Origin of the sequence: Butyricicoccus intestinisimiae (assembly GCF_018918345.1) — a bacterium.
Lineage (GTDB): Bacteria > Bacillota > Clostridia > Oscillospirales > Butyricicoccaceae > Butyricicoccus_A > Butyricicoccus_A intestinisimiae.
Map to the genome: position 1 here is coordinate 228815 of NZ_JAHLQI010000003.1, position 57671 is coordinate 286485.

Annotated in this window: 52 protein-coding genes (2 of these 52 running past the window's edge); 16 read left to right on the forward strand and 36 right to left on the reverse strand. The window is 51.9% G+C overall.

The window, feature by feature from the left end; translation table 11 throughout:
• Positions 1-353: the 5' portion of a cytidylate kinase-like family protein gene (locus KQI75_RS07605; RefSeq protein ID WP_216470138.1), read on the reverse strand. Its footprint begins 292 nt before the window's first position; 353 of the gene's 645 nt are visible here — the first part of the coding sequence; its start codon is at positions 351-353; its stop codon lies beyond the left edge, outside the window.
• Positions 354-740: 387 nt separating this feature from the next.
• Between KQI75_RS07605 and KQI75_RS07610 the strand changes: the two genes are divergently transcribed.
• The 4 genes from KQI75_RS07610 to htpG all read left to right on the forward strand — a co-directional run bounded on the left by KQI75_RS07610 (position 741) and on the right by htpG (position 5548).
• Entirely contained in the window at positions 741-1517 is a 777-nt protein-coding gene (locus KQI75_RS07610; protein WP_216470139.1) for an RICIN domain-containing protein, read from the forward strand.
• A 786-nt stretch (positions 1518-2303) separates the two neighbouring features.
• Positions 2304-3143: a DUF975 family protein gene (locus KQI75_RS07615; protein WP_216470140.1), complete on the forward strand. Its 840-nt coding sequence runs from the start codon at positions 2304-2306 to the stop codon at positions 3141-3143.
• A 72-nt stretch (positions 3144-3215) separates the two neighbouring features.
• Complete coding sequence (locus KQI75_RS07620; protein WP_216470141.1) at positions 3216-3380, forward strand: G-protein coupled receptor; 165 nt, start codon at positions 3216-3218, stop codon at positions 3378-3380.
• Between the two features lie 254 nt (positions 3381-3634).
• Positions 3635-5548 (forward strand): molecular chaperone HtpG, encoded by a 1914-nt coding sequence (gene htpG / locus KQI75_RS07625; protein WP_216470142.1) that lies wholly within the window; start codon positions 3635-3637, stop codon positions 5546-5548.
• Positions 5549-6126: 578 nt separating this feature from the next.
• Here the strand turns inward: htpG and KQI75_RS07630 are convergent.
• From KQI75_RS07630 to KQI75_RS07670, 9 genes are all read right to left on the reverse strand, one after another.
• On the reverse strand, positions 6127-7377 hold the full coding sequence (locus KQI75_RS07630; RefSeq protein WP_216470143.1) for an RCC1 domain-containing protein: 1251 nt from the start codon (positions 7375-7377) through the stop codon (positions 6127-6129).
• A 152-nt stretch (positions 7378-7529) separates the two neighbouring features.
• Positions 7530-8471 carry a tRNA glutamyl-Q(34) synthetase GluQRS gene (gluQRS, locus tag KQI75_RS07635; protein WP_216470144.1) on the reverse strand — a complete coding sequence of 314 codons (942 nt, stop codon included), beginning with the start codon at positions 8469-8471 and terminating at the stop codon, positions 7530-7532.
• Between the two features lies 1 nt (position 8472).
• Positions 8473-8892: a hypothetical protein gene (locus KQI75_RS07640; RefSeq protein ID WP_216470145.1), complete on the reverse strand. Its 420-nt coding sequence runs from the start codon at positions 8890-8892 to the stop codon at positions 8473-8475.
• Between the two features lie 103 nt (positions 8893-8995).
• A complete protein-coding gene (locus KQI75_RS07645; RefSeq protein ID WP_216470146.1) occupies positions 8996-9538 on the reverse strand; it encodes an LOG family protein in 543 nt (180 codons plus the stop codon).
• Between the two features lie 92 nt (positions 9539-9630).
• On the reverse strand, positions 9631-11295 hold the full coding sequence (ptsP, locus tag KQI75_RS07650; RefSeq protein ID WP_216470147.1) for a phosphoenolpyruvate--protein phosphotransferase: 1665 nt from the start codon (positions 11293-11295) through the stop codon (positions 9631-9633).
• A gap of 346 nt (positions 11296-11641) precedes the next feature.
• On the reverse strand, positions 11642-12754 hold the full coding sequence (locus tag KQI75_RS07655; protein ID WP_216470148.1) for a glycoside hydrolase family 3 N-terminal domain-containing protein: 1113 nt from the start codon (positions 12752-12754) through the stop codon (positions 11642-11644).
• Between the two features lie 74 nt (positions 12755-12828).
• Positions 12829-13425, reverse strand: a complete 597-nt coding sequence (locus KQI75_RS07660; RefSeq protein WP_246566491.1) for a DUF5662 family protein — start codon at positions 13423-13425, stop codon at positions 12829-12831.
• Positions 13426-13436: 11 nt separating this feature from the next.
• Positions 13437-13907, reverse strand: a complete 471-nt coding sequence (locus KQI75_RS07665; RefSeq protein WP_216470149.1) for a hypothetical protein — start codon at positions 13905-13907, stop codon at positions 13437-13439.
• Between the two features lie 9 nt (positions 13908-13916).
• Positions 13917-14816: a DUF445 domain-containing protein gene (locus KQI75_RS07670; RefSeq protein WP_216470150.1), complete on the reverse strand. Its 900-nt coding sequence runs from the start codon at positions 14814-14816 to the stop codon at positions 13917-13919.
• A 469-nt stretch (positions 14817-15285) separates the two neighbouring features.
• Here KQI75_RS07670 and glmS point away from each other — a divergent pair, with 469 nt between their 5' ends.
• From glmS to rpe, 3 genes are all read left to right on the forward strand, one after another.
• The gene (gene glmS / locus KQI75_RS07675; protein WP_216470151.1) at positions 15286-17127 is read left to right on the forward strand and encodes a glutamine--fructose-6-phosphate transaminase (isomerizing); all 1842 of its coding nucleotides are present in this window, start codon (positions 15286-15288) and stop codon (positions 17125-17127) included.
• Between the two features lie 113 nt (positions 17128-17240).
• Positions 17241-19592, forward strand: coding sequence for a ferrous iron transport protein B (gene feoB, locus KQI75_RS07680; RefSeq protein ID WP_216470152.1), 2352 nt, complete (start codon positions 17241-17243; stop codon positions 19590-19592).
• 220 nt (positions 19593-19812) lie between these two features.
• Positions 19813-20490, forward strand: a complete 678-nt coding sequence (gene rpe / locus KQI75_RS07685) for a ribulose-phosphate 3-epimerase (protein ID WP_216470153.1) — start codon at positions 19813-19815, stop codon at positions 20488-20490.
• Between the two features lie 47 nt (positions 20491-20537).
• Here rpe and KQI75_RS07690 read toward each other — a convergent pair whose 3' ends face one another.
• The 13 genes from KQI75_RS07690 to KQI75_RS07750 all read right to left on the reverse strand — a co-directional run bounded on the left by KQI75_RS07690 (position 20538) and on the right by KQI75_RS07750 (position 38170).
• Complete coding sequence (locus KQI75_RS07690) at positions 20538-20792, reverse strand: helix-turn-helix domain-containing protein (protein WP_246566494.1); 255 nt, start codon at positions 20790-20792, stop codon at positions 20538-20540.
• Between the two features lie 1093 nt (positions 20793-21885).
• Positions 21886-25617: a phosphoribosylformylglycinamidine synthase gene (locus tag KQI75_RS07695; protein WP_216470154.1), complete on the reverse strand. Its 3732-nt coding sequence runs from the start codon at positions 25615-25617 to the stop codon at positions 21886-21888.
• Between the two features lie 253 nt (positions 25618-25870).
• Complete coding sequence (locus KQI75_RS07700) at positions 25871-27376, reverse strand: S1C family serine protease (protein WP_216470155.1); 1506 nt, start codon at positions 27374-27376, stop codon at positions 25871-25873.
• Positions 27377-27613: 237 nt separating this feature from the next.
• Positions 27614-29095, reverse strand: coding sequence for a sensor histidine kinase (locus KQI75_RS07705; protein WP_216470156.1), 1482 nt, complete (start codon positions 29093-29095; stop codon positions 27614-27616).
• Positions 29095-29772 (reverse strand): response regulator transcription factor, encoded by a 678-nt coding sequence (locus tag KQI75_RS07710; RefSeq protein ID WP_216470157.1) that lies wholly within the window; start codon positions 29770-29772, stop codon positions 29095-29097. The genes KQI75_RS07705 and KQI75_RS07710 overlap by 1 nt, the downstream gene beginning before the upstream one ends.
• A gap of 158 nt (positions 29773-29930) precedes the next feature.
• Positions 29931-31250 carry a putative glycoside hydrolase gene (locus KQI75_RS07715; RefSeq protein ID WP_216470158.1) on the reverse strand — a complete coding sequence of 440 codons (1320 nt, stop codon included), beginning with the start codon at positions 31248-31250 and terminating at the stop codon, positions 29931-29933.
• Between the two features lie 43 nt (positions 31251-31293).
• A complete protein-coding gene (locus tag KQI75_RS07720) occupies positions 31294-32211 on the reverse strand; it encodes an RnfABCDGE type electron transport complex subunit B (protein ID WP_216470159.1) in 918 nt (305 codons plus the stop codon).
• Between the two features lie 34 nt (positions 32212-32245).
• Positions 32246-32833: an electron transport complex subunit RsxA gene (gene rsxA / locus KQI75_RS07725; protein ID WP_216470160.1), complete on the reverse strand. Its 588-nt coding sequence runs from the start codon at positions 32831-32833 to the stop codon at positions 32246-32248.
• A gap of 6 nt (positions 32834-32839) precedes the next feature.
• Entirely contained in the window at positions 32840-33430 is a 591-nt protein-coding gene (rsxE, locus tag KQI75_RS07730; protein WP_216470161.1) for an electron transport complex subunit RsxE, read from the reverse strand.
• Between the two features lie 12 nt (positions 33431-33442).
• Positions 33443-34030 (reverse strand): RnfABCDGE type electron transport complex subunit G, encoded by a 588-nt coding sequence (locus tag KQI75_RS07735; RefSeq protein ID WP_216470162.1) that lies wholly within the window; start codon positions 34028-34030, stop codon positions 33443-33445.
• Positions 34031-34033: 3 nt separating this feature from the next.
• On the reverse strand, positions 34034-35026 hold the full coding sequence (locus KQI75_RS07740) for an RnfABCDGE type electron transport complex subunit D (RefSeq protein WP_216470163.1): 993 nt from the start codon (positions 35024-35026) through the stop codon (positions 34034-34036).
• 14 nt (positions 35027-35040) lie between these two features.
• Positions 35041-36402 carry an electron transport complex subunit RsxC gene (rsxC, locus tag KQI75_RS07745; protein WP_216470164.1) on the reverse strand — a complete coding sequence of 454 codons (1362 nt, stop codon included), beginning with the start codon at positions 36400-36402 and terminating at the stop codon, positions 35041-35043.
• Positions 36403-37069: 667 nt separating this feature from the next.
• Positions 37070-38170 carry a sensor histidine kinase gene (locus tag KQI75_RS07750; protein ID WP_216470165.1) on the reverse strand — a complete coding sequence of 367 codons (1101 nt, stop codon included), beginning with the start codon at positions 38168-38170 and terminating at the stop codon, positions 37070-37072.
• Between the two features lie 218 nt (positions 38171-38388).
• Between KQI75_RS07750 and gap the strand changes: the two genes are divergently transcribed.
• Together gap and KQI75_RS07760 are read left to right on the forward strand one after the other, a co-directional pair.
• Positions 38389-39417, forward strand: a complete 1029-nt coding sequence (gene gap, locus KQI75_RS07755; protein ID WP_216470166.1) for a type I glyceraldehyde-3-phosphate dehydrogenase — start codon at positions 38389-38391, stop codon at positions 39415-39417.
• Between the two features lie 179 nt (positions 39418-39596).
• A complete protein-coding gene (locus KQI75_RS07760) occupies positions 39597-40619 on the forward strand; it encodes a hypothetical protein (RefSeq protein ID WP_216470167.1) in 1023 nt (340 codons plus the stop codon).
• A 52-nt stretch (positions 40620-40671) separates the two neighbouring features.
• Here KQI75_RS07760 and KQI75_RS07765 read toward each other — a convergent pair whose 3' ends face one another.
• The 3 genes from KQI75_RS07765 to trxA all read right to left on the reverse strand — a co-directional run bounded on the left by KQI75_RS07765 (position 40672) and on the right by trxA (position 43318).
• Positions 40672-41352 (reverse strand): PspA/IM30 family protein, encoded by a 681-nt coding sequence (locus KQI75_RS07765; RefSeq protein ID WP_216470168.1) that lies wholly within the window; start codon positions 41350-41352, stop codon positions 40672-40674.
• A gap of 27 nt (positions 41353-41379) precedes the next feature.
• Complete coding sequence (locus KQI75_RS07770) at positions 41380-42435, reverse strand: hypothetical protein (RefSeq protein WP_246566496.1); 1056 nt, start codon at positions 42433-42435, stop codon at positions 41380-41382.
• A 553-nt stretch (positions 42436-42988) separates the two neighbouring features.
• Entirely contained in the window at positions 42989-43318 is a 330-nt protein-coding gene (gene trxA / locus KQI75_RS07775; RefSeq protein ID WP_216470169.1) for a thioredoxin, read from the reverse strand.
• A gap of 164 nt (positions 43319-43482) precedes the next feature.
• Between trxA and KQI75_RS07780 the strand changes: the two genes are divergently transcribed.
• On the forward strand, positions 43483-43926 hold the full coding sequence (locus KQI75_RS07780; protein ID WP_216470170.1) for a Mini-ribonuclease 3: 444 nt from the start codon (positions 43483-43485) through the stop codon (positions 43924-43926).
• Between the two features lie 31 nt (positions 43927-43957).
• On the opposite strand, the gene KQI75_RS13705 is transcribed toward KQI75_RS07780, so the two are convergent.
• The gene (locus tag KQI75_RS13705) at positions 43958-44089 is read right to left on the reverse strand and encodes a hypothetical protein (RefSeq protein ID WP_281416196.1); all 132 of its coding nucleotides are present in this window, start codon (positions 44087-44089) and stop codon (positions 43958-43960) included.
• 159 nt (positions 44090-44248) lie between these two features.
• Here KQI75_RS13705 and KQI75_RS07785 point away from each other — a divergent pair, with 159 nt between their 5' ends.
• A complete protein-coding gene (locus tag KQI75_RS07785) occupies positions 44249-44986 on the forward strand; it encodes a YebC/PmpR family DNA-binding transcriptional regulator (protein WP_216470171.1) in 738 nt (245 codons plus the stop codon).
• Between the two features lie 436 nt (positions 44987-45422).
• Here KQI75_RS07785 and KQI75_RS07790 read toward each other — a convergent pair whose 3' ends face one another.
• Entirely contained in the window at positions 45423-45713 is a 291-nt protein-coding gene (locus tag KQI75_RS07790) for a helix-turn-helix domain-containing protein (protein ID WP_330655529.1), read from the reverse strand.
• A 112-nt stretch (positions 45714-45825) separates the two neighbouring features.
• On the opposite strand from KQI75_RS07790, the gene KQI75_RS07795 reads away from it, so the two are divergent.
• The 3 genes from KQI75_RS07795 to KQI75_RS07805 all read left to right on the forward strand — a co-directional run bounded on the left by KQI75_RS07795 (position 45826) and on the right by KQI75_RS07805 (position 47242).
• Positions 45826-46146, forward strand: a complete 321-nt coding sequence (locus KQI75_RS07795) for a helix-turn-helix domain-containing protein (RefSeq protein WP_216470173.1) — start codon at positions 45826-45828, stop codon at positions 46144-46146.
• 111 nt (positions 46147-46257) lie between these two features.
• Positions 46258-46752: an HD domain-containing protein gene (locus KQI75_RS07800; protein ID WP_216470174.1), complete on the forward strand. Its 495-nt coding sequence runs from the start codon at positions 46258-46260 to the stop codon at positions 46750-46752.
• Between the two features lie 142 nt (positions 46753-46894).
• On the forward strand, positions 46895-47242 hold the full coding sequence (locus tag KQI75_RS07805; RefSeq protein ID WP_216470175.1) for a hypothetical protein: 348 nt from the start codon (positions 46895-46897) through the stop codon (positions 47240-47242).
• A 35-nt stretch (positions 47243-47277) separates the two neighbouring features.
• On the opposite strand, the gene KQI75_RS07810 is transcribed toward KQI75_RS07805, so the two are convergent.
• Positions 47278-47577 carry a cupin domain-containing protein gene (locus KQI75_RS07810; protein WP_216470176.1) on the reverse strand — a complete coding sequence of 100 codons (300 nt, stop codon included), beginning with the start codon at positions 47575-47577 and terminating at the stop codon, positions 47278-47280.
• A gap of 26 nt (positions 47578-47603) precedes the next feature.
• Here KQI75_RS07810 and KQI75_RS07815 point away from each other — a divergent pair, with 26 nt between their 5' ends.
• Positions 47604-48236, forward strand: a complete 633-nt coding sequence (locus KQI75_RS07815) for a CpXC domain-containing protein (protein WP_216470177.1) — start codon at positions 47604-47606, stop codon at positions 48234-48236.
• Between the two features lie 184 nt (positions 48237-48420).
• Here KQI75_RS07815 and iolG (KQI75_RS07820) read toward each other — a convergent pair whose 3' ends face one another.
• The 7 genes from iolG (KQI75_RS07820) to KQI75_RS07850 form a co-directional block, all read right to left on the reverse strand.
• Complete coding sequence (gene iolG, locus KQI75_RS07820) at positions 48421-49446, reverse strand: inositol 2-dehydrogenase (RefSeq protein ID WP_216470178.1); 1026 nt, start codon at positions 49444-49446, stop codon at positions 48421-48423.
• 129 nt (positions 49447-49575) lie between these two features.
• On the reverse strand, positions 49576-51237 hold the full coding sequence (locus tag KQI75_RS07825; RefSeq protein ID WP_216470179.1) for a solute:sodium symporter family transporter: 1662 nt from the start codon (positions 51235-51237) through the stop codon (positions 49576-49578).
• A gap of 334 nt (positions 51238-51571) precedes the next feature.
• Entirely contained in the window at positions 51572-52597 is a 1026-nt protein-coding gene (iolG, locus tag KQI75_RS07830; RefSeq protein WP_216470180.1) for an inositol 2-dehydrogenase, read from the reverse strand.
• Between the two features lie 102 nt (positions 52598-52699).
• On the reverse strand, positions 52700-53599 hold the full coding sequence (gene iolE / locus KQI75_RS07835) for a myo-inosose-2 dehydratase (protein WP_216470181.1): 900 nt from the start codon (positions 53597-53599) through the stop codon (positions 52700-52702).
• Between the two features lie 321 nt (positions 53600-53920).
• Positions 53921-54802, reverse strand: coding sequence for a hypothetical protein (locus tag KQI75_RS07840; RefSeq protein ID WP_216470182.1), 882 nt, complete (start codon positions 54800-54802; stop codon positions 53921-53923).
• An 82-nt stretch (positions 54803-54884) separates the two neighbouring features.
• Positions 54885-55859, reverse strand: a complete 975-nt coding sequence (locus KQI75_RS07845; RefSeq protein WP_216470183.1) for a transketolase family protein — start codon at positions 55857-55859, stop codon at positions 54885-54887.
• Positions 55860-55874: 15 nt separating this feature from the next.
• Positions 55875-56729 (reverse strand): transketolase, encoded by an 855-nt coding sequence (locus KQI75_RS07850; RefSeq protein ID WP_216470184.1) that lies wholly within the window; start codon positions 56727-56729, stop codon positions 55875-55877.
• A gap of 333 nt (positions 56730-57062) precedes the next feature.
• Between KQI75_RS07850 and KQI75_RS07855 the strand changes: the two genes are divergently transcribed.
• Positions 57063-57671: the 5' portion of a DeoR/GlpR family DNA-binding transcription regulator gene (locus KQI75_RS07855; protein ID WP_216470185.1), read on the forward strand. Its footprint extends 147 nt past the window's final position; the window shows 609 of its 756 coding nt (coding positions 1-609); the start codon lies at positions 57063-57065; its stop codon lies off the right edge, out of view.

A 57671-nucleotide genomic window follows, 5' to 3' on the forward strand; every position in this document is an offset into this window, starting at 1 on the left:
AGAATATAACTGCCGCAGCGTCCTACCACAACGCACGGGCCTTTTTCTGCCGCTTCGCGGATAATTTTTGCTTCTTCGACAAACAGCTTATCACTCATGTTGAGGTCAGAGGATTGCGTAATCGAGCCTGCCGCAGTATAGCTTCCCATGACCAGCGAGTACAAAAAGCTATTGGTCGGCTTTTCATCAAATCCCTCGAAAATCTTGCGGCTGACACCGGCATTTTTCGCCGCCATATCCACGATTTGAGAATCGTAGAACGGAATTCCCAGCATCTTTGCCAGACGCTCGCCCACGATATGTCCGGCAGAGCCAAACTCTCTCTCAATGGTATAAATGGTCGCAGTTGTCATAATATGAATCCCATCCCTTCCAGATCTCCGTCCCGCCCGATTGTATCCGGAACGGGCTTTGTGCACAAATGTGCCGTTTTCTGCTTTTGTATTATATCACATTTTTGTTACCATGAAAAGCAAGCACATGCACTTTCCCAATCCGGTGCATATTTTCCGTCAATTTGCCGCATTTTTCGCCCGCCAAAACCACCAAAACGCCGTGGTGTTCTTTTGAAAAACCTCAACATTTTTCACGAAAACGCAGAAAAAAATTGCTATTTTCTGTCTTTTGCGGTGCGAAAACATTGATTGAACCCATTGCATGTGCTATACTATACACGAAAAGAGATTCATACTTTATTGCAGAATTTACATATTTCTGTACCGAGACAAGGAGTGTCATTTATGATGCAGACATTTGATAAAAGCGCATGGTACACCATCGCAGCAAAGGTCAGCGGCAAGGTCATTGAGGCCGAAAACGCTTCTACCGAAAACGGCGCAGCCGTATGCCTGGCAGAGGCAACCGGCGCAGACCAGCAGCTGTGGTCGATTACGCATATCGACGGTAAGTACTACAAAATCGCAAACAAGAAGTCGGGCAAGGTGCTGGACATCATCAGCCTGGGCGTTGTAAACGGCGCAAATCTTCACCAGTGGGAGTATGTCAACGGCGACAGCCAGCTGTGGTTCTTCGAGGAGAAGGATGACGGTGCGGTTGCCATCAAGTCCGCCATGTCCGCCAAGTGCATCGACGTTGTCGGCATGAACGCAGACGCAGACGGCGCACGCCTGCAGATCTGGGTTGACGTAGACGGCGACAACCAGAGCTGGTTCATCCGCGAGGCAAAGGCAGAGGCTCCGGTCGTTGAGGCTGCCGAGGAACCGAAGGAAGAACCGAAGGCAGAAGCAGCTGCTGCAGAACAGCCGAAGGAAGAAGCTCCGGAAACCAAGGCCGAGGAAGCTCCGGCAAAGAAAACCACGACCCGCACCCGCAAGCCGGCTGCCAAAAAGACCAACGAGTCCCGCGCAAAGCGCAAGCGCAGAACCAAGGCTGAAATCGCAGCAGACGCTGCCGCAGCACCGGCAAAGAAAACCACAACCCGCACCCGCAAGTCGGCTGCCAAAAAGACAGCTGCTGCATCAAAGACTGCCGCTTCCAAGACGGAAGAGACCAAGTAAGTGCTGGAAAAACCGAAACTTGAGAACGCCAAAACCGAGATTTTTCGGTTTTGGCGTTTTGTTTTCCCTCACGCGCCATCCAATCTTGTCTCTCCCTCTGGGAGAGATGTCGCGCAGCGACAGAGAGGGCTGGCTCCCTCGTGAGGGAGCTGGATTGCCGCTTTGCGGCAAGACTGAGGGAGTTTTATAGATTGACAAGATACGCATGAGATTTGCCCTGATACGATTTGTCAGTTTTTGCCCTCTCAGTCATTTGCTTTGCAAATGCCAGCTCTCCCAATGGGAGAGCCGAGAAGCCGGAGCGAACTGCACACATGCCGCATCAGGCTATCTCTTGCGCAGACTTGCCCGCGTGCCGCTCCTTTCCTCACGCGCCATCCAATCTTGTCTCTCCCTCTGGGAGAGATGTCGCGCAGCGACAGAGAGGGCCGGCTCCCTCGTGAGGGAGCTGGATTGCCGCTTTGCGGCAAGACTGAGGGAGTTTTATAGATTGACAAGATACGCATGAGATTTGCCCTGCTACGATTTGTCAGTTTTTGCCCTCTCAGTCATTTGCTTTGCAAATGCCAGCTCTCCCAATGGGAGAGCCGAGAAGCCGGAGCGAACTGCACACATGCCGCATCAGGCTATCTCTTGCGCAGACTTGCCCGCGTACCGCTCCTTTCCGAGACTCAGATAAATCTTCCCACGGCGCATTCTTTTATTGTGCCGCTGTACATGTTATGCTATAATGAGCACAGAAGAAGAATCTGTACTTTTTTAACAAAACTGAAACGAGGTGTTTGTATGATTTACAATGCACAGGCCCGAAAAGACTATAAAGCGCAAGCGCGGGCTGACATTCGCAAAAAGTTCTGGCCGACCATCGGCGCCGTGATTTTGGCATCTATTCCGCTGGCTCTCATGAGCATTATCATGAGCATTGGAACAGAGGGCTTTTATACACTTGGAGATGCATCCAGTCTGGACGCTATCTTATCCGTCTATGGCAAGTTTGCTCAATACAGTCTGCTGTATCTTGTCATTTATTTCTTTATCGGCTCTCCGATTACCTTTGGCGCCAAGCATTACTATGTCGCACGCGCCCGCGGTGAAAATTCAACGGTCGGTTTGATTTTCCAGCCGTTTACCAGCGGAAAATCCTATCTGACTTCTTTGAAGCTGAGCTTGAGCATCAGCATTCGTTCGCTGGGCTGGCTGGTTATCGTATGCGCCATTGCATTGGTCGGCTTGCTTCCGTTGTTTGCCTTCAGCCCCGCCGATAATGTAGGCAGCGGTGCCTTCTTCCTGTTTTTTATAATCTACTTCGTTGTCGTTTGTGTTGTCTCTGTTTGGGCATCTGTCAAGATGCGCCGCTACGACGGCGCGTATATCTGCCTGATTGACACGCCGGATGCCAGCGTTTGGCAGGCAACCGGTGCATGCGCCAAGATTTTTAAAAACCACAACTGGGAACTGATGGTCTTTGACCTGAGTTTTCTCCTTTGGAATTGTTTGACAGCCATTACCTTTGGCGTTGTCGGCCTCTACGTCATACCGTATCAGGAAATCGCGTTCGTGCATTATTTTGACGCCCTGTGCGGCAGAACGCCGGAACCGGCAGAGGAACCATCGCTCAGCGAGTAATCTTCCATTGACACCGCTGCCAAATTCTGTTACTCTGACGGTACAGAAACGAAAAGAGAGGGTGTTGTTTTTATGGGAAGACCTGTAAAAAAGGTTCACAAGAGTCAGCAGCAGCGCAGAAAAGAATCAGAGGCTCGCCGCGCCGAGCAGCAAAAAAAGGAAGATCGTCTCACATACATCATGCTCGGTGTTGTCGCCGTCATCTTCGTCATTTTTGCCGGTTTCTTGTTGTTCTAATGACTTCTAACGGATGCCCGATGCGGGCATCCGTTTTTTCGCTTTTTGCACACAGATACACATATTTTTTATCTCTGCGTATTTTTCCGGCAAACCCCTCTGATTTTTTTCGGAGGGGTTTGCTATTGTTAAAAAGTTTTGAACAAACCGCCTTTCCCCCTTGCATTTTCCGTGCAATTGGTTTATTCTATATTAGCACTCATCAGATGAGAGTGCTAAGTCTGTAATTTAAAATCTGAAAGGATTGACATACAATGGCAAAGCAGCAGTTTCAAGCAGAATCCAAGCGTCTGCTGGACATGATGATTAACTCGATCTACACGCACAGAGAAATTTTCCTGCGCGAGTTGATCTCCAATGCAAGTGATGCGATTGACAAGCGCCACTTCAAGTCCCTGACCGATGCGTCCCTCGTACCGGAGGAGGGCTTTGAAATTCATCTGTCAGCGGATGAAGACGCTCGCACCCTGACCATTTCCGATAACGGCATCGGTATGACCAAGGAAGAACTGGAACACAACCTCGGCACCATCGCACAGAGCGGTTCTCTGGCATTCAAGCAGGAGAACCAGACCGATGATACCGACATCATAGGCCAGTTCGGCGTCGGCTTCTACGCTTCGTTTATGGTTGCCTCTCACGTCAAGGTCGTTTCTAAGGCGTGCGGCTCCGAGCAGGCATATATCTGGGAGTCTGACGGCGCAGACGGCTACACCATCGAGCCGGGCGAGAAGGATTCCTATGGCACAGACATTATCCTGACCATCAAGCCGGATCCGGAAGGCGAGGACGAGGACACCTACAGCGAATTCCTGCAGACCTATCGTTTGGCAGGTCTGGTTCGCAAGTACTCCGACTACATCCGTTACCCGATTAAGATGCAGATGCCGCATTCGCAGGAAAAGCCGAAGCCAGAGGATGCACCGGAGGATTACAAGCCGGAATACGAAACCGTTTACACCGAAGACACGCTGAACTCGATGATTCCGCTGTGGAAGAAGGCAAAGAAGGACATCACGCAGGATGAATACGACGAGTTCTACCGCAGCAAGTTCATGGACTACATGAAGCCGCTGCGCACAATTCACTTCCACAACGAAGGTCTGACCGCATCCTATGATGCCCTGCTGTACATTCCGTCTCAGCCGCCGTTTGACTACTATTCCAAGGACTTCTCCAAGGGTCTGTCTCTGTACACCTCCGGTGTTATGATTATGGAAAAGTGCGCCGACCTGCTGCCGGATTACTTCGGCTTTGTGCGCGGTCTGGTTGATTCCTCTGATTTGTCTCTGAACATCTCCCGCGAAATGCTGCAGCACGACCGTCAGCTCAAGGCAATCGCCATCAGCTTGGAAAAGAAAATCCGCTCCGAACTGCTCAAGATGCAGAAGGATGAGCGCGAGGAATACATCAAATTCTGGAACGCTTTTGGCTACTCCATCAAGGCGGGTGCCTATGCAAATTACGGCGCAGACAAGGAAAAGCTGCGCGACCTGATGATGTTCTATTCGGCAAAGAACGAGAAGCTCATCACCCTCAAGGAATACCGCGAGGCAATGCCGGAAGATCAGGAAGAAATTTACTATGCTGCCGGTTCCAGCACCGATGCGCTGTCCAAGCTGCCGCAGGCTGAGATGGTTCGCAAGCACGACTACGATATTCTGTACTTGACCGCCGACATTGATGAATTTATCATCTCTCAGCTGGAGTCGCAGGATGATAAGAAGTTCCGCTCCATCACCGCAGGCGATCTGAACCTGTCCTCCGAGGAGGAAAAGAAGGAAGCAGAAGAAAAGTCCACCGCGAACCGCGCGATGTTTGACGCCATGAAGGAAGCACTGGACGGCAAGGTTAAGGACGTTCGCGTTTCTTCCCGTCTGGTCAGCGATCCGGTCTGCCTGACTTCTGAGGGCAACCTGTCTATTGAAATGGAGCGCGTGCTCAACAACGTGCCGAACAACGGCAATCATTTCTCCGCAGAAAAGATTCTGGAAATCAACGCTTCTCACCCGATCTTTGAGAAGCTGATTCGCCTGTACACCAGCGATCCGGACAAACTCAAGACCTATGCAAAGCTGCTGTACGATCAGGCTATGCTGATTGCCGGCATGCCGGTAGAAGATCCGGCTGCCTTTACACAGGCAATGTGCGACCTGATGGCAGAATAAAATTTGCCCAATCCGAATACCATACGTATTCGAGATATGTTCCTAATCAGCCCCCGTTCTTCGGAACGGGGGCTTTTTGGTTGCGCACAAAAAACCATCCGCAGAGCCGGTAGGAAGCCCTGCGGATGGTTTTTCGAGAGAGAATTTAACCAAAGAAGTGTGGAATTAGGTAGAAATCAAAATTAACGATAATCGTACGCACTGCGCGACGAATATACAACCGGAGCAGCGTGGCTGCTGTGGCTCAGAACCGTTGCAACGAGCGGCATTGCAATAATCAGTGCGGTGAGAACGGTTGTCATGGCGAATCCTTCCTTTCGAAATATAATATAGGATAATGCTATTTGTATAGAGATACAGTAATCCCGTCAAACGCTCCGCTTTGCTTTGTTCGTTTTTGCTGTTCTCTTTGTTTTTATGTCTATATTATAGCCAGAACCCGCGTATTTTTCTTCTATTTTGTTGCGAAAGAATCAGTCTTTTTCTCGCCGTTTTTTCATATATTTTTCAGATTTTTTTGTTATCTTGCGATACGCACAAAAAAGCCTCGGCGCTTACCCGCCGAGGCTTTTGCCGTGTTAATTTTTTAAATACACAGCTGTCGGTGTCTTGACATCGGATTCCTCCGAGCCAATGCCGAGCTGCTTATACAGATTGCATCCCACTGAGCGCAGCACGCCGTCCTTGGAGCGGTACAGGGTGTTGAATCCGCCCGCCGCCACAGCTTCTACATTTTCTGCGAGCTTGCGCGGCTTGCTCTGATAATAAATCGTTTCCTGTCCAATCGCATGCGTTCCATCACCAAACTTGATGCCAATCTGATGATAATTGTTGACGCCAAACGTATACAAATCGCCGTTGGTCTTGAGCACGGCCGCATGTGCCGAGCCGGCATCGACATACGATACATCGCTCATGAGCTTTTTCGGTGTGGTCTGTACATTGCGCGCCGTATCATCAACAGTCTTGATTCCCAGCGAGCCGACGCTGTTGTTGCCCCAGCCGTACAAATCGCCATTTTCCTTTAGGGCAAACGCCATATATTTAGCACCGCACGATACCATTTTTATACCGTCCATGACCTTCGCCGGTTTGGACTGATACGCTTCACCCTTGCTGTTTGTGCTGTCGGTCTTAGCAAGTCCCAGCTGACCGTCCTCGTCATAGCCCCATGCATACAGCGTGCCGTCTGTGGTGATTGCCATGGAATAATCATCGCCCGCATCAATGTACGCGACATTGTCCATCAGCTTATACGGCGCAGACATGCAGGCGTAGCCTTCTTCGTCCTTTTTGTCGCAGGCGCTGTCCGCAACACCCAATGCACCGTTTTTGTTTCTGCCCCAGACATACAGCGCACCGTCTGTATCAATGGCGAGTGCATGCTTGGTGCCTGCGGCAATCATTGCAATATCTGTATTGACCTTTTTCGGCTCCATGCGGCTGGTGTTGTCACCGTCACCCATCTGATAGCTGGTGTCATCGCCCCATGCATACAAATCTCCGTCCTTACACAGTGCAAACGACAGCTCATCTCCCGCTGCAACCTGTGTGACCTTTCCGGAAATCTTGACTGCTTTGACCGGCTTGGACTGATTGTCACAGTTGGAGTTTCCCAGCTCTCCCTTGTTGTTATGTCCCCACGCATACACGGCGCCGCCGGCGTCCACTGCCAGCATGTGATCCTCACCTACGGCGATTTGCTCGGAGGTTATTTTCTCTGTCGAGCCGTTTTTGCTCAGACCAATGAACATGGCAACGGCAAGCACAACAACGGCAACTGCCGTGCCAAGCAACGCTGCGATAATTTTGTTTCTCTCTCTTGACATGATGGTTCATTCCTCACTTTTCCGAAAAACACCGCCCATACCTCACGGGTTTTTCTTCTTTCTGTTTTCCGTGATTATTATACCATCAAACATTGTCTTATGCAAAATAATTGTGAAAATTCACGAAAAAAATCACGAAAAAACCGGAGGGATCACTGTAAGATCTCCTCCGGCAACGCAATATCCTGTTTGGGGATTTTGTCCCACGAAAAATCTGCGACCAAATCGGAAAGCTGCACCGGCTGTGCCGTCGGGCGCAGCCCTGCCGCTTTTGCCAGCATACCAACAATTAGTTCCGGTCTGCCGAATTTTTCGCGCAGCACACCCAAATCCAAATCGCCGTCGCGCTTGGACAGCCGTCTGCCGTCCGGTGCCGTGAGCAGCGGCATGTGATAAAACTGCGGAATTGCAAATCCCAGCTGTTCATACAAATACATCTGCCGCGGTGTGGAATTGAGCAAATCACTGCCGCGCACAACCTCCGTCACGCCCATCAATCCGTCATCCACGACAACCGCCAATTGATAGCCGTACACGCCGTCAGAACGCCGAATGATAAAGTCTCCGCAGTCGTGTGCCAGATTCTCCGTATACACACCCTGACAGCCATCCGTGAACGACATCTCCCGCTCCGGCACACGCACGCGCCACGCAGGCGGGCGGCGCTTGGATTTTTCTGCGATTTGTTCCGGTGTCAGATTGCGGCAGGTGCCCGCATAGATATATGTTCCGTCTGAACGGTGCGGCGCCTGCGCCGTGTGCAGCTCCGCGCGGCTGCAAAAGCACGGGTACAGCAATCCCTTGTCTTTGAGCACGTCAAAATACCTATCATAGATTGCCGTGCGGCAGCTCTGATACCATGGGTCTCCGCCTGCACTGCCGCCGTCATCCCAGTCGATGCCGAACCATTTGAGATCGTCCTCGATGAGATCTGCCAGCGAGCGCGGGCAGCGCATCGCGTCCAAGTCCTCTATGCGCAGCAAATATCTGCCGTTTTTCGACCGAACCGACAGCCAAGACAGCATCGCGCACAAAATATTGCCCAGATGAATGCGTCCGCTCGGCGTCGGGGCAAATCGTCCGCAAACCGTCATGTTAGTGCTTGCCCTCCGGACGATCCCCGCAGTCCGCCATGCACTTTGCGCAGTCATGCATGCAGTGCATCGGATCGTCCTCATCCTCTTCTGGAATGACAATCTTGGACGGATCACCGACCTGTTCGCCCGCCAGCAGACCGGCAATGCACTCAACAGCGTCACCCTGACATCCCGGCAGCACCTGCATGCCAATCATGCGCAGGGTCTCCTGCAATGCTGTGCCGACTTCGCCCGCCAGCATCACATCAATGTTCTGCATGGACAGCTTGAACAGTACGCTGGTGATGCCTGCGCCGTCCAAAGAAATCACTTCCTTGGATACCGGCTGACCATTTTCTTCGGTGACAATGATCACTTCCGTGCTCTCATTGAGTGCCGGTGCAATCACACCGTCTTTTACTGCTGCTGCTACTTTCATATAGGCTTCCTCCTCACGAATCTACATTCGTGTACTTTTTTCATATACTTGTTTATTATATCCTAAATTCGGATGCCATGCAACGCCGGATGCAGAGACGGCGTCAAGATAAGCAAGAATCGAGTACTTTTTGCAGCTCTTCCAGATTTTTTACAAAATAAATCTTTCTCTGCCGGTACTCGCTGGACAGGTCTGCCGCAATCATGCGCTCCAGCAGCTGCTGCAAGCTGTCATAATATCCGTGCAGATTATAGAGAATGCACGGAGCATCCAGCCGATCCAGTGCCAGCAGCGACATGACCTCTGTGATTTCCTCCAGCGTTCCTGTTCCGCCTGGCATCGCAATAAACGCATCGCCCAGCTCAATCATCTTGCTCTTGCGCTCCGCCATGGTCTCCGTGACGATGAGATGGGTCACGGCATCGTATTGCAGCTCTTTTTCCATAAAAAATTGCGGTTCGACACCCGTGACTTTGCCGCCTGCACGCAGCACACTCTCCGCAATGATTCCCATCAGTCCGACTTTCGATCCGCCGTATACCAAGTCATTTCCGCTCTCGCCAATCCATGTACCCAGCTCCCGCACGGCCTGTTTTAGCGCCGGATCATTTCCTTCGTTTGCCCCCAAATAAACCGTTATATTCATGTTTTCGCCTTCTTTCTGTGTGTCTCCACCCAGTATACCATAAAAAAAGACCTGCCGCAGCCACGGCAGGTCCTTCACAGATACTATTCGTATTACTTCAGCAGGTCTTCGAGAATTTTCTCTCTGTTCTCTGCGGTGTTAATCGAGCGGATGGTTGAACGCAGCGGCAGGACAGCGGACGGGGAAACACTCAGCTCGTCTACGCCGAGTGCCATAAAGGTTTCTGTCATCGAAATATCTGCGCCCAGCTCGCCGCAAATGCCGATCCAGATACCAGCCTTGTGGGCGTTGTCTGCTGCCATCTTAATCATGCGCAGGACTGCCGGATGATGGGCGTCAAAGAAGCGGTCGAGATTTCCGCCCTGACGATCGGTTGCCAGCGTGTACTGGGTCAGGTCGTTGGTGCCGACGGAGAAGAAATCTACCAGCTTTGCCAGACGATCCGACATCATCACAGCGGCCGGCGTCTCAACCATAATGCCCAGTTCAATGTTCTCATCAAACGGCTGCTCTTCCTTGCGCAGCTCTGCCTTGACGCCCTCACAAATGCGCTTGATTTCCAGCACTTCCCACTCTGAGGTAATCATCGGGAACATGATGGCAATCTTGCCGTATGCAGAAGCACGATACAGCGCGCGCAGCTGGGTCTTAAAGACCTCCGGACGGGTCAAACAGATACGAATTGCACGCAGACCCATTGCCGGATTTTCCTCGTGCGCCAGCTGGAAGTAATCCGCCTGCTTGTCCGCACCGATGTCCAGCGTGCGGATAATCACGCGCTTGCCGCCCATGCGTTCGGCAACCGTCTTATATGCCTGGAACTGCTGTTCTTCGGTCGGATAATCGTTGTTCTGCAGGTACAGGAACTCGGAGCGGAACAGACCGATGCCGCCGCCGTCATTGGCGAGCACCTGATCGACATCATCCGGAGAACCGATGTTGCAGTATACCATGACCTTGCGGCCGTCAATCGTCACATTTTCCTTGCCCTTGAGCTGATCCATGAGTTCCTTCATGGCGCGCTGCTTGGCGTGCTTCTTGCTCAAGCGCTCATGCGTGATTTCGTCCGCCTCGACAAACAGCTCACCGGTCTCGCCGTCAATCCACGCGGTCTTGCCCTCGTAGTCCTCGCGGAGCGCATCACCGGTACCGATGACAGCCGGAATGCCCATCGTGCGCGCCAAAATTGCCGTGTGGCTGTTGCCGGAGCCGCCCTGCGTAATAAAGCCCAAAATCTTGGACTTGTCCAGCTGTACGGTCTCAGACGGAGCCAAATCATCCGCTGCCAGAATAACCTGCACGTCCGAATCAATGCCGCCTGCCACGGCACCGCTCAAAATACCAATGACGCGGTTGGAAATATCCTTGACGTCTGCGGCGCGCGCCTGCATGTAGCTGTCATCCATCGAGGCAAACATCTGCGCAAACTGCTCTGCCACCTGCGAAACGGCATACTCCGCATTGACCTGTTCGCCGTCAATCAAATCCTGAATGCCCTCCACATAGTCGAGGTCATCCAGCATCATCTGATGCGCTTCAAACAGCTCTGCGCCCTCTTCGCCTACCTCTGCAACAGCCTTTTCATACAGTGCCTTGAGCTGCTCCATCGCGGTCTGGCGAGCCGATTCAAAGCGCTGCTTTTCCGCTTCTGTATCTGCAATCTCATGTTTTGCGATGTCGTGATCTCCGCGCCGATAGAAACACAGCGGTCCATTTGCTACACCGCCGGAAACGCCTTTTCCCTGAATGGTATACATAATAAGTTCCTCCCTCATTGTCCGCCTGTCTGTGTACAGGCCTGTGTGCTTTTGCTTCCCATTCTCCCTCATTTTCCTGCATTTTATCGCATGAAAAAAGCAGAAGGATCTGTTCTTTATTCTTCTGCTCACACCGTACCGTTCCGTCCTTTGCGCATACAGAAAAAAACTGAAAGATTCTCTCTCATTTCAGTCCCATCTCCCCGCACCGAACAGACCAGCGCTCTCTATTCTCTTGTAATTTATCTATTCCTATTTCATCTTATCCGTTTCCGGTGCATTTGTCAAGAATACACAGAAAAAAAGAGGATACAATCTTCCCAATTGTATCCTCTGTCCGTTTTTGTCAGGCGATCAGGCCGCCGTCAATTTTGGCGGTCAGAATGCGCTGCACGCTGTCATCAATGCGCTGTTCCGTCAATTTTCCGTCGGATACTGCCTGAAACAGGGCGCGATAAACCGCATCCACATCAGACGGCTCCAGCAGCATATCCGCGCCCGCCTGCACGGCGAGAACCGCCGCTTCGCCCTCTGCGTACTGCTCGGTCAAGGCTGTATCCTGCAAGGCGTCCGTCATGATAATGCCGGTGTAGTTCAGCTTTTTGCGCAGCAGATCCGTCATCACCTTGGATGACACCGAGCACGGCACGGTATCATACGTCTTGTTCTGCGCGTTGGTGACAATCATAAATGCCGGTTTCTGCTTGATGCACGCCTCAAAGGCGGAAAGATTTTCCTCATCCTCCCCCGGAAAGGCGGAAACCGCAGACAGCACGTGATTTTTCTGCAAGCCCTTGATTTCGCCGGACGCTATATCTGCATCGTCTCCGACTGCCGGCGCCAAATTTACGGTAAATCCGACACCGCTCAGCTCCTGCGCAATGGTCTGTCCCAGTGCATACGCCGTCTGTTCGTCCGTGCTCTCCGCAGCGTTCAAAATGCTTTTCGTCCGCAGCGCCTGTGCAACCGGCGCATTGCTGCCGCCCTGCTCCTGTACGCCCAAGAACACCGGAACACCGCTCTTAGATGCCTCGGCATAGCTCTGGGTATTGCTCAGCATATCCTTGATTTGCGCTTTTCCCTGCAAGCTCTGTCTTGTGTACAGCACACCGCCAACCGGACGCTTTTCTATCGCTTCCTGTGTTGCCGTGCCGGCACGAACGACCTGCTTGGTCTGCGTCAGCGCCTCCGGCGTCACGAACATCATCTGATACAGCTTTTGCTCCAAGGTCATCGCGTCCAGCAGCTCGTTGGCACGCTTTTGCGATGCCGTGAGCGGCTGTGCTTCCGCCTCTTTCTCCGGCTCTTTCGTCTGTTGCTCTGCGTCATTGGATGTGCGCACCAGAAATTCTGCACCTGCCGGTGCCCGATCCGGATGAAACTGAATATATCCGATGGCTGCCGCGCTCAGTACAATGCACGCCACAACTGGGATCAGCAGCAAATATCGCTTCTTCATTTTGGAACCTCCTGCGGTTTTTCTCGTATCAGTATACCGTATTTATCAAAAGATTTCTACCGATTTTGAGAAAACTACGCCTTTTTGCCCAATACCTCCCGCCGGATATAGGCAAAAGTCTCCTCCTCGCCCTTTTCGGCGAGCATGTGCAGCATGGTTTCCAGCAGCTCTCGGGTTTTCGGATGCATAATCATGGTGTTGACGCGCAGGCCGTTTTCGTAGTACTGCCATGCCGAAGCATCGGTATAGGCATCCCCCTGATAGACACGGCAGGCGGCAATGCGGTCGCACAGCATCTCCGCGACGTATTTTACCGGCATTTCCATACCCGTGAGCGGATACCCGTCTTTTTTCAGCGAATAGTCAATCCAATACTCCAAATGGTGCTTGTTTCTGCCCTTGTGATGCAGCCAAGCTGTGCTATAGCCGCGATCAAGCCGTTCGGCTGTGTTCGGACTGCGATAGCCCTGATAGTACTTCGCACCGACAAAAAACTCCGTCGGGCTGTATTTTGACAAATCATGCATGAGACCTTGGCGATACAGCCCCAGCTTAAAGCAATACTTTCGCACCAGCGCCCTGTGATGATGCACCGTGCACAAGTGCCGCAGCCACTTCGGCCGCCGGTCTGCTTTTACTCGTACCGATAATTCTTTTTCTATTGATTTCATAACAATCCCTTTTATTTTTCCAGCACTCGATATACATAACACGGTTTCCACATAACATCGCCGGTATCCAACAGCGGCAACAATTTCGATATGTCTGCCGTATTTCTGCACAACCCGTTTTTATTCAGAATTTGTTGTACCCGTCTGTCGGATATATTCTCCAGCAAAGACTCGCAGCAATCGTGCACAATATCAATACCCAGCCATGTTACAGAATAACCGTACGCAGAATCTATGAGTTTTGTATCGTATGCTATGATCTCACACAGAATCTCATACTGCCGGAGTATTTTTTCAAAATCCATGAGTTTTTCCAGCACGTTTTGACTTTCCGGTTGTTCTAAAAACATCAGGTACGCATCATACATTTCCAACAGCTTTGCAAAATCTTTCTTGCTCTTTTTCGTCAGCAAGTCCGTTGCAAGCAATGACCTTCCAATTCCACGATAATTTTCTTTTATTGGAACAATATCTATCTTCACGCCGCACCCTCAGAACAGCAGATTGAGCAGTCCGATAATAAAGCCGACCAGTGCGCCGAGGTTGACGACAGCGCCCAGCTCTTTTTTCATGATGGACATGACCAGCGTTTCGACTTCTTCCGGCTGCATGGCGAGAATTTTATTTTCCGCCACGCCGCGCAGATTGAGCATTTGAATCAAGCTCTCTGCCTTTTCGTCCACCATGCGCTCATACAGCTTCATGCACAAATCGACCGGTTCCATCTGCGCCTCCTGCATAAGTGCCAGCACGTCCCCGACTGGCTTTTGCTCCGACTCTTCCCAGATGCTGCGCATCTGCGGCGTGAGCAGCACATCTATATTGGTATCCAGATAGGCATCAATGTGTTCCTGAATCGGTTTTGCCAGACCTTCCAGCATATCGCCCCGAATCATCTTTCCCAAAAACGAACCGTCAAGCTTTTGGCTGACAGCTTCAATGACTTTCTGTGCGATAATATCGCCCAGCCCCATATCCAGCACGCGATCGCTGACCTTTTCGGTCAGCTTGTCCTGTAAAATATCGCGGCCCTTTTCGTAATTTTCTTCGCCCGCCAGCTTGATGCCGATTTGCTTGAGCGGTGTCTCCGTGTGCTTTCCCAGCTCCTGTGTCAGCGCCTTGCGCAGCTGTGTTTTCGCCTGTTCTGACAGCAGCATTTCCCGAATATCTTCTTGTGTGAGCAGCGTACTGCTTACCGCCTCACCGGCGGCGCGCGCGAGCCGTGCCTGCCCCTTCGGGATGATGCCCGGCGTAAACGGCAGCTGTTTTCCGAACAGCATCACCGGCCGCAGCGGGCGAAACAGCATTTTGACAGCAATATAGTTGGTGCAGTATCCAATGACGGCGCCGATCACCGGCCCCGACAGCGTTTGTACAATTCCGAGATCCAAAAAGATCCTTCCTTTCTTTTTCATACAGCATGATGAAAATACATATTTTTGATTGTTTTTACTGTATACCGCCGACCTGAAATTGTCAATAGATTCCCATATCCTGTGGGAAAAGTTACGGTTTCTTCATATTTTTTATCGAAAAGCCCAATTTTCACGCGGGCACTTTTTGGTTTTTCTGCACGGTTTGCTCTTCCGTTCTCCGCCGGAACGTGTTATAATATCCCATAATCAACTATGCCGCTGCATTCGGCACCATCATTTCGGAATCCTTTTCCGACCGGAACCAAGCGCCAGAGCTGCCATGCAGGGTAGCTGACGAGGTGGAAGTTATCGAAAATTCGGCGGATGCTTCCCGCCCGCAGGCACACGGACGAAAGCCGTTCTCTAAAACCGCACCGGTGACGGTGTGAACAGAGGGGTTCGGCACTGTGCTGATAAAAAATTTATACCTCGGAGGTAAACTATCATGTGTGGAATCGTAGGCTATGCCGGCCATGAGCAGGCGGCACCCTTCCTGCTGGAAGGTCTGGAAAAACTGGAGTACCGCGGTTATGACTCGGCAGGCATCGCCGTATTCTCTGACAAAGTTCGCACCGTCAAGTCTCAGGGTCGTTTGGCTGTCCTGCGCGAAAAGGTAAACGCTGCAGGCGGCGTATCCGGCACGCTCGGCATCGGACACACCCGCTGGGCAACGCACGGCGCACCGAACGACATCAACTCTCACCCGCATTCGAGCATGAGCCGCCGCATCACTGTGGTGCACAACGGCATCATTGAGAATTATATCCCGCTCAAGGAAGAACTGCAGGCAAACGGCGTGGTATTCCGCTCGGAAACCGACACCGAAGTTGTCGCACAGCTGTTTGACTATCTGTACGACGGCGATTTGGTCGGCACGCTCATCAAGGTGCTGCACCGCATCCGCGGCTCGTATGCACTGGGCATCCTGTGCACCGACTATCCGGACACCCTGCTCGCAGTTCGCAAGGACAGCCCGATGATTATCGGTCTGGGCGAACACGAGAATTACATCGCATCGGATATTCCAGCGGTGCTCGACCATACCCGCAAGTATTATCTGCTGGGCGACAATGAAATCGCACTCATCAAGGCGGATTCTGTTGAACTGATGGATATGGATCGCAAGCCGGTTCATCACGAAGTGTATACGGTAGATTATGATATTTCCGCCGCAGAAAAGGGCGGTTACGATTACTTCATGATGAAGGAAATCAAGGAACAGCCCAACGCGCTGAGCACCTGCATCGGCTCCCGCGTGCATGACGGAGAAATCACGCTGGATAAGCTGCGTCTGAGCGACGAGCGCATCAAGAACATCGGCCGTATTCATATGGTTGCCTGCGGCTCTGCTTGGCACGCTGCCATGGTCGGCAAGTACGTCATCGAGGAGCTGACCCGCATTCCGGTTGAAGTGGATTTGGCATCTGAGTTCCGTTACCGCCGTCCGATTCTCAGCCGCAATGATCTGTGCATCACCATCAGCCAGTCCGGTGAGACCGCTGACACACTGGCTGCGCTGCGCGAAGCAAAGGCAAACGATGTGCACGTTCTGTCCATCGTCAATGCCGTTGGCAGCTCCATCGCCCGTGAAAGCGATGACGTGCTGTACACGATGGCGGGTCCGGAAATCGCGGTTGCAACGACCAAGGGCTACACCACACAGCTCGCTGTCATCTATTTGATTGCCTTGAAGTTTGCACAGATTCGTCAGACCATTCGTCCGGAGGTATTCCAGTCTCTGCTGGCTGATTTGCAGAAGCTGCCGGAGCAGCTGGAGAGCATTTTCGCTGACGAGGATAAAATCCGTCAGCTGGCAAAGGATCATCAGTCCACCGGCACGGAGCTTGTCCGCAACAATGTATTTATCATTGGCCGCGGCATCGACTACGGCGCTTCGCTGGAAAGCTCCCTCAAGCTCAAGGAAATCTCCTATGTACACTCGGAAGCATACGCAGCAGGCGAGCTTAAGCACGGCACCATTTCCCTGATTGAGCCGGGCACACTGGTCATCGCTGTGGCAACGCAGGATCTGCTGTATGAAAAGCTGATTTCCAACGTCAAGGAAGTCAAGGCGCGCGGGGCGCACGTGATTGCCATCGTCAAGGAAGGCTGCACCGATGCGGAAACCGTCGCAGATACTGTTTTGTACATTCCGAAAACCGCGGACCTGTTCACCTCGACACTGACTGTCGTGCCGATGCAGCTGTTTGCATACTATACAGCCATTGAGTTAGGCTGCGACGTTGATAAGCCGCGCAATCTGGCAAAATCTGTCACAGTAGAATAAATATTTGTTTACAAGCGCTCTGTTTTTCAAGAAACAGAGTGCTTTTTTCGTATCTCAATTGACAAACCGCAAATGTATGTATATACTAACATTTGACAAGGGAGGTACTGCATATGACATTAAAAGAACTGTCCGTCGGCAGCTCTGCGATTGTAACGACTGTCGGCGGCGAGGGCGCCCTGCGTCAACACTTCTTGGACATGGGTGTCATTCCCGGCGCACAGGTCACCTTGGTAAAATTTGCACCGATGGGAGACCCGATGGAGCTTCGCATCCACGGCTACGAGCTGACCCTGCGTCTGGCAGATGCCGAAAAAATTGAAATTCAGCCTGTGTCGGCTCAACCGGCACAAAAAACCGCTCCGGCCAAGGCCGTCGCGGATGCCACCGCGCATCCGGGTCTCGGCGAAGGCGGCAAATATCACGTAAAAGCCGATGAGCATCCGGTTTCTGAGGGAACTACGCTGACCTTTGCGCTTGCCGGAAACCAGAACTGCGGCAAAACCACGCTGTTCAACCAGCTGACCGGCTCCAGTCAGCACGTCGGCAACTTTCCGGGCGTAACGGTGGACCGCAAGAGCGGTGCCATCCGCGGACACGCGGACACGGAAATTACAGATTTGCCGGGCATTTATTCGATGTCTCCGTACAGCAGCGAGGAAATTGTCACCAGACAGTTTATCATCGGAGAAAAGCCGCTCGGCATCATCAACATTGTCGATGCGACGAACATCGAACGCAATTTATACTTAACCATGCAGCTGATGGAACTGGACGTTCCGATGGTGCTTGCACTCAACATGATGGACGAGATGCGCGGCAACGGCGGCTCCATCCGCATCAATGAGATGGAAGAAATGCTGGGCATTCCGGTCGTTCCCATTTCCGCGGCGAAAAACGAAGGCGTCGACGAATTGGTTCGTCACGCTCTGCATGTGGCAAAGTATCAGGAACGCCCTGGACGCACGGATTTCTGTGACATGAATGACCACGGCGGCGCGGTGCACCGTTGCTTGCACGGCATCATGCATTTGATTGAAGATCACGCCAAGCGCGCGGATATTCCGCTGCGATTTGCCGCGACCAAGCTCGTGGAAGGCGATGCACGCATCTGTGAATTGCTGTGCCTGACCGAAAACGAGCAGGAGATGATTGAGCACATCATCAAGCAGATGGAGGACGAGCGCGGTCTGGATCGCGCAGCCGCGATTGCTGATATGCGGTTCTCATTCATCGAGAAGCTGGTTGACCAAACCGTCATTAAGCCGCATGAAAGCCGCGAACGCGCACGCAGCCGGCGCATTGACCGATTTTTAACCGGTAAATACACCGCCATTCCGGCGTTTATCGCCATCATGGGCTTGATTTTCTTCCTGACGTTCAATGTCATCGGCGCAGGCTTACAGACCTTGCTAGAAATCGGCATTGACCAGTTGACCATTCTCACAGCCAAGGCATTGACCGCCGCGCACGTCAACCAGGTGCTGCATTCCCTCATCATTGACGGTATTTTCAACGGCGTCGGCAGTGTGCTCAGCTTCCTGCCGATCATCGTCGTGCTGTTTTTCTTCCTCTCTCTGCTGGAAGATACCGGCTATATGGCGCGTGTTGCGTTTGTCATGGATAAACTGCTGCGCAAAATCGGCCTGTCCGGCAGAAGCATTGTCCCGATGCTGATTGGCTTCGGCTGTACCGTGCCGGGCGTCATGGCGAGCCGCACGCTTCCGTCAGAACGCGACCGCCGCATGACCATTATGCTCACGCCGTTTATGAGCTGCTCCGCCAAGCTGCCGATTTACGGCTTCTTCACCGCGGCATTCTTCCCCAAGCACGGCGGTCTTGTTATGATTGCGCTGTACTTCGGCGGCATCGCCGTCGGCATTCTCACCGCGCTGTTTGCCAAAGCATTCCGTTTCCGCGGCGAAGCGGTTCCGTTTGTCATGGAACTGCCGAATTACCGCATGCCGGGCATGAAAAACGTCATGCAGCTGTTGTGGGAAAAAGCAAAAGACTTTTTGCAGCGTGCCTTCACGGTTATTTTCCTCGCAACCATTATCATTTGGTTCTTACAGAACTTCAGCTTACAGCTCAACATGGTTTCTGATTCGCAAAACAGCATGTTGGCGCTCGTTGCCGGAAGCATCGCACCGATCTTCCGCCCGCTCGGCTTTGGTGACTGGCGCATTTCCACCGCGCTCATCACCGGCTTCATGGCGAAAGAAAGCGTTGTTTCGACTCTGACCATTCTGTTCGGCAGCAGTGCGGATCTATTAACTCTGCTGACACCGGCAGCCGCCGCTTCTCTGCTTGTCTTTTGCCTGCTGTATACCCCGTGTGTGGCGGCAATTGCTTCGATTAAGCGCGAGCTGGGCATTCGCTGGGCATTTCAGACCGTTGTATTCCAGTGCGTCATTGCATGGATCTGCGCATTTATCGTCCACGCAATTGCTGTGCTGTTCCTGTGAAAACATTTGGATATTTTCCATATTTGATGTATAATGGAGATACCATCTGGCGCAGGTCAGGAACCGCCTGAACAAACAGGCGGTTCCCGTATGCGAAAGGCGTTAGCCGGCCGGCAGAGGGCGCTGTCCCGCGGGCTGCACAGCGCGCGTTTCCGCCTGTTCCAGCATATGAAAAGCGGAGCGTCTGTGTTCGCTCCATACAGGAAAGGAAAGAGCAATTATGATTAAATTATCTCCGTCGATTCTGTCCGCTGACTTTGCCAACCTGCAGCGCGACATTGCCATCGCAGTCGATGCTGGCGCAGAGTACGTGCATGTAGACTGCATGGACGGTCACTTTGTACCGAATCTGACCATCGGTGCGCCGGTTGTCAAGGCACTGCGCAAGGCAACCGATGCGACTCTGGATGTGCATCTGATGATTTCCAATCCGGATCAGTATCTGGATGACTTCATCAAGGCAGGTTCCGACATTATCACCGTACATTACGAAGCAAACGGCGACACGCTGGCACAGGTTCGCAAGATCAAGGAAGCCGGCGTCCGTGCCTGTGTATCCATCAAGCCGGGTACTCCGGCAGATGTTCTACTCCCGCTGCTGCCGGAGCTGGATATGGTTCTCATCATGACCGTAGAGCCGGGCTTTGGCGGTCAGGGCTACATTGATGCCTGCACCGACAAAATCCGCACCATTCGCAAGGCAATTGACGAAAACGGCTACAAGTGCGAGCTGGAAATTGACGGCGGCGCCAAGCTGACCAACACGCCGGACATCGTTGCAGCCGGTGCCAATGTCATCGTTGCCGGTTCTGCTGTCTTTGGCGGCGACATCGAGGCAAATGTCAAGGGCTTCAAGAAGATTTTCGACGAGTACGAAAATAACTACTTTGCATTCTAATGCGTAAGCAAAACGAAACGCCTGCTCATTTTCAGAGCAGGCGTTTTTTATGTGTTCGATTCTTCTGCCGGAATATAGCGAATAATATCACCCGGCGTGCATCCCATTACAAAACAAATGCGTGCCAACACATCTGCGTCAATCTTTTCTACATGCCCGCGATACCACTTATCAATCACCTCAAAGCGCGTATTCACTGCACGAGCCAACGCATACCGCGTAATATGTTTTTTGTCCATTAGTGGTTTTAATTCAATCGTAATGTGACCATACTGTGCGATGGTATAGAGTAGATTTTCCATATTTACACCTCAAATGTATCCTATGTAAAAAGTACTCTATTGACAAATCGCTTATTCAAAGGTACTATTTATATAGTATCGTTGTTCATGGACACGGACGACCATGCCGGATGGATTATATTCGTCTGTGATGCACTGAACTTCAAAAATCATAACCAAAAAGTTTTTCAACACATAGCGGAACTCGCCGACGAGATAACCATGCGACCATCTGTAAATACGGGAGAAAACAGCCCTGCCGATATTGATGGCGCTGTACAACTAACATTTTGGTTTGATTTCATTGCAGATGATGACTAAGTCTGCCAGTTTTTCATCATTCTTATGGCACAAATAGCAAAACGCTTGCTCTTGTTCAGAGCAGGCGTTTTTTCATGTCGGCTCTCCCAAAAGCCTTCCTCCCTGAGGAAGGTGGCGCGGCGCAAGCCGTGACGAAAGGAGCAACACACAAACAAGTCTGTATTAAAGTCTTCCTGATTCGTCAGGCTCTCAGCTTGCACCGGCTTCTCGGCTCTCCCTTTGGGAGAGCTGGCATTTGCGAAGCAAATGACTGAGAGGGCAGCACATTGACAAATTCGTATCAGGGCGAATTTGAAAAGCCATGTTAGCTGATTTCAGCCCTCTCTGTCGCTGCGCGACATCTCTCCCGGAGGGAGAGACAAGTTTGGTTTGCGCGGAAAGCCAAAGCCTTCCTCCCTGAGGAAGGTGGCGCGGCGCAAGCCGTGACGAAAGGAGCAACACACAAACAAGTCTGTATCAAAGTCTCCCTGATTCGTCAGGCTCTCAGCTCGCACCGGCTTCTCGGCTCTCCCTTTGGGAGAGCTGGCATTTGCGAAGCAAATGACTGAGAGGGCAGCACGCTGGCAGGTTCGTATCAGGGCGAATCTCATGCGTATCTTGTCAATTTGTAAAACTCCCTCAGTCTTGCCGCAGGCGGCAATCCAGCTCCCTCACAAGGGAGCCAGCCCTCTCTGTCGCTGCGCGACATCTCTCCCAAAGGGAGAGACAGGTTGGTTTGCGCGTACAATTTTTCTCAAACTAAAATCTCCCGCAGGAAAATCCTGCGGGAGATTGTCTTTTATACAAGTCTGTTTTACTTGAAGTACTTGACGCCGTTTTCAAAGATCGGCTGGTACTTTTCGCCGAAGATGTTCTGACCAACGTACTTGGTATAACGTTCGGTATGACCCATCTTACCAAGAACACGACCATCCGGAGAGGTAATGCCCTCGATAGCGCACATAGAACCGTTCGGGTTGAACGCAATGTCCATAGACGGCTCACCGTTGAAGTCCACATACTGGAACGCTACCTGACCATTGGCAACCAGACGGTCAATTTCGGCCTGCGGTGCAACGAAGCGACCCTCGCCGTGAGAAATTGCGATGGAATGTACATCGCCAACCTCGCAGGAGGACAGCCACGGAGACTTAACAGATGCCACGCGCGTCTGTACATAGCGCGACTGATGGCGGCCAATCAGGTTGTAGGTCAGTGTCGGGCAGGTGTCATCCAGATCACGAATCTCGCCATACGGCACCAGACCCAGCTTAATCAGTGCCTGGAAGCCGTTGCAGATACCCAGCATCAAACCATCACGGTTGTTGAGCAGGTCATGTACAGCGTCCTTGATTGCCGGGGCACGCAGGAACGAAGCGATGAACTTACCGGAACCGTCCGGCTCGTCGCCGCCGGAGAAGCCGCCCGGCAGAATCATCATCTGCGAGCCGCGAATTGCCTGCTCCAGCTCTTCTGCGGAACGCATCAGGGCATCATGAGACAGGTTGCGAACAACGACAATCTTTGCTTCGCCGCCTGCAGTCTCTACTGCCTTTGCGGTATCGTACTCACAGTTGGTGCCCGGGAATACCGGAATAACAGCTGCCGGACGAGCGGTCTTCACTGCCGGAGCCTTTGTGTTGCGCTCGGTGTATACCGGCTTAACCAGCTTATCATCAGAAGCTGCTGCGCGGGTCGGGAATACGCTCTCCAGCGTGCCCTCCAGCGACTGCTTCAGCTCAGACAGCGGGATAATCTCGCCGAATGCGTCAATTTCCGGCTTATCCGTCGTCATACCGATGAGCCACAGCGGCATGTTCTCCAGCTCTTCGGTAGCTTCAATCAGAATGCCGCCGTAGTTCTTGAGGAACAGACCGTCCGGTGTAAAGGTCGGTGCAAAGGTAAAGCCAATGTCATTGCCGACAGACATCTTTACGATGCCCTCTGCAATACCGCCTGCGGACAGTGCCCAAGATGCTGCCACCTTGCCGCGTGCGATGAGTGCCTGTACGGTCTCCCATGTATTGCGGATCGCTGCATAATCCGGAGAACCGTCCATAAAGTAGGTTGCATCCAGGAAGTATACCGGATGTCCAGCCTTCTTGAATTCCGGAGATACCAGATTGTCAGCCTCTTCCGGTGCAATCGCAAAGGATACCAGCGTTGGCGGAACGTGCATGTCATCATAGGTGCCGGACATGGAGTCCTTGCCGCCAATTGCTGCACGACCAAGCATAATCTGTGCGTCATATGCGCCGAGCAGAGCAGCCAGCGGTGTGCCGAACTTCTCCGGATCACGGTTCAGATGCTCAAAATACTCCTGGAAGGTCAGGTATGCGGTGTTGTAATCACAGCCAGCTGCTACCAGACGAGCCATAGATTCAATCACAGAGCTGGAAGCGCCAAGATACGGGTTCTGCTCCATATAGTACGGGTCAAAGCCGAAGCCCATGACAGATGCGGTGGAGCACTGTCCAGCGGTCGGCAGGGTTGCTGCCATAACCTGTGTCGGGGTCAGCTGGTTCTTGCCGCCATACGGCATAAATACTGAGCTTGCGCCGATGGAACCGTCAAAACGCTCGGTCAGGCCGCGCTCCAAGCAGATGTTCAGCTTGGAAGACAGGTTCAAAATCTTTTCCTTCAGGTTTGCGCCCTCGGTCGGAACCTCGATAGACGGGGTCGGCAGCGGGGATACATGTGCCTTGGTGTGCTTGGATGCACCGTTGGTGTTGAGGAAGTCACGGGATACATCGACGATGGTGTTGCCGTTCCAAGTCATGCGCAGACGATTGGTATCGGTAACGGTAGCCACAACGGTTGCCTCGATGTTCTCCTCGTTTGCCATCTGGATGAACTTGTCTACGTTCTCCTTGGCTACGACAACTGCCATACGCTCCTGCGACTCGGAGATTGCCAGTTCGGTGCCGTCCAGACCGTCATACTTCTTCGGTACGGCGTTCAGATTGATGTCCAGACCGTCTGCCAGCTCGCCGATGGCAACAGACACACCGCCTGCACCAAAGTCATTGCAGCGGCGGATCATGCGGGTTGCTTCCGGATTGCGGAACAGACGCTGAATCTTACGCTCTTCCGGCGGATTACCCTTCTGTACCTCTGCGCCGCAGGTCTCCAGAGACTCCGTGGTGTGGCTCTTAGAGGAACCGGTTGCACCGCCACAGCCGTCACGGCCGGTTCGGCCGCCGAGCAGGATGACAATATCGCCCGGGTCCGGTACTTCACGAATGACGTTTTCAATCGGAGCTGCGCCGACAACTGCGCCGATTTCCATGCGCTTTGCGACATAGCCCGGATGGTAAATCTCATGAACCAAGCCGGTAGCCAGACCAATCTGGTTGCCGTAAGAAGAATAACCAGCAGCTGCTGTGGTGCACAGCTTGCGCTGCGGCAGCTTGTGTTCCAGCGTCTCATTCAGCGGAACAGTCGGATCGCCTGCGCCGGTGACACGCATGGCCTGATAGACATAGCTTCTGCCGGACAGCGGGTCACGAATCGCGCCGCCAAGGCAGGTAGCTGCGCCGCCAAACGGTTCGATTTCCGTCGGATGGTTATGGGTTTCGTTTTTAAACATGAGCAGCCACGGCTCTTTCTTGCCGTCTACGGTTGCGTTGATGCGGATGGAGCAAGCGTTGATTTCCTCGCTCTCGTCCAGATTCGGCAGGCAGCCGCGCTTCTTGAGCACCTTGCCTGCGATGGTGCCGATGTCCATCAGGGTTACCGGACGCTTGGCAGCCTTTTCCTCGCCGTATACTTCGACACGGCCTGCCAGATAGCGGTTGTACGCGTCAAGTACCATCTGATCGTCAATTGTGCTTTCGTCAATCTCGGTCAGGAAGGTGGTGTGACGACAGTGATCCGACCAATAGGTGTCGATCATGCGCACTTCTGTGATGGTCGGGTCGCGCTTTTCTTCCCCTGCGAAATAGCTCTGCAGGAACTGCAGGTCATCCAGCTCCATTGCCAGACCCAGACTGGTGCGCATCTGCTCCAGTGCGGCAGCGTCCATGGAAATGAAGCCCTCTACGGTGTCAACTTCTGTCGGGATTGCATAGTTTGCTTCCAACGTCTCCGGCTTTGCTGCGGAGGCCTCGCGGGAGTCAACCGGATTGATGAGATAGCCGCGGATCTTGTCCAGCTCTTCATCGGTCAGCTTGCCGCCCAGCACATAGATATGGGCTGCTGCTACCTTCGGACGCTCGCCCTGTGTCATCAGCTGGATACACTGCGCACAGGAATCCGAGCGCTGATCGTACTGACCCGGCAGCGGTTCAACCGCGAGAATGCGGCAATCGCCTTCCGGCATCGGATACTGCTCATCGTAGCAATCATCTACCATCGGCTCAGAGAACACGATGTTTTTCGCCTTTGCATAGGTTTCTGCATCAATGCCTTCCACATCGTAGCGGCACAGCTCACGCACGTAAGTGAGTGCTGGAATCTCCAGCAATTCACGCATGCTGCTGCACAGCGACTGGGATGCACTGTCGAAACCCTTGCGCTTTTCCGTATAGCATCTTAATACTGCCATGTTGCACCTCGAATTACCATAGTATCGTCAAACATCGTTTGCAAAAAGTTTTGCAAATCTTACAATAGATATTTTAATCATACCGTTTTTTCTACCTATTTTCAATGCTCTTACGTGAAAACGACAGGATTTTGTTAGATTCAACCAAAATTCCACACAGATATATGCACTTTCCTGCACACTGTCCTCCCGCCCGAACGCAAAAAAGCTCCATTCGGCTTTGATTTGCCGAATGGAGCAAAAAGATGCAATTTTACGGGATGGTATAGCCGTATCCGTAGCTGCCGTATGGGTTGGTGCTGCCTCCGTTCTGGCTGCCGCTCCGACCGCTGCTGTTGTCTTCCGAAGAAGATCTATCGCTGCCGGAGGACGACGTTGTGCCGCTCAGCGTAGACTGGTCAATCAGCTTGATGGAAACTTCCTTGGTGCTGCCGTCTCGATAGATGGTTAGCTTCATCGTGTCACCGACTTTCAGCTCGTTCTTGACCTCGTTGATGTCGGTCATGCTGGTAATGTCCTTGCCGTTGACACCGGTGATAATATCGCCTGCCTGAATACCCTGTTGGTATGCATCGGATGCCGGATCTACGCTGGATACATAGACGCCCTGCGGCAGGTTAAAATAGCTTGCACGGGTCGAGTCAATGTCATAGCCGCTGATGCCGATTGCCGGACGGCCGGTCACATGCCCGCTTGCAATCAGTTCATCCACTACTTCCTTCACCGTCGTCATCGGGATGGCAAAGCCCATGCCTTCAATCGACGCGCTGTCAGAGGACGAAGCACTCAGCTTGGAGTTCGTAATGCCGATAACCTGACCGGCAGAGTTGATGAGTGCGCCGCCGGAGTTGCCCGGGTTAATCGCGGTATCCGTCTGAATCAGCGTCATGACGCGGTCATTGATCGTCACATTTCGATTGATGGCGGAAATAAAGCCGCCGGTGAAGCTGTTCTGATATTCCAGACCGCCGGGAGAGCCGATGGCAAACGCGCGGTCTCCCACCTTCAGGTTATCGGAATCGCCAAATTCCGCTGCGGTCAGGCCAGTTGCGTCAATCTTGAGCACTGCCAAATCCGTCTGCTCATCGGTGCCGACCAGCTTCGCGGTATAGCTTTTTCCATCGCTCAAAACCACCTTGTACATATCGCCGCCCTCGACGACATGGTTATTGGTGATGATATAGCCGTCCTCACTCATGATGACGCCGGAACCGGAGGACTCCGTACCCTGCTGCACAGAATCCACGACAATCGCAACGATGGACGGGGAAACCTTCTGATACACTTCGGAATAGCTTGCCATATCCTCGCTCGTGCTGCTCAGCTGTACCTTTGTCGTATTGGCGGACGTGCCGCTTCCGGTGTCCGCCGAGCTATCAGAGGAGCTGTTCAGTGTCGGCAGCGAGATGTGTCCGTTGGCTGCCCAGCCGCCGCCAAATGCCAGCGCACCGACAATAACGACAGCCGCCACCGGCTTCCACGGAAACTTCTTTTTCGGTCCCTTTGGACCCTTCGGGCCGCTCGGCTTCTTGCCGCCGCTCCACTGTTCATACGCATTGCTGTGCGGGGGAGGCGTACTGCCGCCGTTTCCTGCATCGGAAAAGCCGCTGCTGTCAGCCGTGTCATTTGTATGTGTATAGGATGCACCGGTATTCTGATAGCCTGCGCCCGGCTGCTCGTCTGCGCCGCGCACCGGTGTCTGGAACGGTGTCGTCTGTTCCGATGCGTCCTGCTCGGTATTCTTGCGGAACTCGTCCATATGTGTATCCTCCTTTACGTGTCAGGATGTACTCGTTCATTTCTTTTATGTGCTTCATTGTACGCCTATAATATGATGATTCCTTGTTTGCAATGTTAATTTTCTGTGAATCTGCACATTTACGCCGATTTTGCAGGAATACTCCCGTTTTCACCGGTCTTTTTGTGTTTTTTGTGTGACTTCTGCGCAGCATACAAAAAAGCACGATCTCAGGTTCTCCTGAAATCGTGCTTTTGCTCACAGATCTGTTTTTTTGTTCACGCGTTCTTTGATTTCTGCCATGGGCTTTTTCTCTGCCATCGGCATCGTAAACATAAATTCCGTTTCTCCGCCGGACGAACGAACAGAAATATCGCCGCCGTGCATGTTGACGATGGATTTTACCAGATACAATCCCAGACCGGCGCCGGTCTTATCGCGGCTGCGGCTGCGGTCTACCTTGTAGAATCGCTCAAACACGTGCGGCAAATCCTCAGCCGGAATCTCCGAGCCGGTATTGCGAATCAGGAACCGGCTCATCGTGCCCTCCTGTTCGGCGCGAATGGTCAGCTTGCCGCCGTCATTGACGAATTTCACTGCATTGTCCACGAGATTGTAAATGACACGATAGATATGATCTCCGTCCCCGTAAACAATCAGAGAATCCGCCATTTCCACATCCATGTCCAGATGCTTATCATTGATTTGATTTTCAAAACTGATGAGCACGCGCGCAACCATTTCAATCAGGTCAAACGGCGCCGGTGTGATGATAAGCTCTCCCGCCTGAATCTTCGCAGCATCCAGCATGCGTATGACCAGACGCGACAGTCTGCCGACTTCCTCCGAGATAATCTTTAAGTACTGCGTGTGCTTTTCCGGCGGAATCGTGCCGTCCAGCATGCCATCGACAAAGCCGCGAATGGATGTCATCGGCGTTTTCAGCTCATGCGAAACATTCGCCACAAATCCGCGGCTGAGCTCCTCCTGCTGCTGCAGAGAGGTCGCCATATTGTTAAAGCTAACCGCCAGCTCATCAATCTCATCGCAGTTGTTATTCTCGGATACACGCACATCAAATTCACCGTGACCGAATTTTTTTGCGGCGGAAACCAGGCTCTTAAGCGGACGCGTCAGCATGTCCGACAGAAACCAGCTGATAATCATTGTCAGCACCAGTGTGACGCAGACAATGAGCAGGTAACTCTTCATGATGTCATGCATCAGATCGGTGGTTGATGTCGCCGGAGATGCCGCAATCACGAGTGCCGCGATATTGCCGGACGCATCCTTGCAGGTCGTGCCCGCGATAAAATAATTTTCGGAAAACAGGCCGCTCGCATTGCCGGAGGCAAAAAACGAGCCGTCTTTGCGAATTTTTTGTACCAGCTGGCTGCTAATCGTCCCCGACATCTGACCGCGAAACGTATCGTCGTTCTTCGGTGTCGAATACGCCTGCACCTTGCCGTTTGCATCGGTCAGCATGACCGTACAGCCGCTGACTGCGGCCTGCTGGTCGAGATACGTGTCCAAAAACATGTCGTAGTCCTTGTTCTGGAACAACTCCAAGTTGTTTTTGACAATGTCGTCAATGTAATTGACGGTCGTTTCCAGCTGTTCCTGCTTTTCCTGCACGGAATAGCGGCTGATTTGCGCCATGAACATGCCGCCCGCGAAGGTAAAGCTCACGAGAATCAGCATGGCAAAGCACACATAATTCTTGATAAAAAAGTTTTTCATCAGTCTCTGGTCTCGAATTTATAACCGACACCCCATACCGTCTTGAGGTCCCACTTGTCGCTGACGCCTTCCAGCTTTTCGCGCAGACGCTTGACATGAACGTCAACGGTACGCGTATCGCCAAAATAATCAAATCCCCAAACGTCATCCAGCAGCTGCGCGCGCGTAAACACGCGGTTCGGGTTGGAGGCAAGGAAATACAGCAATTCAATCTCCTTCGGCGGTGCGTCCACGCGCTTGCCGTCCACGATAAGGTCGTATGCCTGCTTGTCCACGGTCAGCTTATCAAAGGAAATCTTGCCGCTGTCCTCCGGTGCCAACCGGCGGAAAATCGCACGCACGCGCGCAATGACCTCACGCATTTCCAGCGGCTTGACGATATAATCATCGGCACCCATTTCCAGACCGTTGACCTTATCGAATGTCTCACCCTTCGCGGTCATGATGATAATCGGCACCTTGCTCTCCTTGCGGATAATTTTGCACACCTGCCAGCCGTCCATAATCGGCATCATGACATCGAGCAGAATCATGTCCGGATTGATTTTGCGCCACAGTTCAACGCCTTCTTCTCCGTTTGCCGCCTCGGTGATTTCATAGCCTTCGCGCTCCAGATACAGGCGCAGAAGCTCCCGAATATTGCCGTCATCTTCTACAATCAAAATTTTCTTACTCATATTTACCTCCTGTTTTCTTGGAGTTTATCAATCTTTATCAATCATACTTCTTTTATTATACGTCATTTGTCAAAGCAAATCATTACATTTCTGTAAAAGTATGCAAAAAATACACAAAAAAAATTCCGGCAAAAGCCGGAATTTTCCAGTGTTTGAAGTTATTCATCCTCATCGCTGTACGAATCGGAATCGTCCTCTTCCGCATCATAGTCGGACGAACTCGAATCATTGGAGTCGTACTCCTCGTCATCTTCCTCGTCCTCCTCGGTATCCGAATCATACGAGCTGCGCGAGGAAGAAGTAGATCGTCTGCTGGTCGTTTCACCCGCACCGTCATACGATTTCGCCGTCTTATCGCCGCCGAACACCGCAATGGCCGCCTCTGTCGCGTCAACCGCATTGACCACGGCATCCTCGGTATATTCCGTCCAATCCGTCATACGGGTGAAAATCGGAACAACCTGTGCCTTCGGCGCGGTTTTCTGCACGCTGTCTATGACGGACTTTGCGTCATCCGAGCCCACCGGCGCATAGACGCGATGCGCGGTTGTCAGCAGCTTTTTCACGCTGCCAAGTTTGACACCGTCCTCTGCCGCAGTCTCCGACTGCGCAATCAGTTCCGATGCATCGGACGCCGTCAGGCTGACAGAAACCGAATCCCCAACCGTATTCTGTATCTCCTGCATGACATCAAGCAGCGCCGCCGCCTGACTATCCGGCTCGTTGAAAAATTCAATGCGGTCGATATGTCCGCGCAGCGGGAAGGAAAATTCATCCAGCAAAATTTCATCGCAGCCTGCATCCACGGCGCTCTGTGCAATGTCGCACAGATAGGTCACAACGTCCGGATTGGTCGGATCCAGCCAGTGTTCGCCGTTGTAATCGCTCCATCTGCCGCCATTCTGATACGCCATAGACAGGTCGGAATTTTGCTTAGATGCCGCTTTATCCTGAAAGCAATACACGCGTCCGACAACATGCACGCCGTTTTTGCTCAGCTTGCGCATGTTCTGTGCGAGTTTTTCCGCTTTCTTTGCCTGCAAATCCTCCACGTCAGATACCATATCGGTCTCTACCGGAATGTTCAGCTCGCCCTCATCGTCCTTGATGTTGACAATGACTGTATTGAGCTTTCCCGCTTCTGCAAGCTGAATGAGCTGCTCTGCCGTGTCAGCGTTCGACAAATCGGTTGCTGACAGCATGGCGCCGCGCAGAGCTTTGCCGGACGTCTTTTTCGATGTCTTGACTGGCTGTGCGCTGCCGCTTCCGCTTCCCGCAGCTGTTTTTTTCGGCTGGTTTGCGTTCTGCTCCATCGCAAGAATGCCGTAGCGGTCGATGACATGGGCACCGTTCTCGTCAAAAGACAGACACTGGAAAACCAGAAAGACGCCCACGAATACAACCAGCGCTGCCACAATCAAGACAGCGGCCACCGTGCGGCGGATGCGGGAATGACTGTGTTTGCTGTTGTGATTCATGAGCGTCTCCTTCTTGTTTCAAAAATTCAGATTCGAAGCAATCTTACTTCTCTTCTGCCTTTGCTGCTTCCTCAGCAGCCTTCTTAGCAGCGGCAGCCTTTTCTGCTGCAGCCTTCTTGGCAGCAGCCTGCTTTGCCTTGATCTCAGCAAGCTCCTTAACCTTTTCCGGGGTATTCCACGGCTCGATGATGTGGCGCGGGCAAGCCTTTGCACACATCTGGCACTTCTTACACTTGGTGTAATCAATAACCGGCAGGTTGCCTTCCATGGTGATGGCACCGAACTTACAGGTCTTTGCACACAGACCGCAGCCGATACAGCCAACCTTGCAGGAATCCATAACTTCCTTGCCCTTCGCCTTGGAGGAGCAATCGATACGGATCGGATTTGCCTGCGGAACCAGAGAAATGATATGCTTCGGACAAGCGGATACACACTTCGAGCATGCAGCACACTTATCTTCGTCTACCTTTGCCACGCCGTTTACAACATGAATGGCGTCAAACGGACAAGCCTTCTCACAGGTGCCCAGACCCAGACAAGCAAATGCGCAGTCCTTGAAGCCGTTTGCTACACGGATTGCACCGAGGCAATCGGTGATGCCCTCGTACTGTGCACGGTTCTTGACGTTCTCGCAGGTACCGGAACAGTGTACGTGTGCTACCATCTTCTCGCTCTCGGTCACTTCTACGCCGAGAACCGCTGCGATCTTTTCTGCTGCAGCAGCGCCGCCGACCGGACAGCCGTTAACCGGTGCCTTGCCTTCAACAATTGCGGTTGCCAGACCGTTACAGCCCGGATAACCACAGCCGCCGCAGTTTGCGCCCGGCAGGCACTCCTGTACCGCCGGAATACGCTCATCGACCTCGACCGCAAAGATCTTGGATGCAAATGCAAGGACCAGGCCAAAGACAAGACCCATGATACCCAGTGCCAGCACTGCATAAACAATCGTCATCATTTGTTATTCACTCCTTATTCTTCGACAGTCGGGTTTACCAAATCTTCATGCCGCTGAAGCCAAGGAATGCCATTGCCATCAGAGAAGCGGAGATCAGTGCAATCGGGAAGCCCTCAAAGCACTTCGGGCACTCTGCGGATGCAGTCAGACGCTCACGGATGGAAGCGAACAGCACGATGGACAGCGTGAAACCGATGCCGCCGGTGATGCCGTAGACAACGGACTCAATGAAGTTGTAGCTGTTCTGTACGTTCTGCAGTGCGACACCCAGAACGGCACAGTTGGTGGTAATCAGCGGAAGGAATACGCCCAGCGCCTGATACAGCGCCGGCATAGACTTCATCAGGAACATCTCAACGAACTGTACGAGGGTTGCGATGACCAGAATGAATGCGACTGTCTGCATAAATTCCAGACCCAGCGGAACCAGAATAAAGTTGTTAATCAGATATGTAACTGCGGAAGCCAGACCCATAACGAAGGTTACGGCCATGCCCATGCCAACAGCAGTGTCAATCTTCTTGGATACGCCGAAGAACGGGCAGCAGCCAAGGAACTGGGACATGATGAAGTTGTTAATCAGAATCGCACCAAGCGAAATGGATAAAATAGATGTCAGCATGATGCATTATTCTCCTTTCTTCAGCAGCTTCTGCATAACAGCGATGATGCAGCCGAGGGTCAGGAATGCGCCTGCCGGCAGAATCATGATGGTAGCCGGCTGGCTGAATACGGTGATTGCGCCGCCCAGAATGGTGCCAGCGCCCAGCAGCTCACGAACAACCGACATCAGAATCAGGGCGAACGTAAAGCCAAGACCCATAACGAGACCGTCCACTGCGGATGCACCAACGGAATTCTTGGATGCAAAGGACTCTGCACGGCCAAGGATGATACAGTTAACTACGATCAGCGGGATAAAGGTACCCAGGGATGCCGACAGAGACGGGATAAACGCCTGAAGCAGCAGGTCAACCATGGTTACGAAGCCCGCGATGACGGTGATGTATGCTGCGATACGAACCTTGCTCGGGATAATCTTACGCAGCAGGGAAATTACAATATTGGAACAAATCAGTACGGCTGTAGCGGACAGGCCCATGCCGATACCGTTTGTCAAGGAAGTCGAGGTTGCCAGCGTCGGGCACATGCCGATCAGCTGAACCAGTACCGGGTTATTGGTAACCAGGCCTTCCTTCAGACTTTTTGCAAAACTCATGTTTAGGCCTCCTTAACCCTGTTCAGCAGCGAACTGAGCCGCTGCAACAACGCCTTCCGATACAGCACGGGAGGTGATGGTAGCACCGGTCAGTGCATCAATCGAACCGCCGTCCTTGGCAACTGCGACTTCCGTGCCGACCTGGCCAGCGAACTGTGCCTGGAACTCCGGCTCCGTAGAACGAGCGCCCAGACCCGGGGTCTCAGAAGATGCGGAAATAACGGAGATGCCGGTTACCTTGCCATCGCTGTCAATGCCAACCATGGTGTCTACTGCGCCGCCGAAGCCGGTCGGGCCGACTTCTACGCAGTAGCCTGCGTCAGCGCCATCCTTGGTCATCTTGTATGCGGACAGAATGGTAACGGATGTTGCGTTCTTGGTCTCGGTGGTAACGGTGGTTCCTTCCGGAACATCGATCTGCTCAGATTCTGCGCCCGGCATAACGTTCTCCAGAGAATCCTTGATTTTCTGTGCGTTCTGCTCAGCAATCGGACCTGCGGTTACTGCGTTAACAGCACCCAGAGCCAGAGCGACTACCAGCGTGATGGCGCAAAGGATGCCGCCGAGCTGTACAAATTCATTTTTCTGCTTGCCAGCCATGGATTAGCCCTCCTTCTTCTGCTTTGCCGGTGCACCGAACTTGGTCGGGCGAGTATACTTGTCAATCAGCCATACTGTGGTGTTCATCAGCAGGATGGAGTAGCAAACGCCTTCCGGATAGCCGCCGAAGAAACGGATCATGGTGGTCAGCAGGCCGCAGCCGATGCCGAATACGATCTGACCCTTCTTGGAAACCGGTGTGGTGCTGTAGTCGGTAGCCATGAAGATAGCACCGAGCATCAGGCCGCCGCCGAAGATAGCGTACAGCATGTACTCCAGATGACCATAGCCCTCAGCCGGGAAAATGACAGCCAGAACAGCAACGGTCAGAATGTAGGCTGCCGGAATCTGGATGGTGATAACCTTGCGAACCAACAGGTAAATGCCGCCGATCAGCAGTGCAATAGCAGAAACTTCGCCCATAGAGCCGCCGGTCACACCGAGAAATACGCTCATTGCGCTCGGCAGGTCGCCTTCTGCAGAGCCCTTCAGAATTGCCATCGGGGTAGCAGCAGAGACAACGTCCGCGGTGGAGCCCAGGCCAACATGGCTGCGAGCTGCAACCCAAGTCGTCATAGCTACCGGCCAAGAAGCCAGCAGGAATGCACGGCCTGCGAGAGCCGGGTTGATGAAGTTCTTGCCAAGGCCGCCGAAGATGCACTTAGCAAAAATGATTGCGATGCCGTCGCCGATAATCAGCATCCAGTACGGAAGCGTTACCGGGCAAACGAATGCCAGCAGCACGCCGGTAACGGCTGCGGACAGATCCATAACAGTATTCTCCTTGCCTACGATCTTGTCGTAGATTGCCTCGAATACCATGCAGGCAATGATGGAAACCGCGGTCATCAGGATGGCGCGCAGCCCAAATACATATGTCGATACAGCGAGGGACGGAATCAGTGCAAGAAGCACGTCCAGCATAATCGACTTGGTATCCTCTTTGCTCTTAATATGAGGGGAGGATGTAATTACTACTTTGCTAAAATCATACATGCCATTCACCCTCCTTACTTGTTCTCAGCCGCAGCCTTGGCAGCTGCTGCCTCAGCTCTGCGCTTTTCCTGTACGCGCATCTTTGCTACGCGGAACTGCTGTACAAGCGGGATTCGTGCCGGACATACATATGCGCAGGAACCGCACTCGATGCAGTCGAGGACATCATATTCCTCGCAGCCTTCCAGATCGTTCTTTGCCGCATACATGTTCATGTATACCGGAGTCAGGTGCATCGGGCAGACGCCTACGCAGCGGCCGCAGCGGATGCAGGTCGGGTTCTTGACACGCTTGTCCTCATCGCCGGCCATAGCCAGAAATGCGTTGGTGCCCTTGAGTACCGGAACATCGGTGGTGAACTGTGCGTTGCCCATCATCGGGCCGCCAGCCAGCAGCTTGTTCGGAGCAGCCTTGAAGCCGCCGCAAGCGTCGATCAGTTCGGTAATCAGGGTGCCGGTGCGCGCTTCCAGATTCTTCGGCTCAGCGACAGCGGAACCGGAAATGGTAACGACGCGGCGGATAACCGGCATGCCCTTTGCAAAGCAGCGGTATACCGCACCGGCGGTGTCTACGTTAAATACAGCACAGCCTGCGTCTGCCGGCAGCTTGCCGGACGGAACCTCGCGGCCTGTGACTGCGTTGATCAGCTGCTTCTCGGCGCCCTGCGGGTAGCGGCACTCCAGCGGAGCCAGCTCGATGACCGGGTCACCTGCAATCAGCTTCTCAATGCCCGCAAAGGTATCCTGCTTGTTGAGCTCGATACCGATGTAAGCTTTCTTGACGCCCATAATCTTTACCAGATAACGAACGCCTTCTACAATCTCCTCCGGACGCTCCAGCAGGAGACGATGGTCGGATGTGATGTACGGCTCACACTCCGCACCGTTGATCAGGATGGTATCGCACTTGCCAATACCGGACTTGATCTTTACGTGTGTCGGGAAGGTTGCGCCGCCGTGGCCAACAATACCTGCGTCCCAGATTGCCTGGATGCGCTCGTCGTTGGACATTGCCTCAAAATCCTTCGGCTTGACAGACTCGTCCAGTCTGTCCTCATGGTCATTCTCGATCACAATCGACAGTACCTTCGAGCCATTCTGATGCAGCATCGGGACAACGTCTACGACCTTGCCGGAAACCGATGCGTGAACCGGAGCGCTGACGAAACCGCCTGCTTCTGCGATCATCTGACCCATGTTTACGATGTCACCCTTCTTCACCAGCGGCTTTGCCGGTGCGCCAATGTGCATCGAAACCGGAAGAATGACCTTGTCAGGTGCCTTCAGGACTTCGATCGGCTTTTTGTTTGTTGCGGCCTTAAATCCCGGATCATTTTTTGTGCCAGGATGGATACCGCCACGAAACGTGTACGCCATTATGGATTCACCTCTCTGTTCATTTTGTGCGGCTTCCATCAGCCGCACGGCAGACAAATACTTGTACTGCGGAACAGCCGTCCCCCCGCAAAATCAGGCACGGCCATCTCGCGTGTTTCGGAATCGTCAGGCAGTTTTCGGCGTTCGCCCATGAAAAATCCACACCTGCACATCCGGCTGGTTCCCCGCAGAATATACAAGCCTTCTGCTGAAACAGCCGTGCTGGCAGATGCCGACAAACACGCTGCGTTGCTCCTGCGGCTGCGCCGCCGATTCCGCTGTGCCCGTTTTTGTTCGAGCACAATTGTATACTTTAGATTATACCGTCATTCCCGCCAGAAACGCAAGGAATTTTGCAAAAAAAATAACACAAATCAACAAGTTTTTTTGCCCCATTCTCGTTAGCATTCGCTCACTTTGTGTTTTTTTCGATTTTTTCGTGAATTTTCGTCTTAGCATGCATCGTTTCCTGCATTTTCAGCCATACTACCTCCGCCATCCGAGAAGCAAATTGTTTCAAATTAGACGCCCGCAACAACAAATGCACAAATTTCGTCCAACTTTCTAAGTTCGCTCGTGCAGACTTTGGTTTTTTCGCACAATTCCGTCATTTTTCCGAAAAAATGCAGGAGCTGATGCCAGCTCCTGCGAGATCGTGGTTTTTTTATCAGTCTCGGCGGAAATACGCCGCATCCAGCGCGGATGACAGTTCAATGTCCGCTTCGTTGGCGCTGCTCCGCCGATATACGCCGCAGCTCTCCAGCATCGCCGGATCGCTCTGCCGCAGCGGAATGCGCAGCCGCGCGTGTGCTCCCGTCTGCTCCATCTGCACATAGACCAGTATTCCTCCGTGCATCATCGCAATGCGGCGCACATACGGAATGCCAAGTCCCCAGCCGCCCGGCAGGGCATCCGCCTGTTCCCATGTGCTGTTTATGCGCTGCATCACGGCATCCGGAATGCCGACGCCGTCATCGTCTACGCGAAACGTCACACTGTTTTCCGCCATTTCGACTGACACCGTCACGTGCACCTGTTCGCCGCCGTGCCGCAGGCTGTTGGACACAAGCGACAGAATGGCAGCACACAGCAAGTGCGTATCCGCCTGCATCTTCTCATCACACTGCGGCACAATCACCCGAATTTCCGCATGCCGTTTCAGCTGCTTGCGCAGTTCCTTCATAAAAGAAGAAACGCTGCGCTCTTTCCACTGCATACCTTCCGGCGCACCGACGAGCAATTCCAAATGGCCGATACTGCGCAGCATGCGATACGCCTCCCGCCGAATTTCCGCCGCAATATCCGGCTGCTCCAGCCTTTCCAAACGATCCGCCTGAATGAGCAGATTGGCTGCGCGGTCGCGCAAATCCGCCGTCACCAAGGTGACGCCCGCTGTGCTGCGCTGCGCTTCTGCAAATACCAGCACCGCCCCGCTTTCCACCGGTATGACGCGCATGTTCCACTGTCTGCCATCGAGCAGCACCAGCTGCTCCTGTTCTGTGTGCTGCGCCATGCACTGCCGAATGAGCTGGCCGGCCTCGTGAGGAAGAAAGCTCTCGACACAGTAGAACGCGCGCTCGGCAAACAGCCTGCCGCCCGCTTTGGTCTGTCCCAGTACCATCAGCGCTTGTGAGACATGCACCGCCGGGCACTGCTCACCGCCCAGTCCGCGGCAAACAGCCCGTAAAATCTCCGGCGTCTGCTGCGCGAAAAACACATCGTCTTCCCGATTCGACAACATCCGTTCGTTTCTCGTCTCTTTTTCCATCGCACGCGCTCCTCTCTCTAATTTTCGTCAATATATGACAGTCATTTTTCCTACATTATAGCAGAAATTATACTGTCCTGAACATGAGATATGAAATTATTTTTATTTTTCGCTGCATTTTATACAAATCTGTCATTGCGGAAATGTTTTTTTCCGTGTATAATGGAGTCGTTCCAGTAAAACAGGATTTTATATTCAATAAGGAGGATATTACTACTATGGGTATCAAAGTAGGTATCAACGGCTTTGGCCGTATCGGCCGTATGGTTTTCCGTGCTGGTCTGGACAACGAAAACATCGAGTTCCTGGGCATCAACGACCCGGGCATGACTCCGGATTACATGGCTTACATGCTGCGTTACGACACCATGCATGGTCAGTACACCGGTGACATCTCCTACACCGACAACTCCATCATCGTAAACGGCAAGGAGATCAAGGTATTCGCTGAGTTCAAGCCGGAGCAGATTCCGTGGGGCGAGATCGGCGTAGAGTACGTTGTTGAATCCACTGGTTTCTTCCTGACTCAGGAAGCTGCTAAGGGCCACATCGAGGCTGGCGCTAAGAAGGTTATCATGTCCGCTCCGTCCAAGGATTCCACTCCGATGTTCGTATACGGCGTAAACCAGAACGTTTACACCAAGGACATGCAGTTCGTTTCCAACGCTTCCTGCACCACCAACTGCCTGGCTCCGATCGCTAAGGTTCTGGACGAAGCATTCGGCATCAAGGAAGGCCTGATGACCACCGTTCATTCCACCACCGGCACCCAGAAGACTGTTGACGGCCCGTCCAAGAAGGACTGGCGCGGCGGCCGTGCTGCTTCCGGCAACATCATCCCGTCTTCCACTGGCGCTGCAAAGGCTGTAGGCAAGGTTTACCCGAAGCTGAACGGCAAGCTGACCGGTATCTCCATGCGTGTTCCGACCCTGGACGTATCTGTTGTTGACCTGACCGCTAACCTGGTTAAGCCGGCTTCCAAGGAAGACATCTGCGCTGCTATGAAGAAGGCTTCCGAGACTCCGATCGAAGAGGGCGGCCTGAAGGGCGTTCTGGGCTACACCGAGGATGCAGTTGTATCTTCTGACTTCCTGGGCGATGCTCGCACCTCCATCTTTGATGCTACCGCTGGCGTTTACCTGACCGACAACTTCGTAAAGGTAATTTCCTGGTACGACAACGAGTGGGGCTACTCCAACAAGCTGCTGATGCTGCTGCAGCACATGGCTAAGGTTGACGCTGAGTAATCCTTCCTTACTGAAAATTTTTATCAGGCTTTCTCTCCGGAGAAAGCCTGATTTTTTTCTACCCTCAGCATTCCCTCTGCCTGTATTTTGTATGCCGTTTCCGTTGCGTTTCGCACCGCGCCATGTTACAATATACAAAATATGCGGGCGTTCCTGCCCGAACTCAGAGGGGTTTTATTATGAAAAAGAGACTGACCGCCGGTTTGCTGGCTGTATGCCTGCTGACCGGTCTGACCGGCTGCAGCAGCGACCAATTGACAGAACAGGTTACTGACAAGCTGCTTTCTTCCGACGATGGCATCGCCTTCGCTGTAGATAAGCCGGTCAAAGACGATTCCATGACGCTGACCGTTCGCTCGATCACGCTGTCTGACGCTGTGTATGCACCGCTGACCACGGACAGCGAGGGCGCATACACAGCATATTACACAGAGGACGGCACAGGAAAAGAGCAGGATGCCGACAAAGATTCTGTGTATTTAGACTGCACCGCGGATATCAAAAACACCGGCGATCAGGCGCTCGATCTGGAGGATGATTTGTTCTTCTACGCCATCACCGGCGGCAAGGTGTACGGCGATTACATGGCTTTTACGGAATCCGACGGCGGCGCAAAGCTTGCCGATGCGGATACGCTGGATGTCGGAAAAACCGCCCGCGTCCATTACGCCATCATCCTCCCTGCCGATGTTGACGCAAACGCGCTGGACGTTGCTTTTATGCTCCCGTCCGCGGAAACCGTTTACCGCGTTGCATTTCCGAAGCTCGCCGTCACAGACCGCTCCCTGCCGGTCGGCGGTGCTGTAAAAACCAACAACGGCGCCATGCTGACCATCGAATCCGCCAAGCTCGTCTCCTCCATCGATCCGGTCACCAGTGCAGGCGGTGACACGTCGGTTCAGCTCATGGAGGGCGGAAACATGGTGGATGTCGTGCTGACCATCCAAAACAACAGCGATACGGATTTACCGCTCGGCACATTGTTCAGCGGGCGCATGACGATGGATTCCATCAGCCGCTTGGGCACACCGCTGCTGGAAGCGGATATGGATCTTCAGTACACCGGTTCCATTCCTGCCGGAACCAGTGCAACCGCACATCTGGTATTTGACGCGGACGGCATGTCCCGTGATTTACAGGCGACCGATTCGTATTACTTATACGCGGACGGCGTATATTATCCCATTGTCATTGAGCAATAAGGCAACAAAAGAGCCGAAAGTCATCGACTTTCGGCTCTTTCTTTATTTTCTGTTACAGTCCCATGGATTTTTTGAGCGCTTCCAGCTCGGCATCCACCGCCGTATTCGATGCGCCCTTGCTGTACTTTTCTTCCAGCGCCTTGGCCTCATCGACCGGTTCCGTGTTCAGCGCTGCCATCGCATTGGCTTCATCAAGCATCCGGTTCGCCTTGTCCTCCATGCGGTCAAACGCACCCATCGCGCCGTGTGCCTTATCAGCATTGGACGTGATTTTATTCATGCGCTCCTGCGTCTTGGCCACGGAAACCGTTGCTTTGATGGTTGCGCGGCGCGCTTTCAGCGCTTCAATGTCACTCACGAGCTTGTCGTGCATCTGGCGCATCTTGACGGCATTTTCATGTGCCGCCGTGTATGCCGTCACCAGACCGGCACCCGCACTCTCCAGCTGCTGTTTCTTTGCCAAAAAGACCTTTGCATCGCCTTCGTTGCCCGCCAGCAGTGCCTGCTTGGCGAGATCTTCATACCGTGCGGCTTCTGCCTGATTTTCTTCCATCAGCCGTCTGGTGCGCGTCTCCTCTGCCATGACACCGGCAGTTTCTTTTTTGACCTCTGCAAGGTTTTCGTTGAGCTCGCGCAGGTACTGGTCAATCATCTTGGACGGATCTTCCATCTTGTCAAGCACAGCATTGACATTTGCCTGTACAATGTCTCCAAATCTCGAAAGAATACCCATAGTTTCCTCCTTTTCCGTTCGAAAAAATTATTTTTCGTCCTTTTTCTCGTATTTTTTCGCAAGATTTTCCGCTTCGTCCTCATCGCTGAATTTGTCCAGCGGCGTTTGCAGAATATCTTCCATCTCTTTATCGCGGCGGCGCTTTTCCGCGCGCGCCTTTTCCCGCCAGCGATACAGCAGGAAAACAACCACAACGACAGCCGCTGCAATCACAAAGACGATGATCACGGTCGGCGTCTGCGACTTGGTCACGGTCATAATGCGTTCGCCGGTCTTTTGGAATGCGGTCGAGAAAAACTCCTCGTCCTCCATGTCGCTGCTGTAATAGCGATCCAGATAATCCGCCAGCACGCTGACTGCTTCGCTGTCCATAATCGTCTTTGCCTGCGAGCCGACGGCATAGCCGCAGTTGTAACTGCCGCTGCCGGTATCACAGAACACCAACAGAAAATGTCCTTCGTCTGTAAACAGCTTATCATATTCCTGCTCGGCAAATTGCTGCAGCTCGGTCGTGCTCGGTGTGGTGCTGCCGTTGAAATCCTTGAGAATGTACAGATACGGCTGCACGCCTGTGCGCTTGTAAAAATCTTTCATGCCGCTGGTCAGCTCATTTTTGTTGCTGATCCAACCCGCTTCATCGGTATAATACGCAGTTTCTGTGACAGCGCTGGCAGGCAGTGCTTCGCGCTGCACCGTCGATTTGGTCACGGAATCCGACGAGCCGCCCAGCGCGGCGGAAAAAATACCCAGCGCAAAAACCAAAAGAATCACAATCAGGCAGCCAATGCCGCAGCCGTTGTTATTTTGATTGTTGTTGCTCGGCGGTCGATGTCCGCCTCCCCCGCCGCCTCTGCGGTCGTTGAGCAAGCTGCCGATAACCATGCCTTCCCAGAATCCGCTGCTTCCGTGATGGCTCGGCGGTCCGGGTGGCGGCCCTCCGAATCCACCGCCAAATCCGCCTTGTCCACTGCGCCCACTGCGCCCACTGCCTCCGCCGCTGAAACCGCCGCTGCCTCGGCTGCCGCCACTAAATCCACCGCCGCTGAAGCCGCCTCCGCCGCCTCCTGCACCAGATCTTCCCATTGTCTCTCCTCCTGTCTCTCTTTCGTGTCCGTATGTGTGTACTTTTATTTAATCATACGCCCAAACAAAAAGCAAGCAACGCACGGAATAGAGATGTAAATGTTTTGTGAAATTATATGAAGAATTCTAAAGATTTCTTGACGAAAATGACACAAAATCATATACTTACAGCATTCAATATCTAGCCAAACAGGAGATATTTCATGAAAAAACGACTGCAACAATCTCCAGCCCATAACCTTGTCTCTCCCTCTGGGAGAGATGTCGCGCAGCGACAGAGAGGGCTGGAACCAGATGACATGACTTTTCAAATTTGCCCTGATTCGAATTGGCCAGTTTTTTTCCCTCTCAGTCGTTTGCCGTGCAAACGACAGCTCTCCCAAAGGGAGAGCCGAGAAACCGGTGCGGACTGCGCGCCTGACGAATCAGAGAAGTTTTTATACAGACTTGCTCGCGTGCTGCTCCTGCCGTCGTGGCTTTCGCCGCGCCGCCTTCCTCAAAGAGGAAGGCGATCAAAAATCCCCCTTCGCGTGAAGGGGGATTATCCTTTGATTTACTTCTTCAGCACTTCCTGAATCGCCTCAACCAGTTCCGGCTTGTCACGCAGACCAATCAGCCGCTTGACTTCCTTGCCTTCCGAATAAATGCTCACAGTCGGAATCGACACAACGCGGTGCAGCAGCGCCAAAGTCGGCTGTTCATCAATGTTGATCTTACCGACACGAATTTTGCCGCAGTACTCCTGTGCCAGTTCTTCGATGGTCGGAGACAGCATCCGGCACGGGCCGCACCAATCTGCCCAGTAATCCAGCAAAACCGGCTTGGATGCGTTGACAACTTCTTCTTCGAAGTTTTCCTGTGTAATATGTAATATTGTAGCCATGTTCCTCTTCGTCCTTCCTAAAACGCGCGGCCTGCTTGCAATCTACTGCAAATGCGGTATAATAATAGCACTGCACCTCATGCAGAGGCCGTTTGCATTGGGTATTATATATTACCTATCTATTATACCCCGTTTTTATCAAAAATGGAAAGGTTTTTTGAATTATGACAGATTTTTTCCACCCGCTGATGAGTGAACAAGCACTCAAGCAGTGCAGCTCTCTGGCGCTTGCTCATATGGGCGACAGTGTCTATGAACTCATGACCCGCGGATACCTCATTCACTCCGGTCTTGTCACCAACAAAAATCTGCACCGCAAAACCATTCATCTGGTTTGTGCCGGCGCGCAGGCAGCCGGTGCACAGGCGATTTTGCCGATGCTGACCGAGGACGAACAGACTATTTTCCGTCATGGCCGCAATGCCAAGCCGAAAAGCACGCCGAAGTCCTCCTCTGTTGCAGAATATGCTCTTGCGACAGCAGTGGAAGCGCTGTTTGGCTGGCTGTATCTGCAAGGCTCGTATGACCGGCTCAACGAATTATTCACAGTCTTGCTCCCAGCCGCACAGGAATGGGCAGACAACCAGAGACCAACCCGCCGCGGCTGATGCCACAGCGGGTTTTCGTCTGTCTGTGCCGTTAAGAAAACGACGGGTTGTTCTTGTTGCGGCTGTTTTTCTGATTCTTCGCCTGCTGGGTGCTGCTCTGCGGATTCTGGGACTGAGCGGAATTTTCCTGTTTTCCCGAATTGCTGCTGTTGTTATGGCACATTTCTGTGTCACCTCGCTTTCTTTTTCCCTTAGTATGGCCATGGATTGTGAAAATATACAGTTGCCAATTATCTGTTCCAATGTTATAATTAGGTGTTGTACACAACGGAATTTTTAATAAAATCAGCATGATTTTACGATTATATGGAGGTATCATCCAATGTCTGGACATTCGAAATGGAATAATATCGCAAAGCGCAAGGGCGCAAACGATGCAAAGAAAGCAGCAATCTTTACCAAGATTGGCCGTAAGATGGCTGTAGCAATCAAGGAAGGCGGCTCCAACAACCCGGACAACAATGCAAAGCTGCGCGACTGCATCGCAGAAGCAAAGGCAAACAACGTCCCGAACGACAACATCAAGCGCATGCTTGACAAGGGCAACCAGAGCAATGTTTCTTACGAATCCAACACGTACGAGGGCTACGGTCCGTCCGGCATCGCTGTTATCTGCGAGACCCTGACCGACAACCGTAACCGTACCGTTGCTGATGTCCGCCACTACTTCGACAAGTACGGCGCAGGTCTCGGCAATGCCGGCTGTGTATCTTGGCAGTTCGAGCAGAAGGGCGTTCTGATTATCGAGCGCGGCGATCTGGATGAGGACGAAACCATGATGACGGTTCTCGATGCCGGTGCCGATGACTTCCAGGCTGATGAGGACTGCTTCCAGATCTACACTGCTCCGGAAGATTTCTCTGCTGTCCGCGATGCACTGACCGAAGCAGGCTTTGAGTTCGCACAGGCTGAAATCCAGATGGTTCCGCAGAACACCATCACGCTGGAGAGCCAGGAGGATATGGCACAGCTGCGCAAGCTGCTGGACAGCCTCGAAGACAACGACGACGTACAGCACGTATGGCACAACTGGGAGAACGAGGACGACTACGAGGAGTAATCGGCTTTCCCCAAATAACGAACGAAACTCCCCTGAGAGCATGGCTCTCGGGGGAGTTTTTGTGTCTTGCTTACCTGTGCGCACAGACCAAACTCGTCTCTCCCTCTGGGAGAGATGTCGCGCAGCGACAGAGAGGGCTTGTGCCAGCTACAAACTCTCTCAGATTTGCCTGATACGAACTTGTAAGATTCAGCCCTCTCAGTCATTTGCCTTGCAAATGACAGCTCTCCCAGAGGGAGAGCCAAGAAGGCTCCATCTTTGAGGGAGCTAGATTCGCCACAGGCGAAGACTGAGGGAGCAGCCGATTTTCCCTGACGAATTAGGGTAACCCTGATACAGACTTGTTCACGTGCTGCTCCTTCCGTCACGGCTAACGCCGCGCCACCTTCCTCAAGGAGGAAGGCTTTGGGCTTATTTTGAAAAATTTTATGTTGTCTCATTTCACTGGCAAAATAGATACCAATTTATTCAATACGTTCCGTTCATTTTTATCTAGGTGAAGAATTATTGCATCTCGCTCTGACAATCCTAATAAGAAATCAGCCGAAACATCAAAAATACAAATAAAACGAATCAATACAGCACATGATGGGTCATACTTTCCTGTTTCATACGCTGAAATAGCACTAACAGAAACACCAACCTGCTTGGCAAGCTGTTTCTGAGTCAGGTTGTATTTTCTCCGTATATATTTCATCCGCTCTCCAACATTTATCATTCTATCCACCTTCTTTGCCCCAATTATACTCTATACGTCTAATTAAGTCAAATGCGTCGTGGACGAAATACGCCGAATTCGTTCATAATAGTTGATATTCTAGGAATCACGAGGCATACTTATGAACTTCAAGTCCGGTGGAAAAGTAATCCAACAGCTTCGCAAGCAAAAGAATTTGACACAGGAACAACTTGCTGAGCAAGTTGCTCTTTCTTCTAATACTATTTCTCGTATAGAACGCGGGTTGCTCATGCCCTCTGTAGCAACACTCTGTGATTTATGCAATGCATTGGAAACCAGTGCGGACAACATTCTCGCCGCATATATTCATGCAGACAGTGCGATCCGTTGGTCTCCGCTCGCAGAACAATTGCAAGCTCTTTCTCCGAAAAAACAAGAACAGGTAGAACGTATGTTAGCCTGCTTGCTGGAAATCCTCTAACTCTTGCCTTTTCCCCGCAGGATATGCTATACTAAAACAGAACAGAAACCAAAATAGCTCCCTCACTAGGGAGCTATTTTCCAATTTGTTTGTACAAGAGGAGGTATCTTCATGTATCATCAGATTTCACGCCTGCTGCGCGCCGCGTGCGCATACAACGGCGCCGATCCGGCACGCAACCAGCATCTCATCAAGGTACACAACTACGCCCGTATGATCGCAGACGGCGAACACTTGGACGCACACACCCAATTTGTGCTGGAAGCCGCCGCCGTGTTGCATGACATTGGCATTCACGAAGCGGAGCGCATCCATCATTCGTCTGCCGGACAGTATCAGCAGATGGAAGGTCCTGCCGTGGCACGAAAAATTCTTGCAGATTTTCCGTTTGAACAAGAGGACATCGACCGCATTTGCTGGCTCATCGCACACCATCACGTGTACAAGCCGATTGACGGCATCGACCATCAGATTTTGCTTGAAGCGGATTTTTTGGTCAACGCGTTTGAAGAACCGTACACAGAGCCGCAAATCCAGCAGTTTTATGAGACTGTCGCCGCAACAAAGACCGGCAAAGAACTGCTGCGCACACACTATTCCTCCTGACGGAACACGCACAGCCAAACACAAGCTACTTATAAACAATTTTTATCAGAGATAACTTGTAATCACTATGTCCATTGTGATATACTGAAAACAAAAGAAACACAAAAAAATTGAAACGCATGATATTGGAGTTGAATAACTAATGAGCGTTAAAAATGGTGTGATTGCAGGAGATTACAAAGGGTATGATATGATTAGATTTTTCGGGAAAATACATCTAATGGGAATCCTTCCACCATCAATAGTAATTGATAAGACAACTGTAGAAAGATATGAAGTTGTAGATAAGAACAATGAAACCAGCATATCTAGCGCGTTTGGAAGAGCTGCTGCAGGTTCTTTGCTTTTTGGCCCTATTGGATTGGCTGCTGGATTTACTGCGCAAAAGAAAAACATTCATACAATTGCTTTGTATTTTAAAGACGGCAAAAAAAGTCTGTTAGAAGTTAACGATGCAAATTATAAGGCAATTATGAAAAAATTGTTTTAAAAATAGAACTGTTTAAATACAGTTCTATTTTTTGGTTATTCCTCCTGACGGAATACACACAGCCAAACACAGGGCTTGCTTGTATAGCTGACGCGGTGGCGGCAATGCGCCGGAAGATACGCCGTATCGCCTGCATGCAGTCTCTGTTTGCTGCCGTCGGCATAGGTCAGTTCCCCGATGCCCTGCAGGACGCATACCCATTCGTCCTCGCTTTGGTCATACCAGCCGGATGTCTGTCCGTTGGAAACAATGCGTTCGATGCGTGTTTTTCCCGTCAATAAAATTTCCGTCAGTTCCTGTTCCGGCAACTGTTCCGGTATGTCAAATAAATTCATAGTTTCCTCCAGAAAGGATGTATGTTATGTCTGAAATTCAGAACAATACGTTTACTTGTCCGCAGTGCGGAGAAGATGGCCCGCTCCAGATGTGGACGAGCATCAATGTCGCACACGATCCGGATGCGCGCCGCCGCATTGAAGATTTGTCTGTTTTCGAATGGACTTGCCCAAACTGCAAAAAAACAGCACTGGTACTGCATCCCTGTCTGTACCATGACCCAGCCAATGAATTCATGGTATGGTTCGCACCGGACGGAGAAGTCGCAGAAGATACCCGTGATTTTTCTCAGCTCAATGACTACACCCTGCGCACCACCAAGACTCCGAACGAGTTCCGCGAAAAAATCAATATTCTGGAACGGCATTTGGATGACCGCGCATTGGAGCTGACCAAGCTCATCCTCATCATGCAGCTGTCCCGCGACAATGTGGACGTCGTAGACGTCGTATTCCACAGCATAGATACTTCCGGCCGCTTTGTATTTGTTCTCGTACATCCGGACGGCGTCGAGCAGTATCTGCGTCTTCCGCCGGAGACATATCAAAAGTTCGCCAACGATGTGCGCGACTATCTGTATACACCGGCGCGCGGTTTCCAGACCATTGACCTGAATTGGGCAAAGGATTCTCTGGAATTGCTCAAGGATATGCATTGATTGACATTGGCTCTCCCAAAAGGAGAGCCTTTTTTTATGCGCCGCATTTTCAGCCATGTGATAGCATCACTCTTTTGTTAGCGTATCGCACTGCGAGTGTCCTGTCAATAGATTGGCAGCAAAAAAGGCGTCCCGCTCGCGCGAGACGCCTTCTCTGTATCGTGTTATTTAGGCAATTGGATAATTACTCAGCAACCTTAACCCAAGCACCGCCGTTGCGGCAGGACTCGGTTGCAGCAGCAGCCATCAGTACCGGACGCAGGCCATCGAATGCGCCAACTACGGTCGGCTTGTCGTTTACGATGGAGTCGATGAAGTACTTGATCTGCTCGATGAATGCATCGTTGTAACGCTCCAGGAAGAACCACTTCGGCTTCTCGGATACTGCGCCGTCAACGGTGGTGATGGTAGCAGTGGAGTTCAGATCGTTCTGATCTGCTGCCATGCCCTTAGAGCCGAATACTTCTACTCTCTGGTCGTAGCCGTATACTGCCTGACGGGAGTTGTTGATGGTAGCGATTGCGCCGTTTGCCATCTTCATGGTAACAACTGCGGTATCTACATCCGGAATGCCGGACTCTTCCTGCAGGTTCGGGTTAACCAGGCAGGAACCTACTGCGGAAATCTCTACTGCCTCAGAACCGGACAGGTAACGAACCATGTCGAAGTCATGGATCATCATATCATAGAAGATGCCGCCGGATACTGCTACGTAAGATGCCGGTGGTGGCTCCGGATCGCGGGAAGTTACGTTGATGTAATGCGGATCGCCAATCTTGCCTTCCTTCACTGCATCAGCAACTGCCTTGTGGTTGTGGTCGAAGCGGCGGTTGAAACCTACCTGGAACTTTACGCCCTTCTCTTCTACCAGTGCCAGCAGCTTCTTGATCTTCTCGATATCATAGTCGATCGGCTTCTCGCAGAATACATTCTTGCCAGCCTTTACTGCTTCCATGGAAACCTCGCAATGGGTATCGGTGGAAGAGCAAACCATAACTACGTCAACGTCCGGATTGTTTACAACGTCCATGTAGTTGGTAGATACGTTGGTGATGCCGCGCTCTGCCAGCCACTCACGTGCGCCGGACTTATCCAGCATCGGATCAGCAGCAGCTACTACTTCAGCGCCGTCGATGTTGTTAAGCAGATTGTTGATGTGCAGCTTACCAATTCTGCCGCAGCCAATTACGCCAAACTTTAAATTTGCCATAAGACATTCTCCTTTTTTATGATAGAAAATAGATGATTGTTCTGTATGTTGAGAGTCGCATCCAGCGGCATAGTTGCCGCCGGATGCTATGGAGAGAGTGCACGAAAAGATCGTGCCGTGTTATCAAAATTATGCGGCAATGCCAATCGGAGAGAAGAAGATATAAATGCCGACAGCAATGGCAATGCCTATGATGCAGACGATGTGACGATACTTCCACGGTGTCAAATCAACGGTACCATCCTCCGGAGCCTTCCACTCTTCCACTGCCTTGAACTTGTTGAGATACATCATGATGAGCAGCTCAATGACGAACATCACAGCAATGGCATACAGATAATGAATCGGCTCACCGCTGGTCGGATAGCACGGCTTGATAATCATAAATGCGCCGTAGCATACCACATGAACAACGGTAATCAGGAACGGGGTGTATTTCGGAACGCGGCGGAAGACAATCGCGCCGAGCACGGTAAACAGAATCGGCATCGAAACGAACTGCGACAGCGAGTTCAGGAAGGTTGTGATGCCGTTTGCGTACATAACGAACGGGGAAATAATAATGGCAATGACACCAGCGATAGTAGCATAAATCTTTGCTACACGAACATAGAACACATCGGTCTTGCCCGGGCACAGAATCGGACGGAACAAGTCCAGTGTAAACATGGTTGCTGCAGAATTCAGCACGGAGTTAAACGAAGAGAGAATTGCACCGAACAGAACGGCTGCGAAAAAGCCCATGATCGGCTTCGGCACAACAGCGGAAACCAGTGCCGGATACGCAAAGTCAATCGCACTGCTGCCAGCTGCCTGAATTTTATCCTGAATGGACGGCAGGAAGTAGGCAATAACACCCGGCAGTACCAGATAGAAGAAACCAAGGGTCTTGAGGAATCCACAGAAGATCGCACCCTTCTGACCTTCCTTCAGAGATTTTGCAGCCAGTGCGCGCTGAACGAACGACTGGTTGCAGCACCACCAATACAGGTTGTTAAACAGCATACCGGTGAAAATCAGCGGCCACGGCAGAGCCGGTTCTCTGGCATCCCATGCAGCCCATGCATTGAGCTTTGTCGGTTCCGTATGTACCATGTACTGGAAGCCAGCGATAATGCCGCCGCCAGAAGTCTCATGACCCAGCAGAGCCAGACCGAGGAACGGAATCATCAGACCGCCAATAATCAAGCCAATGCCATTGATGGTATCGGATACAGCAACCGCCTTCAGACCACCAAAGATCGCATAGCAGCCACCGATAATACCGATAATAACACACAGGACAGCAACTGCGCTGAATTTGCTCAAATTGAAGATGCCGGAAATATCAAAGATATTTTCAAAAACAACCGCACCGGAATACAGGATAACCGGCAGGTTCAGAATGGAGTACATAATGACAATAACCAGAGAGAACATGGTTCTGGTCTTTCTGCCAAAACGTGCTTCCATCAGCTGCGGCATGGTTGTCGTACCCATTTTCAAATAGGTCGGCAGGAAGAAATATGCCAGCGCAAACAGGGTAAACAGCGAACCTACTTCCCAGCCAATCGGGCTCATATTAGAGCCCCAGCCCTGGCCATTGGTTCCGACCAGCTGTTCTGCGGACAGATTCGTCAACAGCAGCGAACCAGCAATGACAATACCCGGCAGACCGCGGCCTGCAAGGAAATAGCCTTCTGCTGTTTCCAGATTGTCTCCCTTGGTTTTCCATGCAGCCACAACGGCAACCAGCACGGTAAAGAATAGGAAGCTAATCGCTATCCAGCCAAATGAACTAAAAAAACTCATATACATCACTCTTTCCCATAAATACGAATTTCCCGTTTTCTCTATTCACGCGTGTCCCTTTCGGTGCTTTTATGATACTACATTTCGTGCTTTTGTTCAATAGAATCAAGCGAGTATCATTTTTCCGTGCAAAATCCCGTAAATTTGCACAATATTCCCAGTGCTTTCTCGTAGTCCGCACTAAAATTCCGTACTTTTGAGTGACATTTTTGTTTTTTTAGCCCGTTTTCCGTGCATTTGCACGAAAAACGTTTTTGATTCTTTGTGCGCAAAAAAGGCGTCCCGCTCGCGCGAGACGCCTTCTCTGTATCGTGTTATTTAGGCAATTGGGTAATTACTCAGCAACCTTAACCCAAGCACCGCCGTTGCGGCAGGACTCGGTTGCAGCAGCAGCCATCAGTACCGGACGCAGGCCATCGTATGCGCCAACTACGGTCGGCTTGTCGTTTACGATGGAGTCGATGAAGTACTTGATCTGCTCGATGAATGCATCGTTGTAACGCTCCAGGAAGAACCACTTCGGCTTCTCGGATACTGCGCCGTCAACGGTGGTGATGGTAGCAGTGGAGTTCAGATCGTTCTGATCTGCTGCCATGCCCTTAGAGCCGAATACTTCTACTCTCTGGTCATAGCCGTATACTGCCTGACGGGAGTTGTTGATGGTAGCGATTGCGCCGTTTGCCATCTTCATGGTAACAACTGCGGTATCTACATCCGGAATGCCGGACTCTTCCTGCAGGTTCGGGTTAACCAGGCAGGAACCTACTGCGGAAATCTCTACTGCCTCAGAACCGGACAGGTAACGAACCATGTCAAAGTCATGGATCATCATATCATAGAAGATACCGCCGGATACTGCTACGTAAGATGCCGGTGGTGGCTCCGGATCGCGGGAAGTTACGTTGATGTAATGCGGATCGCCAATCTTGCCTTCCTTCACTGCATCAGCAACTGCCTTGTGGTTGTGGTCGAAGCGGCGGTTGAAACCTACCTGGAACTTTACGCCCTTCTCTTCTACCAGTGCCAGCAGCTTCTTGATCTTCTCGATATCATAGTCGATCGGCTTCTCGCAGAATACATTCTTGCCAGCCTTTACTGCTTCCATGGAAACCTCGCAATGGGTATCGGTGGAAGAGCAAACCATTACTACGTCAACGTCCGGATTGTTTACAACGTCCATATAGTTGGTGGATACGTTGGTGATGCCGCGCTCTGCCAGCCACTCACGTGCGCCGGACTTATCCAGCATCGGATCTGCTGCAGCTACTACCTCAGCACCGTCGATGTTGTTGAGCAGATTGTTGATGTGCAGCTTACCAATTCTGCCGCAGCCAATTACGCCAAACTTTAAATTTGCCATGACCTTTTCTCTCCTTGTCTATACTTGTTAATCAAGCCAGAAATCTGGATACCCGCGTTTGCAGGTATCCAGTTTTCATCTAACATTACGTGATTCTGTTTCTTACTTAGCCATCAGGTCAGTGATGTACTCGTAAGCCATCTTTGCGTACTTGAACGGGTTAGCCTTAGCCGGATCCTGCTCAGCCTCAACCATGATCCAGCCCTCGTAACCGATCTCGTCCAGCTTTCTCAGAACCGGCTCGAAGTCTACGCAGCCTTCCGGATCGCCCGGAACGGTGAATGCGCCGTTACGAACCGACTTCAGGAAGGACCAGCTCTCCTTGATAGCCTGATCGCAAATGGCTCTACGCATGTTCTTCAGATGTACATGACCGATTCTGTTCGGGAACTCGTTCAGAATTGCCATCGGATCTACTTCAGAGAAGGTCCAGTGACCGGTATCGTAGCACAGCAGCAGGTCGTCGCTGGTGTTGTTCAGCATACGCTCGGTCTCTTCCAGAGTCTGTACGCAGGTACCCATGTGATGATGGAAGCAAGCGCGAATGCCGTTGCTCTTTGCGTACTCAGCCAGCTTGTTCAGGCCGTCGCACATCTGAGCGAACTCAGCATCGGTAAAGCGAGCCTTGTTCTTGAAGATGGACAGATCCGGATTGCCCTGAATAGAATAGGACTGCTCAGAAATGTTGATAGCAGTTGCGCCTGCGTAGCACAGGTACTCAATTTCCTTTTTGAACTCCTCGAAGGTCTCCTCGAACGGCTTGGTGCCGAGGAAAGAAGAGAACCACTTGGATGCAACGGTCATGCCGCGCAGATCCAGAGCTTCCTTGAGTTCCTTCACGTCAGACGGATACTTATGACCGATTTCACATCCGGTGAAACCTGCCAGACGCATCTCGGAAATGCACTGCTGGAATGTATTCTCGTCGCCGAGATCCCACATATCATCGTTGGACCAGCCGATCGGGCAGATACCAAGCTTGACATCCTTGTTTGTGAACATAATCACAACACCTCCATGATTTTATACCTCTGCGGCCGCCTGTTTTCCCGACGAAAACCTCTCCAAATTTCCGTATCACGCGGCAACAGATAATAGGCTTGTTTCCTACACTCTTTATGATATAGGATACCTGCCTATTTGTCAAATGTTTTGTGCAATTTGGTCAACTATTTTTTATTTCCTGCACGTTCTAATTCATGTTGCACAACAGAACCTTGTTTTTGCCTGCAAACCTGACAATATTTGCCCTCAAATGACCAAAATTTGCACACAAAAAAGCCGCCCCTGCACAAGACAGGGACGGCTCGGTATGCACAAATTTCATTTGCATCTTGCACGGTTCCACGCATAGCAGCCAATACCTATCCCGGCAGTTCCCAGAATTATCCAGATAACTGTATGAGCCGAATCGCTCTCACCACCGGTGCCAATACGTTCATCCGTTTCATCTATTGCATACTCACTCATCCTGTCCGCCATTTCTTCCATTGTATAGATCTGCCCCGATTTCAACGGTCGTTCAACCGTCCGCGCTTTTTTAGATCTTTGTACGCCAGTCAGCCGCGGTTCTTCCAGCACAACAATCTGTATGTTGTGATTGATTGTTTCAACAACAGCAACCGCCGAACGCAGCTTGGGCGAACCTCCCATAACAAACGCCCGATGGATGTTCTCTTTTCCAACAGCATCTGCAATTTGCCGGTCTATCTGTTCTGCTGTCTTGTCCTCATCCAATTGTTCCGTCACAACCGGAATCCATTTGCCTGTTTCTTCCCGAATCTGTTCTTTCTGTTCCTCTGTCAGTACTGCCAGAACGGATTCATCCTCTGTGAGCGGCATTCCCTGTGAAATCGTAACGTGAAAATATGCATTTTTTACCTGTACCGGAAGCACCCAGACATAATATTCCATGTGTTGTTTGATTTCATCGTATGTCATTTGTTGTTCTTTATAAGAACTATAAACATCCGATTCATCCGCGTAGACTTTATATGCCCGGCTCCAGTCAATGTCTGCCGCCGTCACATCTGAGCACATCCCGCTCATCGCATCTAAAACACGATTTGTGAGCGTCGATATTTCCGCATAGTCCGCAGAATCCGGTGTGAGCTGCTCCACATATTCCGATGCTGCCAATGCTGTGCCGTTTAAAACAACTGTTCCCAGCAAAACCAAAAGAAGGATTCCATATACTCTCTTCATCGCTCTCCTCCTTGTGAAATTATGTTGGTAAAAAAAGCCGCCCCTGCACAAGACAGGGACGGCTCGGTATGCATAACGAAACTTACTTTCTTGCAATTACCTTCTTGACGTTAGCGATGATCTCTTCAGCAGTCAGCTTGTAAGCTTCCTGCAGGAAGGACTGAGCGCCAACCTGACCAAACTGGTCATGTACGCCAACCATCTCAACCGGAGTCGGGCACTTAGCAGACAGTACGCGAGCAACAGCAGAGCCCAGACCGCAAGTGCAGTTGTGGTTCTCAGCAGTTACGATAGCGCCGGTCTCCTTAGCAGACTTCACGATCAGATCCTCGTCGATCGGCTTCCAGGTGAACATGTCGATAACACGAACCTTGATGCCTTCAGCTTCCAGAGCCTCGTAAGCCTTCAGAGCTTCGTCAACCATGATGCCGGAAGCGATAACGGTAGCTACGTCGTCAGCGGACTCCTTCAGAGTAACACCCTTGCCGATTTCGAAGTCGGAATCGTCGCCGTATACCTTGATAACGCCCTTACGGATCATACGCATGTAAGACAGTCTGCCTTCAACAGCGGTCAGCTTCTTGGTGATCTTGTTGACCATGGTGAAGTCGGTCGGATCGATAACGATGGAATCCGGCACGGACAGATACAGTGCGCAGTCCTCGAACGGCATATGGGTACCGCCGTTGTATGCAGCGCATACGCCAGGGTCAGAACCCAGAACCTTTACGCCCAGCTTTGCATATGCAGCAGACATGAATGCCTGGTCAAATGCACGGCGGGAGGAGAAGCAGCCGAAAGAATGCATCCAAACCTTCTTGCCGGTAGCAGTCAGACCTGCAGCAACGCCCATAGCGTTTGCCTCAGCGATACCAGCGTTGATGGTCTGGTTCGGGAATTCCTTAGCCAGCTTTGCGGTGTTAATGCAGTTGTACAGGTCACAGTCAACGTGCATAACGGTCGGATCAGCCGCCATCAGCTCCTCCATTGCGGTAACGTAACCGTCACGGCAATTGCGGGAGTCCTTCTCATGCTTTCCAATTAAAGTAAAACTCATTTTCGCCTGTCCTCCTTACTTTGCAGCCTTAACAGCAGCAAGCTCTGCTTCTGCTGCAGCGATTGCTTCTTCCCACTGCTCCGGAGTCGGCTGAGAGCTGTGCGCACCGGTAGACTCAGCAAAGGTTGCGCCCTTGCCCTTGATGGTGTTCAGAATGATTGCGGTCGGCTGTCCCTTGGTAGCGTAAGCTTCCTGAACAGCGTCATAGATCTGCTCTACGTCGTTGCCGTCCTCTACTTCGATTGCGTTCCAACCGAATGCATCGAACTTTGCTCTCAGGCCCTTGCCGTGAGACATGATGTCGTCAACAGCACCGTCGAGCTGACGCTTGTTGCTGTCTACAAAGCAAACGAGGTTGTCGAGCTTGTAGTGAGCTGCGAACTGAGCAGCCTCCCAAACCTGACCTTCATCGCACTCGCCGTCGCCAACGAATACGAATACGTGGTTGTCACGGCCGTCCAGCTTGTTGCCCAGAGCAGCGCCGGTAGCGGTGGACATACCCTGACCCAGAGAACCAGTCGTCAGATCAACGCCCGGAGTCTTGGTTCGGTCGGTATGAGACGGGAAGTTGGTACCCGGCTTGTTCAGGGTGCGGGTCTCTTCCAGCGGATAGAAGCCCTTCAGTCCCAGTGTTGCATATGCACACGGGCCTGCATGTCCCTTGGACAGAACACACCAGTCACGATCTTCCCAACGCGGGTTCTTCGGGTCAATCTTCATGATATCGCCATAGAGGACTGCCATTGCGTCTGCGATAGACATCGAGCCGCCTACATGTCCAAAGCCAAGCGAACCGATGGTCTTCAGGGTCTCAACTCGAATTTCGGCTGCGAATTCACGGAGAGCCTGCATCTTTTCTGCTTTCTGCATTGAATACACCTACCTATTCCTTAATCAAAGAATTGTCAGCACGGCTCGGGAAAACCCTTTCTCCCCGATACCATACCATACTTTCTTAGATTTTATCATCTCTGTAAACGAATTGCAATGCTCGCCCGCCGATTTTTAGAGAAATTTTCCCTGAGAGCAAAAATTTTGTATTTGCGCGCCGGCATGCTCCGCCGGTGTTCGTGCACCACACACAAAAAAACTGCTCAAGATTTTCTGCATTTTCGGTTGGATTTTGTTCACCTTTCTGTTATAATGATTTCATAATGGTTTTGTGTTAGTTACTTGTTTGTTCCAAGAAAGCGGGATTTCCCTATGAAAATCAGCAGACTCAATGCAATCGAAGAATATGTACTATCCAAAAAGACAGTCTCCATTGATGATCTTTGCGAAGTGTTCAGCGTATCCAAAAACACCATTCGGCGCGATCTGAATGAGCTGGAAGCGCGCGGCCACATCGCCAAGGTATACGGCGGTGTCACGGCGGTTACGCCGGAGGACGTCATGCCGCTTCCGGTTCGCTCCGGACTCAATCCGGCTGCCAAAGATCTCATCGGCAAACTGGCAGCGCGCGAGCTGAGCGATGGTGATACCATCTTTATTGACTCGGGTTCCACCGCAGTCAACGTGCTGCGTCATCTGCCGCCGCGCATCAAACTGACCGTTGTCACGCACTCGCTTCCAGCCATGGTCGAAGCGGCAAAATACGACGGCATCAATCTCATTTCCCTCGGTGGCGCATTCAATCCGGCAACCAGCTCGTTTGTCGGTATTTTTGCGCAGCAGGCTTTGTCTGATCTGCGCATCACCAAAGCTTTTCTGTGTGCCACAGGCGTGACCGTCGAATCCGGCATGAGCAACACGACATTTCTCGAAGCAGAAATCAAGCGCGGTGTTGTTTCGCACGCGTCCAGTGTCATTCTC

Bases quoted from the DNA above. Each gene is read 5' to 3' on its own strand.
- KQI75_RS07610 (WP_216470139.1), top strand. From the start codon at position 741: ATGATGCAGACATTTGATAAAAGCGCATGGTACACCATCGCAGCAAAG.
- KQI75_RS07615 (WP_216470140.1), top strand. From the start codon at position 2,304: ATGATTTACAATGCACAGGCCCGAAAAGACTATAAAGCGCAAGCGCGG.
- KQI75_RS07620 (WP_216470141.1), top strand. From the start codon at position 3,216: ATGGGAAGACCTGTAAAAAAGGTTCACAAGAGTCAGCAGCAGCGCAGA.
- htpG (WP_216470142.1), top strand. From the start codon at position 3,635: ATGGCAAAGCAGCAGTTTCAAGCAGAATCCAAGCGTCTGCTGGACATG.
- KQI75_RS07630 (WP_216470143.1), bottom strand. From the start codon at position 7,377: ATGTCAAGAGAGAGAAACAAAATTATCGCAGCGTTGCTTGGCACGGCA.
- gluQRS (WP_216470144.1), bottom strand. From the start codon at position 8,471: ATGACGGTTTGCGGACGATTTGCCCCGACGCCGAGCGGACGCATTCAT.
- KQI75_RS07640 (WP_216470145.1), bottom strand. From the start codon at position 8,892: ATGAAAGTAGCAGCAGCAGTAAAAGACGGTGTGATTGCACCGGCACTC.
- KQI75_RS07645 (WP_216470146.1), bottom strand. From the start codon at position 9,538: ATGAATATAACGGTTTATTTGGGGGCAAACGAAGGAAATGATCCGGCG.
- ptsP (WP_216470147.1), bottom strand. From the start codon at position 11,295: ATGTATACCATTCAGGGAAAAGGCGTTTCCGGCGGTGTAGCAAATGGA.
- KQI75_RS07655 (WP_216470148.1), bottom strand. From the start codon at position 12,754: ATGAAGAAGCGATATTTGCTGCTGATCCCAGTTGTGGCGTGCATTGTA.
- KQI75_RS07660 (WP_246566491.1), bottom strand. From the start codon at position 13,425: ATGAAATCAATAGAAAAAGAATTATCGGTACGAGTAAAAGCAGACCGG.
- glmS (WP_216470151.1), top strand. From the start codon at position 15,286: ATGTGTGGAATCGTAGGCTATGCCGGCCATGAGCAGGCGGCACCCTTC.
- feoB (WP_216470152.1), top strand. From the start codon at position 17,241: ATGACATTAAAAGAACTGTCCGTCGGCAGCTCTGCGATTGTAACGACT.
- rpe (WP_216470153.1), top strand. From the start codon at position 19,813: ATGATTAAATTATCTCCGTCGATTCTGTCCGCTGACTTTGCCAACCTG.
- KQI75_RS07690 (WP_246566494.1), bottom strand. From the start codon at position 20,792: ATGGAAAATCTACTCTATACCATCGCACAGTATGGTCACATTACGATT.
- KQI75_RS07695 (WP_216470154.1), bottom strand. From the start codon at position 25,617: ATGGCAGTATTAAGATGCTATACGGAAAAGCGCAAGGGTTTCGACAGT.
- KQI75_RS07700 (WP_216470155.1), bottom strand. From the start codon at position 27,376: ATGGACGAGTTCCGCAAGAATACCGAGCAGGACGCATCGGAACAGACG.
- KQI75_RS07705 (WP_216470156.1), bottom strand. From the start codon at position 29,095: ATGAAAAACTTTTTTATCAAGAATTATGTGTGCTTTGCCATGCTGATT.
- KQI75_RS07710 (WP_216470157.1), bottom strand. From the start codon at position 29,772: ATGAGTAAGAAAATTTTGATTGTAGAAGATGACGGCAATATTCGGGAG.
- KQI75_RS07715 (WP_216470158.1), bottom strand. From the start codon at position 31,250: ATGAATCACAACAGCAAACACAGTCATTCCCGCATCCGCCGCACGGTG.
- KQI75_RS07720 (WP_216470159.1), bottom strand. From the start codon at position 32,211: ATGATGACGATTGTTTATGCAGTGCTGGCACTGGGTATCATGGGTCTT.
- rsxA (WP_216470160.1), bottom strand. From the start codon at position 32,833: ATGCTGACATCTATTTTATCCATTTCGCTTGGTGCGATTCTGATTAAC.
- rsxE (WP_216470161.1), bottom strand. From the start codon at position 33,430: ATGAGTTTTGCAAAAAGTCTGAAGGAAGGCCTGGTTACCAATAACCCG.
- KQI75_RS07735 (WP_216470162.1), bottom strand. From the start codon at position 34,030: ATGGCTGGCAAGCAGAAAAATGAATTTGTACAGCTCGGCGGCATCCTT.
- KQI75_RS07740 (WP_216470163.1), bottom strand. From the start codon at position 35,026: ATGTATGATTTTAGCAAAGTAGTAATTACATCCTCCCCTCATATTAAG.
- rsxC (WP_216470164.1), bottom strand. From the start codon at position 36,402: ATGGCGTACACGTTTCGTGGCGGTATCCATCCTGGCACAAAAAATGAT.
- KQI75_RS07750 (WP_216470165.1), bottom strand. From the start codon at position 38,170: ATGGAAAAAGAGACGAGAAACGAACGGATGTTGTCGAATCGGGAAGAC.
- gap (WP_216470166.1), top strand. From the start codon at position 38,389: ATGGGTATCAAAGTAGGTATCAACGGCTTTGGCCGTATCGGCCGTATG.
- KQI75_RS07760 (WP_216470167.1), top strand. From the start codon at position 39,597: ATGAAAAAGAGACTGACCGCCGGTTTGCTGGCTGTATGCCTGCTGACC.
- KQI75_RS07765 (WP_216470168.1), bottom strand. From the start codon at position 41,352: ATGGGTATTCTTTCGAGATTTGGAGACATTGTACAGGCAAATGTCAAT.
- KQI75_RS07770 (WP_246566496.1), bottom strand. From the start codon at position 42,435: ATGGGAAGATCTGGTGCAGGAGGCGGCGGAGGCGGCTTCAGCGGCGGT.
- trxA (WP_216470169.1), bottom strand. From the start codon at position 43,318: ATGGCTACAATATTACATATTACACAGGAAAACTTCGAAGAAGAAGTT.
- KQI75_RS07780 (WP_216470170.1), top strand. From the start codon at position 43,483: ATGACAGATTTTTTCCACCCGCTGATGAGTGAACAAGCACTCAAGCAG.
- KQI75_RS13705 (WP_281416196.1), bottom strand. From the start codon at position 44,089: ATGTGCCATAACAACAGCAGCAATTCGGGAAAACAGGAAAATTCCGCT.
- KQI75_RS07785 (WP_216470171.1), top strand. From the start codon at position 44,249: ATGTCTGGACATTCGAAATGGAATAATATCGCAAAGCGCAAGGGCGCA.
- KQI75_RS07795 (WP_216470173.1), top strand. From the start codon at position 45,826: ATGAACTTCAAGTCCGGTGGAAAAGTAATCCAACAGCTTCGCAAGCAA.
- KQI75_RS07800 (WP_216470174.1), top strand. From the start codon at position 46,258: ATGTATCATCAGATTTCACGCCTGCTGCGCGCCGCGTGCGCATACAAC.
- KQI75_RS07805 (WP_216470175.1), top strand. From the start codon at position 46,895: ATGAGCGTTAAAAATGGTGTGATTGCAGGAGATTACAAAGGGTATGAT.
- KQI75_RS07810 (WP_216470176.1), bottom strand. From the start codon at position 47,577: ATGAATTTATTTGACATACCGGAACAGTTGCCGGAACAGGAACTGACG.
- KQI75_RS07815 (WP_216470177.1), top strand. From the start codon at position 47,604: ATGTCTGAAATTCAGAACAATACGTTTACTTGTCCGCAGTGCGGAGAA.
- iolG (WP_216470178.1), bottom strand. From the start codon at position 49,446: ATGGCAAATTTAAAGTTTGGCGTAATTGGCTGCGGCAGAATTGGTAAG.
- KQI75_RS07825 (WP_216470179.1), bottom strand. From the start codon at position 51,237: ATGAGTTTTTTTAGTTCATTTGGCTGGATAGCGATTAGCTTCCTATTC.
- iolG (WP_216470180.1), bottom strand. From the start codon at position 52,597: ATGGCAAATTTAAAGTTTGGCGTAATTGGCTGCGGCAGAATTGGTAAG.
- iolE (WP_216470181.1), bottom strand. From the start codon at position 53,599: ATGTTCACAAACAAGGATGTCAAGCTTGGTATCTGCCCGATCGGCTGG.
- KQI75_RS07840 (WP_216470182.1), bottom strand. From the start codon at position 54,802: ATGAAGAGAGTATATGGAATCCTTCTTTTGGTTTTGCTGGGAACAGTT.
- KQI75_RS07845 (WP_216470183.1), bottom strand. From the start codon at position 55,859: ATGAGTTTTACTTTAATTGGAAAGCATGAGAAGGACTCCCGCAATTGC.
- KQI75_RS07850 (WP_216470184.1), bottom strand. From the start codon at position 56,729: ATGCAGAAAGCAGAAAAGATGCAGGCTCTCCGTGAATTCGCAGCCGAA.